Source organism: Bdellovibrio sp. SBM16 (assembly GCF_056175625.1).
Map to the genome: position 1 here is coordinate 230,687 of NZ_JBJKJG010000006.1, position 57,093 is coordinate 287,779.

Below are 57,093 nucleotides of genomic sequence, written 5' to 3' on the forward strand. Positions count from 1 at the left end.
CAATTGGCGATTCAACACCTGAATCGGGCGCGACTGCAAAATTTTGAAAAAGTACAAAAGTTAGAATTAATAACAAGACAGAAAGCATTTTTGAGAAAAAGGATTTCAGTTTTATTTGCATCCTTCTTGATCGGCAGAAAGAGGAAATCCTGAATACTATTTCTATACGAATTGGGCATTGCCGTCTCACTCCGAGACAACTGTCAGCCCGCTATACAACTGTGACAGCCAAAAATGTCGTTTTCTGCATTCATCCCAGAATGACATGCTTATAAGCCATTGTAGAGGCCTACAGCGTGCCAACTTGGCGTAATTGCTGCTCTGTTATCTGGTATAACGAGGAGGCAATTATGACTCAATCATTCACAAAACAAGAAAAGCTGGTTTTAGCAGGTTTACTGGTTTGCTGTATTGGAGTGGCCTCTTTCATTACAAACTTTCAACTTATCTCGAAATCAACCCAAGTCGTAGAAAACTTGATCGATTATAAAATGGGTAAGGCTACTGAAGAAATCGTAACTTACTCTTTAAACGGTCGTGAAATCGAGCGTACGGTGATTAAACCAGAAGAGGGCTTAGTGGCTAAAGCTGTTCGTAAAGTTTCTGAAGCTTTAGGTCTTAAAAAAGAAATCAAAAAAACTGATGCTAAAAAAGCTGACGCAGCTAAAAAAGCAGCGGCTCAAGCGCAAGCTAAAAAAATGCCTAAAGGTGATTTTGCTAAACCGGTGCAGGCGCAGGTAACGGCAAAAACTGCGCAAGCAGCTAACAATGAGACTCAGGCTGAGACAAAAAATTACAATAATTCTGGCTATGCGGTTTCAACGGTACAGCAGGCTAACCAAGAAGTTACCCAGGCTCCTAATGAACAAACTAAAAAAGTTAAAAAGACATTAGAGCAAATCAGAACTGAATTTATGACTAACCCATCACGTGAAGCGATGATGGCGGTTGTTTCTTCGTATAAAAAAGACGAAGTGAACGCAGCTGATTTTTACCAGTTACAATCTGAGCTGTTAGAATCAGAAAACGACGCTTTAATCGGTCACGCCTTATACGCTTTACGTTTAACTCCGGCGATTGAAAGCTTCAGCATGATGGCGCAATACCAACCGGCTGCTAAACAGGCTTACCAGGTTTATATCGAAGAGGCGTTATTAAGCTACAACCAATCAGCACAGATCTCGGTTCTTGGTTCGGTTATCCGCTCCGGCGATAAAGTAGTTGTGATGAAGGCTTTACGTGTAATCGAAGCCGGTATCAACAGCATCAAAAACGGTACAGTATCACAGCTAGTTGATAGCCGCGGTCGCCGTGAAACGACTTTTTCTGGTTTTAGCTTACAAAACTACTTAAGTTTACTGCCGGTTATCACTCAGGCCATGGCCGCTTCACAGGATAACGAGTTAACAGCTTCATTAGAGCTGTTAAAAAACCTAATCTCAGATATCCAGGATACAAGCACGGCCGTTGCTGCTAACTAGAACCTAGGTTTTAGATTTAGCGATGATATTGGTGGTCGATTTACCGTCGACAAACTGAAGCGATTTAACTTCGCCGCCGTAGCTTTCGACGAAATCCCAACCGACGATCTGTTCTTTCTTCCAGTCTCCACCTTTAACCAAGATGTCTGGCTTAACTGATTTGATCAGGTTAATCGGTGTTTGTTCGCCGAATAAAACTGTGTGATCCACAGATTTTAAGGATGCTAAGATCTCGGCTCTGTCATTTTCATTTTGAATCGGGCGGGTAGGCCCCTTTAGTTCGCGCACAGAAGCATCGGTGTTGATGCCGACAATCAGAATATCACCTAAGCTTTTAGCTTGTTCTAAATAGCGAACATGGCCGATATGCAGTAAATCGAAACAACCATTGGTGAAGACGATTTTTTTACCGGATTTTTTAAAGTCCGCGATGGCTTTTTCAAGATCATTTCCTGATAAAACTTTAGGTAGAGCGGACGTACTCGGCAGAGACATAAGGCTTAAGAATTTTTCTGTCTTTGGATTTGTGTGCCGGTCACAGCAGCTAACACATCAAAGCGTAAGATCATCGAGATTAAAGTCATTAACACAAAACCCGTAGCCACGTTAATGATCGAACGGGCAGCCACTCGTAGAACGTACGTTGACGAAGCCTGCTGTAATTCATTACCGCAACGTTGATCAAACGCCCATTCGCCCGGCGTGCAGCCTAAGAACGCACGGCAGGCCACAAAGTAAATAATCTGAATACTGCCAAGCAAGCTTAACGTTGCCCAGTAGATTAAGTACTGTGGATCTGGATTAGAGATATTGGCCAATAAGTCGATTTTTGTAATCGCCAGCATCGCAATTAAACTTAACAAGAAAAACGCCGCAATTAACATGGTATCCAAGAAGCCGGCTGAAACCGAAGGAACAGCGGCGATCCACTCAGGACGGCGCGAGTTGCGGGCTAAAGCCTCTTCTTGTTGTTTTTTTTGGTTTAAATTTTTTAAAATTTCGTTTACCGCAGTCTGTGCTTTTGAGATCGAATCATCTTCGATCGTTGGCACATTGATCATCGCTTTACGCTGTGTATTGCTAGCCGGGGTTGCTGCAGGTGCCGCGGCTCTTGGAAGTGGAGAATTTAAGTTAAAACCAGCCGGAGTCGCAGCTGTTGTTGAGGTCGAAGTTGTTGGGGTATCAAATGTTAAGTGTGAACTTTTAAATTCAACCTTAGGAGATACCGCCAGAGGTGCAGCTTTTGCCGAAGTTGATTCTTTATGAAAACCTAAGCCCGAAGTAAGTGGCTTAAACTCGAATTCATCAAATGGATCGTTCATGATATCTGTCTTCTTTGACATAAGTTTTCTCCGTGTCAGGTAGACGATTATTTCATCAGCCCGAACTCATACTTTAGGACAGCGACTAAGGTCAGGCAAGCCGTTTCAACTCGTAAAATTTGTGATCCCAGGGTCACTGGATGAAGGCCTAGTTTGTGCATTTGTTCGGCCTCCATTGACGAAAAACCACCTTCTGACCCCACAATGATCCAGATATTTTCGGGGTTTGGAACGCCAGGTGACAGATATTGTTCCCTAAGTGATTTTATTTCATCAGCAATAGGTTTAATTGACTGCCCCTCATATGCAAAAAGACACCAATTTTGAGCATTAGGGTTAATTATTTGCAGCATATTTTGCCAGTTTGTCACCTGGTGAATTTTCATTAATTCACCACGGCCACACTGCTGGGTGGCAGAGACCACAATCTTTTGCCAACGTTCTTGTTTACCGGCCGGTAACTCTTTTTCTTTTCGGATAAAACTGTAGGTAGATACAAACGGTAAAATCGAGCTTACCCCCATCTCGGTGGCGCGTTCGATGGTTGAATCCATCACGTTATAGCGCGGAATCGACAGCGCTAAATGAATATGCGGTTTAGGCAGGGAGGCGATCACGCGCTCTTCGATAATTTCGGCCAAGGCATCTTTTTTGGTCACGGCTTTAACTTCGACGAGGTACGCCTTTGAATCTTCGGTGATCACTTCAAAGTGGTGACCCACTTCCTGGCGGCAAACATCGAAAATATGATGGTGTTGGTCGCCGCGAAAGGTGACCTGGTTGTTAAATATCTGGCTTTTTTCAATCCAATATCTACGCATGGGGATTAGTTTGTTCTTTGTACCCAGTAACCAACCCATTCATCTTTTTGAATACGTTTGATTACCTTCAGTTCTGGAGAGGCTTCAATGAATTTTTCAAAAAATAAATTATCACGCTCTTGTAAAACACCGGTTAAGAACAGGTAGCCGCCGGGTTTTACTACGCGAATTAAGTCTTTGCGCAATTTGATCAGCACGCCATCGATGATATTAGCGATCACCACATCAAACTGCTCGCGCACTTCTTCTAGTAGCTGGTCGGTGACGACGCAGTCTTTGGTTTCATTTAAGATTAAATTTTCGCGGGCTTTACGGCGTGCTTCAGGATCAATCTCAATGCCGGTGATCATGCCATAACCTACGCGCTCGGCTAATACGGCTAAAATAGCTGTTCCGGTACCGACATCAAGTACGGTCCAGTCTTTTACTTTGTCGGTATTTTCCTGCGCCAGTTTGTGCACAAAGTACGAAGCCATTTTAGTGGTAGCGTGCGTGCCGGTACCGAAGGCCATGCCCGGATCGATGCGCACCTGGAACTGAGCCTCAGGCGGTTTTTCTAGCCACGAAGGTACAACCCAAACGTTACCCACTAGTTTAAATGGTACAAAACCTTTTTTCCATTCTTCGAGCCAGTCTTTCTGGTCTTCGGTGATTGTTTGAGTCTGGATCAGCGGATTTAATTCTTTGATGCTATCGAAAAATTGCTGTTGAGGTTTGTTTTCAAAAAACACATCGACATCCAAAAAACGTTTTGGAATCAACGATGGGTCGTAGGTTAAGTCGGGTTGGGTAAAACTCAATGCCTCAGAGACACCTAAGGCTCCATGGCCAAAGGCAATGACAGATAGTTCATCTTCTTGCGTGCGCGGAATATTAGTTAGGCGGATACGGTAGTATTGAGCTGTCTCTGACATGATATTATTTTCCCTGCTTTCAGCAGGAGGTTAATCTGCCACGGTCAGAGGCAAAAGGCACTATTTTTTCTTGTTATCGATGTAGCTTCCGTCCATGTCGATCTGATCACCGATCATGATTCCGGTTTGCTCGAGCATAGGGTGCTCGTCACGAGGGGTGAGCTCTACTAAACGGGCTACAGCTACACCACCATCAACCTGAATAATTTTCAATAAGCCCACGGTCGTTTTAAAAGTGCCGATGACTTTGGCGCCTTGGTTTTTAATGGTGATTTTACGGGTGGCTTTGACAACCAGGTTCTTTTTTAAACCGGATTTTTCAGAAGCGTTAAGGTAAAAGTCTTTATAAACCGGGTCAGTATCTGCCAGCTGAATATTGCGTCTCACTTCGACGACTTCGATATTTTCAGCAGCCAGGGCGTTAGAGAACAGCACGCCGAATACGATATATAAAGCAGCAAATATTTTTAAAAAATGTACCTTACCCATACTGACTGTATCGGTTTGACCGGCTCAAAACTGTGCAGGACTTTAGGTTGATAAACGTCCAGATCATGAATCTTTATCAACCATCGAAATTAGTTTAAGGAGTTTGATTTACGCTAAAATTTTTTGCGGTTACTTCAGAGAATTAAGTTTTTTCTGAAAGCTTTTACGGTTTCCAGATACAATATCTTTTTTCTTCGAAGACGTGCGCATATCTCGGCGGCCATGCGTTTCAGTCGGTAGATCCGGCATAAAGATACGGGCTTTGGCCGCTTCATTAATATAAACGTAGTCGCCGGTTTCAAGTGCGCCCAGGCGTAATTTACCGATGGCCACACGTTGAAGTTTCATCACATCAAAACCGATTTTTTTGAACATTTCACGAACCTGGTGGTTCTTGCCTTCAGTAATCACGATTTTATACCAATCGTATTTTTCTGAAGTCTTTGTTGAATTCGACTTGTTCATTTTTAATTTTTCGATGTGTTTAGCGCGCACCCGGCCATCAGGAATCGTTACACCTTTTAAAAGTTTATCGATTTTTTCTTTTGCCGGTTGGCCGTTTACTTTTACGTGGTAAGTTTTGGTAACTTCTGTTTTTGGATGCATCACCGAGTTGGCAAAATCACCGTCATTTGTCATTAGCAGTAAACCCTCTGAATCCCAGTCAAGACGGCCGATCGGAAATACTCGGCCCGGAACTTCAGCGACATAGTCAGCAACGGTCGGGCGGTCTAAAGGATCTGTCATTGACGTGATCACCGCTTTTGGTTTGTTGAACATGATGTAGAACATCTGGTTTTTGTTACGTAAAGGTTTTCCATCAACGACAACTTTGTCGTTAACTTCATCGACTTTAACACCCAGCTCGTAGACTTTTTTACCGTTAACGGTCACCAGACCGTCAGCGATCAGTTTGTCAGCGCCACGACGTGAAGCTAAGCCACGTTCAGCCAATAGTTTATTTAATCGGATAAGATTTTTTTCGGACATAGTGATACTCTTTTCTGCGCGTCTCCCGACGGGCCAGTTATAAATCGCCGGTTGGCGAAATATTCTATTCAAGAGCTTTAAGCACTTTAGGCTTTAGGTCTTTCCAATCGAGAAATTGGGTAAAGGTTAACTCTGAAAGAATGTCCCCTTTTTTATTGATAAAAATGACCGTTGGCAAGCCTTTGATTTTATACTTTTCAAGAATTTGTTTAACCTCAGGCAGGTCTTCGGTGGCATCGATTTTAACCAGTTTAAACTGCTTCGACAGCTCGACAAATTCAGGGTGCGTGTAAGTTTTTTCCTCTAGCTCGTGGCAGGCCGCACACCATTCGGCAAAGAAATCCAGGATCACAGGCACTCCATCGGCCTTTGCCTGGGCGATCACGGCTTCAGAGTAGGGGATCCACTTAATCAGTTTTTCGCCGACCTGGCCGTCAACCTGGTTGGTAAAAATCGGGCGCACCTGATCACGCTGAAAGAACGCTATCAGGGTTAACGTCATGGAAGCCACAAACACTAAAATAAATAAGCCCTGGCGGTACGGGTGCTTGCGTTGAAAGTGAAACGCTCCCTGCCAGACTGAAATCGCCATTAAAGTTAATCCTAAAACAATAATCCAGTACTCCATCGGGATAATGAATTTTAAATAGTATAACGCCACACCGATCATCAACAGGCCTAAGGTGAATTTTATAAATTCCATCCACGGGCCCGAGCGCGGAAGTTTTTTTAGGATATTGCTTGAAGCACCGATGGCGATGAAAATTAAGCCTAAACCAAGAGCGTAAGTAAACAATAAACTAAAACCAAGAACGGCGTTCTGCGTAGTTGAGACAAAACTTAAAATCGAAACTAACACCGGACCGACACAAGGGCTGGCAACAATACCGGCCACCATGCCCATAAAAAACGCGCCGGTATAACCCTGGCTTTTGCCGGTGCCGAAACGGTTTCTGATAAAGGCCGGCACCTGTAACTCAAAAGCGCCCCACATGCTGATGGCCATTAAAACAAACAAGCCGACCAGTGATGATAAGACCCATTTGTTCTGCAGCGCCTGACCAAAGATAGCGCCGGTTAAAGCGGCAACCACCCCTAACGAAGAGTAGGTGACCGCGATACCTAAAACATAAAACACCGAGCGTAAGATATTTTGTACGCGCGATTTGTTATGTGAATCATGGCCTAAGATCGATAGGGTGATCGGGATCATCGGAAAAATACACGGCGTAAAGCTGGTTAGAATTCCGGCTAAAAAAACCAGAAGAAAAGTCAGATAAAAGTTTTTTGCTAACTGGTTTTCGATGGTGCCCGCAGAAAACAGCGACATCTCTGGTTTTTCATCTGCTTTCATCTGCGCGAAGTTCACATCGATTGCGATGGTCTGGGTTTTTGGTAAAAAACAAACCTGTTCGCTGCAGATCTGATATTTTAGATCGAACTTAAGTGTCTCCATGTTGCTGCTGATTTTTTCCGGCGCTTCGATTTGCACTTCGATTTCGCCGGATTCATGTAAACCTTTGCGGTTTTTTTTCGAAAACTTGTCGTAGAACTCGATCTCGGGATTTACTTTTAACTGGCCGACCTGAAACTTATTCGGGTTTATATTAGAAATCTTAAACTGATCCAGGTAGGCGTGAAAGCCCTTTGGCATACTGATCGAAATACGGGCTGATTTAATCTGGCCTTCCTGCAGCGTTAGCGGTTGAGTCACGACATGAAACTGCGCTTCACCAGTGGTCTGAGCCATGGCTTCGCAGATAAAAAGAAGAACTAAACAAAAATTACTCAGGATCTTGGTCATATTTACGTCTCGGAAGGTTATGCATGTTAATTTACCACCATTCGCTGGCAAAGACATCGTAAAAACCTAGACCTTCTTCTAGATTCAACATAACTGCATTAACTTTGGACAGAAGTACTCCGATGAATCGATTGTAGAAAAAGAGGTCTCAATGGGATTTGTAGGTATAATTATCGTTTTTGCCATGGTATTCGGTGGATTTGCCCTTGCTGGTGGTAGCTTCGGAGTTATCATAAGTTCTGCGCCAATTGAAATGATGATTATCGGTGGCGCCGCTCTGGGAGCCTACATCATTGCTAACCCGATGAAGGTTATTAAAGCGGGTTTTAAATTAGGTATTCATGCGATGACTGCTAAAGGTCCGCAGAAAAAAGATTACTTAGATCTATTACAAATGCTTTTTCAGTTATTCCAGGTGTTTCGTAAAGAAGGTCCGCAAGGGGTCGAAAAACACATCGAGCAGCCGGATCAAAGTGATATCTTTAAAGCATACCCAACTGTTATGAAAAATCACCACGCGGTTCACTTTTTATGTGACACGATGAAAGTGATTTTATCTACAGACTTATCACAGTACGACATCGATGAATTAATGGATAATGACATGAAAGCCATTCACGCCGAAGAGCACTTAGCACAACATGCGGTGCAGATGGTTGCCGATGGCTTCCCTGGATTAGGTATCGTTGCCGCAGTACTTGGTATCGTGAAAACGATGGCCCATTTAACTGAAGGTAATGAAAAGATCGGCCAGTTAGTTGCCGGCGCCCTGGTCGGAACGATGTTAGGGGTATTTGGTGCTTACGGTCTTATCGGTCCGACAGCAACTAAAATGGCTGCCGACATTGAGGCTGAAGGAAGATTTTTAAACTGTATTAAAGCAGCAGTCGTTGCACTTCAACGTGGTTCGCCTCCGTTAGTGTGTGTTGAGTACGCCCGCCGTACGATCATGCCGGAAGAGCGCCCAACATTTGATGAGTTAGATAAAGCGACAAAAGATATTAAAAAAGCTGCGGCTTAAGTCGCCGGATGGCGAGGATGCGCAGCCCGACTGCGCTGGACTAAGGAAACAGAATGGCTAAGAAGCAACAGATCGTTATTAAAAAGATTATCGTTCAAGGCGGCGGTCACCACGGCGGATCGTGGAAGGTTGCCTTGGCCGATTTCATGACAGCGATGATGGCGTTCTTCCTGGTTATGTGGTTAATGAGCCAGTCTGACCAGACTAAAAAAGCCATTTCTGATTATTTCTCGACACCATCGGTGATCGAATACAACTTTCAGAATTTCGGCGCAGAAATCACACTTGAAAAATTATTTTTGGATTTCGTGAATGAACCATTAAAAGCTATGCAAAGTTTTATGGAGCCGGCAACAAAGAGCCCGAATGTTTTAGATATGGGTTCAGAAAAAGTTGTGGCGGCATATATGGCTGATAAAATGACTGATGTTGCGAAGAACGTGGAGATTTCGCAGGACGGTTTTGATTTTGATATTCCGGATACATTTTTATTCGAGCGCGGTACTTCGCAGCCAAAAGTCGGCTTCGTAGATGTGATGGATAAACTAACGACGGTAACTTCAGGTCTTAAAGATGCTGAAATCAAAATTACTTCGGCATTATTTATCCAGCTGGTTCAGGATCAAACGGCCAAAACTGCTGATAAGGTGGCGTTAGAGCGTTTATCTTTAATCACGAACAAAGTGAATGCGTCGTTTGATTCGAACACCAACACAGTTGTCGGTGCGACAAATATTAAAGATAAAAAAGGCGATTACGATCCAGAGCGTTTGATGGGTTTTATCCGCATAAGTATCCGCCAAAAAGAAGTTGAAGGTAAAAAACGCCGTAAACTAGAAGCCATTTTTGAATCAAAGCCACAGAGTAAGTTAGATCTGGTGCCGCAGGAAAAACAAAAAGCTAAACCTGCGCAAGGGTTAGATCCTAATTTAATCAATCCGGTGGATATCGAAGTGATGAAGCTTGATCAGGAATTTAATCCTGGCAGCAGCATTAACGACTAAGCCTAGTAATTCAATTGTAAGCCGATAAAATAGCCTAAGCGCGAACGGTTGCCGAACTGCGAAGTATTGCTCGGCAAAGTCATGCCGGCTTCAAGTTTTCCGTTCGGAAATGCCATAAAATAACCGGTACCGAATACGTCGATATAATTGCTGTAACGCTGCGAATACTCCATAGTGTAACCGGCGCCCAATTCCAGACCGGTCCGTTCAGTGTATTTCTTATTGAATTTTAGCCGCGTGTAATAAGAAGAAGAACCGGTGCCCTCAAAGTTGTTTTGCCACTCCAAAAGTCCAGTAAAGCGCCCGTAATCCAGTTTAAATCCGTAGCGGATGCCATTTAATGCCTGGGTTTTATAATAGTGATCGTCATGCACGTAGAAAATAAATTTCGAGTTCGACTGAAAATCAACATAAACTTCGGCAATATATTTTATCCACAGATTGTCGTCGTCGTTACCGAGTTTAGAAATATTAGAACCCCAGAAGCCGAATTTGAACTGACTGCCCAGGTTAACTAAAAATGCCGCATTCATGGCAAAACCGCCATTGCTGTAAGAAAGACCGCGGTCGAGAAAGTTTGAAGTTAGGCGGGCATAACCGGAGACATCATAATTGGGTTTGGCACCACCGGAGTCTTTGTCGGATTTTTTATCTTTGTCGCCCGGTTGGGCAGAGTACGCAGGAGCCGCCATTACAATCTGAGTGGTCAGCGATAAAACAAAAAACAGTGATGCCCAATGGCGCACAAACGTCATAGATTTAATTGTCAGAACTATTGGAAAAATAAGCAATCAAAGCTACAATATTACATACCAAAGTTGGAGCTTATGAGTCTTTTTAACGATCTTTCCCTGTGGACAGAATATCCGATTGTTGCCTTTGACACTGAAACCAGTGGTCCTTACCCTTTAGAATCTGAAATTGTCGAGTTAGGCGCGGTTAAGTGGTACCAGGGTAAAGTGATCGGCCAGTTCCAGACGCTGTTAAAGCCGTCTAAGCCGATGACTCAGGAGAACATCAATATCCACGGCATCACCAATGAAATGGTGGCTGCTGCGCCGTTAATGAAAGACCAGATCGGTTTATTTCATGAATTTATCAAAGATTCGATTTTAATTGCCCATCATGCCCCGTTTGATCTGGGCTTTATCGCACCGGAGTTTGAAAAAGCGGGCCTTGCGTTTCCGGCCAACATGCATTTTTGTTCAAGTCTGATTTCGCGTGCCCTTTTGCACACGACCAATCACAAATTACAGACCCTGGTGAGTGAGCTCAACCTGGTTGGCGGGGATGCTCACCGTGCTTATGATGACGCCTACGCGTGTCTGCAGGTCTTTATGAAAGCCGCAGAAAAGCTGGAAGTGCCGTCTTTGGAAAAACTAAAAGCGGTGCAGGTAAAAAAACTGGCGTGGCTGGATTACACTTTGTTTTCTAAACCGAGCGAGCAGATTAAATCACTGGTCGAGGCCATTCAAAAACAGAAAACCATTCAGATTGTTTACGAAGGCGGGCAGAGCAAAAACAAACTGCGCCCGATCACGCCGAAGGGTATCGTCAGAAACCCGGACGGCGATTATGTGCACGCCGAATGCGGCCTGGATAACCAGCGCAAACGATTTTACTTAAATAAGATTGTCGATATAGAGCTGGTTTAGTCTTTGTGAATTTCGATCATGCGGGCTTTGATTTTTTCCGCGAGTTCTTCCAGGTGCTTAAAATCATCGCCGGCACGCAGCTGCAAAGCTTTTTTCTCTTCGTCTAAACCTTTACCGTCAATGGCAGCACTTAAAAAACGCTCAAAGGCATATACCGGCCCGGCGATGCGGTGAGAAATAAATTTTGCCACACCAAATAAAGCCACCGAAAAGGCCAGCACCAGAATGCCAAACGAAATCAGAAAGGCTTTGGTGTATTCGGTATGAGATTCATAAACGCCTAACTCCTTAAGTGCGATCTGAAAATAAGTGTAGGAAAACACCATGCACACCAGCGAAACCAGTACGCCGGTAGAAATAAAGATCGCGGCGTACTTAAGCTGAAATTTTTTATTGATCCAGAATTTATTTCTTGAGTCTTCATCTGGCCACAGTTCTTTACCGTCTTTAAACAGTGAATAGATCAGTAAAGAATAACCCACCCATTGAATCATATCTGCCACATTCCAGATCGGGGTGTGGAAGCTTTTGTACTGCAAGCTGATAAAGTCGACGACAAAGCCGTAGTAGGTACGGTCAAGAACGTTTCCTAAAATACCGCCGACTAAAAGCGATAAACCGATACGCAGGCGCATCACCTTCACGGGCACCATAAACTGTAAAAAAGCGTACAGGCATAAAATAAAAAATCCGCTTGTCGATAAAGTTACAATGCGCAGAAATGCAGGTAATTTAGAAAATAAGCCAAGCATCGCACCGTCATTGTTTACAAGAACAAAATGAATTGGTCCGACCCAGTGTTCTTGCATATCCCAAGCCCAATTTTTCGTAGCCTGGTCGGCAATCACTGCTAAAAGTAGTGTTGCAACGACAAAAAGCCAATCTATAGTTTTCATATCCTTATTTTGCCGATACAGTTGATAAAATGAACTACATATTGCGATTATTAATTTTACTCAACCTATGTCTAGCGGGTATCGCGGCCGAAGGCCAAAGCCTGCAATCTCGCGTAAATGAAATTCTGGTGAAAAATAAAATCAATCCCGAGCATGTCAGTCTGGAAGTTGCGCTTAAAGACGAGACTGTTCTGGAAACGAATGCGAAAAAATTATTAATACCAGCATCGATTTCCAAATTGTTAACCACGTATTCGGTATTAAAAAATATCGACCTTACCCAGAAATTTAAAACCGAGCTGTATTATGACGGTAAAAATCTGTACTTAAAAGGTGGCGGTGATCCAAGTTTTGTCTCTGAAAATATGTGGTATCTGGTGAACGAATTCACCCGCCAGAAAATCGGGGTGATCTTGGGCGATATCGTTGTCGATGATTACTACTTTGATGATGTGCGTTTTGACAGTTCGCGCGAAGCTGCACGCGTAGACCGTTCGTACGATGCGCCGGTCGGGGCAATGAGTTTTAACTGGAATTCAGTCAATGTTTTTGTAAAACCTGGTGAGAAAGAAAACGAGAAAGCTCAGGTGGTCGTTGATCCTGATAACGGCTATTTTGCACTGGTAAACCGGACGACGACAAAAGCAAAAAAATTGTCGCGTGAACTCATTATTGATATCGACCAATCAGCTCGCACCATCACGGTAACCGGTGATGTTCTAAAAGGCGGTGCCGAAAAAGCTTATTATAAAAACGTGGCCGAACCGGAAAAATGGGCCGGTGCAAATCTGCGGGCTTTTTTGTTACAGCGAAATATCGACGTCAAAGGTAAAATCAGGCACGGAAAGACGCCGTCAAATGCCGAAAAACTTGTGACTTTCGAAAGTAAAAGTCTCTCGCTGATCCTTGCCGACATGAACAAATTTTCCAACAATTACGTGGCCGAGATGTTAACAAAAAATCTCGCTGCACTTTCAGGCGAAGTGCCGGCCACCCTGGCCACCGGTGTAAAAGTTATCCAGAAAGATCTGAAAGAGTTGGGTTTGGATAAGAAAGATGTAGTTCTATATAACCCGTCGGGGCTTACACGCGATAACCGTTTGTCGGCGCACGGTATGAATGAAGTGTTAAAGGTAATGCAAAATGATTTTCGTTATTTTCCGACCCTGCTTGAATCGCTGCCGATTGCTGCGATCGACGGAACACTTAAAAAACGCATGAAAAACACGCCAGCTGCGGGTTTTGTGCGCGCTAAAACCGGGTATCTGGACGGCGTTGTTACTCTGGCAGGCTACGCTGGACAAAAGAACGGCGATATATACCGCTATGCGTTTCTGTACAATGGTCCACAAGATGAAGCAAAAGTGCGTGAAGCTTTTGATCAAATCCTGATTTCCCTTTTAAAATAAGTAGGTGAGATTTTTATTTCTAGCTACCGCATTACTTATAAGCCTGCAAAGTCACGCCTTAGTGACCGAGTGGAAATCAACGCTACCGAAAAACTCTGTATTTAAAGTTAATGCCGATATGCGTGGCCGCGTCGACTTCTGGAAAAAAATCTACTCCGAGGTTTCAGAAAATGAAGGCCTGTTTCATGATCCTGATTTTCCGGAGTATGTGTTCGGCCAAGTCAGCTGGGAACACATCAAAAACAACAAAAGTTTATCCTCTGCCGAGAAAAAAAAGAAAATCAATAATCTGATCGAGTACGAGCGTATCCGCCTGGCGGCTAAATGGAAAATTAAAAACTTAAAACGTATCCGTTTACAGACAGGTCTGAAAGAGCGCACGCAAAAAGCTTTATTCTTGTCGGGTCAGTATCTTCCGATGATGGAAGAAGTTTTTCGGAAAAAGAATTTACCAATCGAATTATCGCGCCTGCCTTTTGTCGAAAGCTCATTTAACGTGAATGCGCAATCGAAAGTCGGCGCCAGCGGCCTTTGGCAGATCATGCCGTTTGTGGCCCGCCCTGAAGGATATATTAAAAACTTCTACGATAAGAGAAATCATCCGTACTACGCCACAACATTAGCGGCGGATATGCTGGCCGACAACTACCGTGCCTTAAAGAAATGGCCGTTAGCCGTTTCGGCTTACAATCACGGTTTGGGCGGAATTAAAAAAATGGTTCGCAAAAGTAATTCAAATTATCTGCCGGATCTGATCGAGTCTGCTGATAGAACCAGAAGCTGGGGATTTGCTTCAGAGAACTTCTACGCTTGTTTTTTGGCGATGTTAGAAGTTGAGCGTGAGGCGAAATCATTATTCGGTGACGAGCTGTTAAAAGCCAAACCTCTGCCGATGAACCGCGTGATTACCGCAAAAGCGGTACCGAAAAAAGTGGCGTTAAAACATTTCGGTGGCAGCCTAGATAAATTAAGAAAGTTCAATCCGCACCTGAATATGGCACTCTTAAAGAAAACTAAAGTGATTCCTTCAGGGGTTCCTTTGGTTTTACCAAGCAAGGCAAAGACCAAGTACTTTAAGACTGCCGGTCTGTAATTCTATTAATTTAAATTTCCGCAATTTGATTTTAAGTAGCGGCCTTTTTCTGGGATTCGAAACATTTTTGCCATAGTTTCGCAGGTCGCTTTTTTTATGCTCGGTTCAAACTGCGAGTAACAGTTAAATAAAGCTGCATCATGGTTTTCAATGTCGGTGAACTGGCGGGCTTTAGCTACGCAGGTTTTTAAATTCGGAAACTCCGAAATATGGTAAAAGCAGTAAGAGCGGATATTTTCTTTAAGATAGTTTGATTTGACGGTATTCACCTGGTTAAAGCAGGTGCTTAAGGTAATATGCTTTTGGGTTTTACCTAAACAGGCCTGAATCTCATTAGGTTGGTCATCTAAGCACTTTTCAAGTCTGCTGGTCGCAGAAGTAAAGCCGGTAGTTAACAGCATAAAGGCAGTTAAAAACAGGGCGGTCATTAGGCTTTTGACTTTGGCGTTCTTTTTTACGTTCAACATGCTTTAGTCTTTTAGCATAAAGTGTTCCATGCTGGAACAGTCGCGGGATTGCGTAAAGTGCTTATAAGTGATTATAGACGTTTAGGGGCTTTGACAGCAGCCGAGAATTGTCAGCCGCATTGTTATATTTCTACATCAGATCGAATATATGAGTTTTCAGTTCAGTTTTGCTTAAAAGTTAAGTAATACAAGCCTCATGAAAACACAGAGCAGATCTTTAATCGGGCTATTTACCATTATCTTTTTAATGTTCACATCAGCGGAAGCGAAGGTGGATAAAACGGTTCAGAACCTGTTGGCAAAAACTTCGTCTGAGGCGTTTCAGACCTTTGAAAAAGACGGGCTAAAAAATTCGCAAGTTGCGATGGATTATCTGTTTTTAAAAATCGAAAAAAAGCAAAATTTTCAGCTGCTGACAGAAGCAGAATTAGCCGGTTTTCATTTTGATGTCTTAACGCAAAAAGTTTTGGATTTTGTTAACCGGCTGAACTCTGCATTTAACCTGCCGATTAATTATAAATTAAGAAAACAAATGCAGTTTGAATTCTATGCTCTGAGCCAGGCAATTAAAAAAGCCAACGAAGTGAGTCTGACCGTTGATGCTGATCACTTTGATAAACTGCATGACATGTTGATGGGTCAGGGCATCAGTTTATTTTATGCTTCGGCCAATGATAAAAAACGTACCGATTTGTTTTTAACCAGTTATTATCTGCATGAGCTTGAGTACCCGATGGATATGACGGCCCGCCATTTGGAGTCATTAAAAAAATCATCTAAGTGGGGTGGCAACACTAAATTGTACGCGGCTAAAATCGCACGCGCCGCACTTCACGGCGGCGTGATGTTAAATAAGTTAACTTCAAAGCAGATCGATATATTGTACAACGCCAGTTTACTGACAAGTATTGATGATGGCGCCAAACAAACGCTGCAAAAAATCTATTTAAAACAGCTGCAGATGATCGGTGATCAGGAAAAAATCAAAGAAGTTAAACGCGAGTTGGCTTCAACGATCTTATGGACAGAGACGAAAAATCTATTATCAAATCCATTAAATATTTTAAAGTATATTCAGTTCTGCGTAGGTTATGTGTTTATCGCATGGCCGCTGGAGTTTATCCTGATCTGGGTATCGCTTGCGATTTTTGCCTTTCAGGCATCGACGGTGCTGACCGTAGAAGAGCGCCGTAAAAAATCTGCGGGTAAAAAATTATGGCTGGTTTTTCAGAAAGCGTATCTGGGAAGTAACGTGCCGTTTTTTACGAAGTTTGCGGCGTCATTGATTTTATTCGGCATCGGTCTCTACTTTAATTCGGCAAAGAATTTCGTAGAGACCATGATGGCGAATATGTAGTGCGAAGCTACCATCCGTGGCTAGCTTCTGACGGCGTCCTGCCGTCAGATCTTAAAATTATGGCGTCGGGTTTGGGTTGATCGGCCCGATGCTCACATTGATGGTGCGGTACGGGTTGTCGGCATATTCAAGCAGGTATAAACACGGTTCGATATTTTTATTAAATACCGGCTGGATCACAGCAGCACCTGGATAAAATCCGCCACCACCAAAACCGCCTGAAGCTTGTGATGGGTCTAGCTCAAACGTAAAAGAGAAAATTTTGTGTTCGCCGTAAGACCAATCTGTTGTATCACCGCTGGTGATATAAAGATCAGAGCTCTGTTGCGGCGTATACTTGTTCCACTCGGCCATTTTGCGCGCCATTGTTTCGTGCACGAGCAAATCTTTGCCGTTTTCAATGCTGTCGTACTTGTGGCCCCACGGATAAAGAATCAGTTGCGAGTAAGTGTGAAACGATAAAAGAATGGTAATATTGGTGTGCGCTTCAACATAGTTTTTAATCGCCAGAGTTTCTGGTTCAGAGAACGGTTTGGTTCCCATGTAGGTGTCAGAGTTTGGATTGGTTGAAGATCCGCCGGTGCCCCATTTGTAACCGTAGTTTCGGTTTAAATCTGTACCGAATGTGCCGTTAGCATTGCGTGAACGGCTTTTGCGCCACATCTTGTAGCTGCCATCCTGGATGTCGTAAGCTTTGCCATCAGGGTTTACCGCCGGAATAATGTGAATATCGCGTGAGTCCATCAGATTTACTACACGTTGATTGCCGGCTTTGTACTGGTTCACCAGGTACTGGGTAAGCATCAAAGCCATTTCGACTGATAAGTGTTCGCGGGCGTGGTGTCCACCCATGTAGATGACCGCCGGTTTTTCTGAAGCATGTGCCTGGTCAGATCCCAAGCGCATCGCCCACAGATCGCGGCCTTCCGTTGATTTACCCGCAGATGTCATTTTCACCAGCGTTGGATTTTCACTCGCAAGGGTCGTTAATGCGGCAGTTAACTCTTCGTAATTATGAAAGGCCGAATCTTTAGCCGGAAAATCTTTACCGTTAAATTCAGCTTCATCAGCTAAGTTTGAGTAGGCTAATAACCAGCCAAGTTTCTGGATTTTTTTTAATTCGTCATCGTTACCGAAAGCGACAACATAATCGTCTGATGAATTTTCGATTCCGACGATGTTGGCGATCACCGAACGCTCGAATTTATCTTTCGCGCGAATTTTCATCCAGTAACGTTGGTTTGAGGTTGATTGCGCAAATTGCGCAACAGAAACAGCGATCAGGATCACTGCAGCCAATAGAGCTGACTTCTTAAAGTTGAATTTGACCGACATATTGCCCCTTCCGTGGGTGTAATAGTTAGTGTTTGTTTACATGAATTAACTATTACGGTAGCACGAAAGAAGGGCGTGTCTAGACTTTAGTTAGACTGATTTGAAAAAAGCATGTTCGTGAGTTTTTCCTGTAACTCCTCACGCTTAAGAAACTGTACACCGACACCTAGACCTTTGGCCCAAACGACCTCACAGTCGACAACGTGAATGCGGTTTAAACTTCTTAAATTAACTGTTACGCGGGCAATATCGCCTTTTTTGACCGAAAAGTTCGGGCTTAATACCTCAAAAAAAGCACCACTTGCGGATAGGTTTCCCATCTTAGTTAAGATGCGACCTGATTTACCGTAGATCTCGATATGAGCTAACTCCTGTGTAACATAGCGGCGTGCAACCTGTTGTGTATTTTGACTATTCATATACTGCTCCAATTACTATTTTAGATCGGAAATTGTGCTGGCAATATTGAATTTTTTTTTATGTTTTAATTGTCAATTATTTCGACGTTTTCGACCAAACTTCGTAGGCGAGTCCGGGGTGGACCTCAGACATTTGGCGATTTTGCAATGTAAAGCCCGCAGCAAAATCTGCGGGGTAGAAGGTATCACCCTCATACTGGCCCGGAATGCGGGTGACATACAGCCGATCACACTGCCGGCGGGTTTGTTTGTAGATCTCGGCCCCGCCGACCACCATAACTTCTTCGGGGTATTCGCCGATTTTAGTTTTGGCAAAAGCAATCGCTTCTTCAATCGTTGTTACAAAATGAACGTTTGCAAATTCGCTGGTCTGCGGTTTTCGCGAAATCACAATGTGAAAACGCTTGGGTAAAGGCTTACCTAAAGAATCATAAGTTTTACGACCCATGATCATGATTTTTCCTGATGTCTGGGTTTTGAAATATTTTAAATCTTCAGGAAAATGCCACAGCAGTTTATTATCTTTGCCGATGGCAAAGTTTTCTCCGATGGCCACGATTTGCGATAGAATCATTTTAAAATCCTTCGGATTTATATTAAACCGCTACCTCACCCTTAATGGCAGGGTGTGGGTCGTATCCTACGATTTCGATATCTTCGTATTTAAAATCAAAAATATTTTTCACATTAGGATTTAATTTTAATTTTGGCAGCGGGCGGCACTCGCGTGACAGCTGCAGTTTCACTTGTTCTAAGTGATTTGAGTAAATATGCGCATCACCCAGGGTATGAATAAATTCACCCACCTCTAGATCGCAGACCTGCGCCACCATGTGAACCAATAGGGCGTAGCTGGCGATGTTAAACGGAACGCCTAAAAAGATATCCGCACTACGTTGGTAAAGCTGGCAAGAAAGTTTGCCAGCAGCCACGTAAAACTGAAAGAACGCATGGCATGGCGGTAACGCCATTTTGTTGATATCAGACGGGTTAAAGGCCACCACTAATAAGCGGCGTGAGTCCGGATTTTTTTTAATTTCGTTGATCACGTTGCTGATCTGATCGATGGTGGTGCCGTCGGCAGCTTCCCATGAGCGCCACTGTTTGCCATACACCGGCCCCAGATTGCCGTTTTCATCAGCCCATTCATCCCAGATCGAAACTTTATTCTCTTTTAAGTAAGCGATGTTGGTTTCGCCTTTTAAAAACCATAACAATTCATGAAAGATCGAACGGGTGTGTAATTTTTTGGTTGTTAAAAGAGGAAATCCTTTTTGCAGATCAAAACGCATTTGATATCCGAACACACTGATTGTTCCGGTGCCGGTACGGTCTGATTTTACGGTGCCTTCGCTAAGAACGTGTTTTAAAAGATCGTGGTATTGTTTCATAGGGATAACCTCTCTCTAAGTAGAAATTATCCGTGATAAGAAGCGTTGCTGTCGAGAAAACTGCAACGCGCTAATTGAAAAATTATTTTTCTTTCTTTTTAAGCTTTTTCGCTCGTAAAGCCGCTTTGCTGACCGCTGCTGTCTGTTCGGTCGTTGGCTTTGCAATACTGCCTTTAATATCTTCAACTTTTTCTTTAACTTCTTGATTAGGCTGCGGCGGTACCGGGGCCGCGCTTTGCGCCACGGCCGGGCCAGTGGCGTAGGCCGACAATGAGACCGCTAAAACAAGAGTTGATAGAATAAGTTTCATCGTAAAGACTCCTATTGAAAGTTTTGGACTTGCGCGATGTAAGGTAAGTTACGGTAGTAACCCTGGTAGTCTAAGCCGTAACCAACCACGAATTCGTTAGTGATTTGAAAACCAACGTGATCAATTTTGCACGGAACTTTTAAAGCTTCCGGTTTTTCCAGTAACGCTACTGTCGTTACCGAAGCCGGTTTGCGCGATTCGATCGAAGCTTTTAAGTAATTCATGGTCAGGCCCGTATCAACGATGTCCTCAACTAAAATCACGTGCATCCCTTCAACCGGGCTTGCTAAATCTAAAGTGACTTTCACTTCGCCAGAAGAAGAGGTGCCGCCATGGTAACTAGAGACACCGAAAAATTCGCAGGTGATGTCCGTGTTGATCTGGCGGATAAGATCAGAGTAAAAAAGAAATGAACCTTTTAAAACACAAACCGCAACAACTTTTTGGCCCTTAAATTTCGCCGTCAACTGTTCGCCAATTTGTTTTACTTTCTCCTGGATTTTTTCCTCAGAGATATAAGATTTAAGATTCAGATTCTTTGGGTTCATATGATGTCCTTATCAGCCTTTACACGAAAGAATTATTTAACAATTCGCCAAGGCCACCGGCCCCAGGAATGATGTATTGTTTGTCATTCAACCCTTTTTCTTGGTCCCAGTAAAGGCCTAAAGGAGAATTTAAGACGTGCGCCGGAGATAAGCCTCGGTCTACGCGCAGAGCAAAAACCTTGAGTGGTGCTTTAATCGCCTGGATCTTTTTAAGATACTCAGGGGTTACGATTAAGTGCAGGGCGATATAACTTTTGACCGGTCCCTGAACTTGGCTTTGGTAATAATCTATGGCCGATAGAATCGTCCCGCCGGTGGCACCCATCGGATCGGGAAACAAAACATAACTGTTTTCGATGCTGCCGCCGATTTTAAAGCTACCTAAGTTTGTTCCGGTCACTTGTTCGTTGGCGTCGGTTTTACGTGCGGCGAAAATATGATCCTGTCTTACATTTTCAGCATTTAGAAACCAGTGCAGATATTCATAGCAGATATGGCTGGGAAAGGTTCCGGCCCGGGCTAAGTTTACCGTCACCGCTTTGGTGCTGCGGTCCAAAGTTTCAGCAGTCAGGTTTTCGCCCATCCGGGTTTTAACTTCCGTCTTACCTTTGGGAAATAACGTATTAGCCGTATGTACAATTAATCCGTTGTAGATCAGTTGCACAAGTCGGTTAATCTGCGGCTGGGTGGTTTTACTCTGGCAAAGTTCGGTCAGTAACGTTTGCAAAAAAGGATCATTGATTAAATGAAAATTCGGACCATAGTGATGTTCAGGCATGCCTTCATTTTTACTGCAGTTCGACTATGATGGCAAAAGTTGTTTTTTGATTACGGTAGTCAGCCGATTTAAAAACAGTAAATGGCGCAGTATTTGTTAGGCTGGCTTCGGTGTCAAAATAAGCGAGAAGGTCACTGCCATAAATAATATATTTTTCGCCGGCGATCAGTGTTAAATCTACGGGAATCTGCTGCGGGTCGCTTGGATGGTTTTTAATAAATACTGCGTCGAAAAATTTTGAAGCCGCAGCATCTATATTTAAAACGCTAACTGTAAATCTAATCCAATGGATGTTGTTTCCCGCAGTCACAGACTGATTTTTAACAGTAGTAAAATCCATGCTGTCAGTTTTTAAAATTTTAAAGTGCGTGCTATCGAACTTAAAATCCGGAAAAGCTCTGAATGTGACAATGTTGCCGTTTGTTCCCAGCACATAGCCGTTACGACGTTCGCTGGTGATATTGTTCAGGTAGTTAATGTCGATTTCACCCATTTGCACGCGCAATTTGACCGGGGCAGATGTTGTCTGCATTGAGTTTGCCGTGCTTGGGTCGGTTGTTGGAACCGGGGCTGCTGGCGTAGCTCCGTCAGTCGTGGTTGCGACTGTCATCTCAGTCGGACTGGCGCTGCGGGCCGCCCACGTATTAGCTTCTGGCGGAGGGGCTTCGAATTCAGCTTGGTCTTCGGCGATGCCGGCTTCAGTCACAGCTTTTGGATTGGGGCTTACAGAAGCGAACCGATTGATTTTTTGAATCCATTGTTGCGGCTGATCGGTGCGGACCACAAAGTAGGTCACGCCGATACCTAACAGAACCACCATTAAAAACTGAAACATTCCGCTTTTAACGATTTTCGTTAAAACCGGCTCCTCTTTGGGTTTGTACGCCAACATATCCACACCGCAGTTGGCGCAGTATTGATCTTGGGGTTGTCTAAAATGGCAGCGTGGACATTCTACAAGCACGCCTTAGTTTAGTGTATTCTGCCTTGACCGACAAATAAGCGAATTTTACACTCATACTTTAGTCTGGGTTTGTCTCGTAGTTATTAGTTCAAGGGGTTAGTTTTGAATCACCATGTGCCGGTTTTAGCTGAAGAAGTGATTGAGGCGTTCAGTTCAATGACGGGAAAAAATAATCTCTCGTATTTCGACGGAACTTTTGGCCGCGGTGGCCACTACACCTTGTTAAAAAATAAATACAATATCACCAGAGCGGTTGCGACCGATCAAGACTTGCAGGCGATTGCCTACGCCAAAGAAAATTACCCTGAAGTTGAAATTCATCATATTAATTTTCATAATTTTTCTGAAAGCAACAGCGAAAAATTCGACATGATCTTGGCCGATCTGGGGGTAAGTTCGCCGCAACTTGATCAGGCTGACCGTGGTTTTAGTTTTAATAAAGATGGTCCGCTGGATATGCGGATGAATCAGAATCAGAACATGACGGCGGCAAGAATTGTTAATGAGTTTAGCGAAGATGATCTGTTCAAACTTTTTCGCGAGTACGGCGAAATCCCAAATCCGGCACGCGTGATCAGGGCCATTGTCCAGGACCGAAAAACAAAACCTTTCGAGACAACCCTGCAACTAGCCGGATTGATTGAAAGAGTTGATGGCTGGCATAAGAAGGGCTTTCATCCGGCCACGCAGTATTTTATGGCCTTAAGGCTAGTGGTGAATCAGGAGTTGTACGTCGTTGAAGAAGGCATCAAAAATCTGATGCAGCAGTTAAACGATGGCGGGCGAATCGCGGTGATCTCGTTTCACTCCCTTGAAGATCGCATAATTAAAAACTTATTTAAGGACTCAGATCTAGGTTTTTCTGTAACCAAGAAAGTGATTGTTCCCTCTGAAGAAGAGTGCAAAACTAATCCTAGGGCGCGGAGCGCTAAAATGCGGATCTTTCAAAAAGGCCCGCAACCGCAAAAGCCGGATAAGTTTGCGTTACGCAGAATGCAGCGCGAACAAAATGACAACTAGATTTTGCAAATAGGAATTTTGCACCGAGGTCAGGATGAGCTCAGAGCATGTAAGGCAACTAAAGCCGTTTTTAAGTGTGTTTTTTGTTATTTCAACATTGTTTACCGTGGTGTTTTTAAAAATGGAAGAGCGTCGCATGTCTTACGTCGTTCTGAAAAACACCCGCGAATTCAAAAAAAATCAGGAAATGAAAAAGCAAAAAGAAATTCAGCTGGCGAAATTAACCCGCCCTGAACTGGTTGAATCAGTCGCGACCAAAAGGCTTACCTTAAAGCGCGCAACCCAGGCGCAGATTATCCATCTAAATCCATCAGTATCCTTAAGCTATTTGAATAAAGAGGGGCGCCCTTGAAATCCAAAATAATCACATTGTTTATTTTTGTCTGCACACTTTGGTCAGCATTGGTTTTTCGCGCAGCCTATCTGCAGTTTGTTCCTCATGAAAAATTAAATTCCCTTCAGGCAAAACAATTCCAAACAGTCGTGTCACTTCCGGCCCGCCGGGGTAATATTGTTGATCGTCATGGTAAAGAACTGGCGATGTCGTCTCCGACGTATTCGATCTATGCTGATCCGAAAATTATCGAAGATCGCAAGGGCACGGCAAAATTTTTGGCAAAAATTTTAAAAGAAAATTACAACTCGGTCTACGCCAAGATTAAAGATAAAAACAAACGCTTTGTCTGGATCGAGAGATTGGTCTCAGTTTCACAGGTTGAAGAAATCAAAACCCAAAAAATCAGAGGCTTGGGTTTTGTCGAAGAGTGGAAACGCGTTTATCCGAACGATCAGCTGCTTTCGACCACTTTAGGTTTTACCGGTAAAGAGGGGCAGGGTTTAGAAGGCTTAGAACTTTTTTACGACAAAGAATTAAAAGGCGAAAGTAAAAAAGTATCGCTGCGCAAAGATGCACGCGGGCGCCCGCTGATTCAGGACGGTATGCTTTTTACCGAAACACCCCAGGGTAAAGAAATTAAATTAACGATCGATTCAGACCTGCAGTACTTTGTAGAAACAGAATTAAAGCAGGCTTTACTTAAACACGAGGCCGAAGCCGCTTACGCTGTAGTTTTAGATGCAAAAACTTCGGCCATCCGCGCGATTGCATCTCTGCCGTCGTTTAATTCCAATGACCCTTCTAAGGTAGCTCCGGGGCTGCGCCGCAACCGCTCGGTGACTGACACGTATGAGCCGGGTTCGACTTTAAAAACTTTTGTCATCGCGCAGGCGCTCGATGAAAAATTATACCAGCCAAATTCGAAGATCTGGTGTGAAAACGGTTATTTCAAAATCGGTAAACGTGTTATCCGTGAGGCCGAAGCCAATCACTCACAGGGTATGATATCGGTGAGCGAAGTTTTAGCTTATTCATCAAATATCGGAACCAGTAAAATCGCCTTGAAGTTAGGTGATGCCAAATTGCGAGAAGGCCTCATGAAATTTGGTTTCGGGCAAAAAGCCGGAACTGATCTTCCGGGCGAAGCTAAAGGAATTATTCTTGGGCTTCCTTGGCGAGATCACTTACTGGCAAACGTTTCTTTTGGTCAGGGTATGACCGCTTCACCATTGCAGATGGCCAACGCCTATGCCGCCATCGCCAACGGGGGGGTATTAAACGCTCCGTACATAGTTGAATCTATCACCGATTTAGAAACCAACCAGACCGTAACTGCCGCAACCAAACAAATTCGCCGTGTAATTTCGGAAGAGACCGCACAGCAAATGCGCCTGATGTTAGCCGGTGTGACTTCAGGTAAGGGTTCGGGGGTTTCCGCAAGAGTTGATGGTTATATTGTCGGTGGCAAAACCGGCACCGCCCAAAAAGTTCGTACCGAAGGGCGTGGCTATATTCCCGGTGGTTATATTGGCAGTTTTACCGGATTTATCCCCGCTACCGATCCGCAGTATGTGATCTATGTAGCTTTAGACTATCCGAAAAAAGGCTACTACGGATCGCAGGTTGCGGGCCCGCTGTTTTCGCGCATCGCTTCTTATGCTGTTCGCCGCGAAGGTGTGGCACCTGATGTGCTGGCCGAGAAAAATGTCTCCAATGTGCCGCTAGCACAAAGCGAAAAAACTGAAAAAGAAGTAGAAGAATTTGCTTATGCGGATTTAAATAAAGCTACAGCGTTGTTAACTACGGTTCCTGACTTTAAAGACTTATCTATGCGTGAAGTTTTACAACAGACAGCTAATCAGAATATCAAAATCAAAATGATTGGCCGTGGAAAAGTCGAACAAACGTCTCCGGCAGCCGGTGAAGCTTTGGGTGAAGACCGCACAATGACGATCATGCTTAAGGAGTAGCACATGAAATTTTTTACTGTAATTCTGATGGTTTTTTCCTGTTCGTTTGCGATGGCCGAAGTACCTCCCGCATTAATTAAAGTCGGAAGTTTCGCTGAAAAGAATATCGATCCTAATATCATGAATATCAATTTACAAATCTGGGCTAAAGCTGCGACGGCGGCACAGGCACAGGAGTTGGCGAACAAACATGTTAAACGTGTTAAAGAGTTAACAGATAAATTCAAAGTTAAAAAAGAAGATGTGCAAACCGAATACTATAGCGTGACGCCTGAATACGCTTACGAGCACAAAACCGGTATCAGCCGTATTCAGGGTTACAGCGCCATGCATTCGCTGACCGTGACATTTAAAAACCTTGATCAAGCCGGTCAGTTCATCGATCAAGCCGCAAGTGGTAATAAAAATGATAAAGAAAAATCAGGTGTGACTATCGGCAATATCGGTTGGGATTCAGATAAAAAAGGCGAGGCTGAAGAGGCGTGTATAAACCAGGCGGTGAAACAAGCGCGCGGCCGAGCTGATGATTTAGCCAAAGCGGCCGGTGTAAGAATCAAGGGTGTTTACAGCATCACCAACCAACAGGTTTTTGCCAACTACGAATCAGCACCGATGGCGGGAGCTGCCCGTGCCCAAAGCAAAATGATGATGTCTGCAGATATGGAATCTGGCGGCACAGAGCTGAGCCCCGGTAAAATCAAGATTCGCGCTGACGTAAATATCGAATATCTAATTCAAAACTAGCTCAACTTGTTAAAAAGCAAACAAAAATAGGCGCTAGGCGAAAACAAAGCGCCCCATTCCGTGGTACATTCTAACCATAACGTGTATTTGTCTTTGCCAAATCAGTAATTTGGCTTAAAAACAAGTGCATGTTGGATGGTAATTTAAATTTCAAAGATCGCTACGAATTGCTTCAGACTATCTCTGAGACGGACCGACTACTTGTGTGTCGTGCCCAAGATAAAAAAAACCATCAAGCGGTTATACTGAAGCTTTTAAAAAGAGCCAGACAGCGTCGTCGCGATATCGAACGTTTTAAAAATGCCTATAACGTCGGAACCAAGATTAACCATTCAGCGGTTCAAACTTTAGCGCTCGAGTCATCTCAAGAAGGTCTTATTTTGGTTTTTGCTGATGATCACAGTGAAACCTTAGAAACACAAATTTCTGAAGCTATCGGCTTGCCTGAATTTTTAAAACTCACTGTAAAAGTAACGGAGGCAGTGGCGCATTTACATTCTCAGGGAATTATTCATTGTGATTTAAAACCCCAGAATATTTTAATTCATCCGCAGACCGGTGACATTAAACTGATGGATTTCGAACTGGCAGCCTATTTGCCGCGCGAGCAGCAGGTCATGCCTAATCCATCGTTGATGGAAGCTTCTTTGCCTTATATGTCTCCCGAACAGACCGGAAAAACAAATCATGCCATAGATGTTCGCAGTGATTTGTATTCTTTAGGAATTATTTTTTACCAGTTGTGGCTGGGAAGACTGCCGTTTCAGGCTGAAGATCCGCTGGGGTGGATCTACAATCACTTAACGACAGCTCCGCCTTCACTTTTTAATATCCGCCCGCAAACACCGGTTATGGTCTCTGAAATTATTGATAAACTCTTAAGGAAAGATCCTGATGAGCGTTACCAAAGTGCCTTGGGTTTGCAGCGCGATTTGCAACGCTGTTTAGACACGATCGCTTTAAATGGAACAATACCGACATTCACCCTGGGGCAGGCAGATATCTCTAATCGTTTTCAGATTCCGCACCGGCTGTACGGTCGTGAAAAAGAAGTCGCCCAACTTTTGACTGCGTTTGATCGTTTCACTGAAAACGGAAATCCAGAGTTGGTTTTAATTTCCGGGTATTCTGGGGTGGGTAAGACTTCGCTGATTCGTGAGCTACATAAACCCTTAGTTAAACGGCGCGGATTTTTTCTAAGCGGTAAATTCGACCAGTTAAAAAAAGGGATTCCTTATGCCACCTTATCGCAGGCTTTTCGCAGCTTTGTCTTAGAGCTATTGGCCGAACCAGAAGAACAGATCAGTTACTGGAAGAACAAAATTCAGAAAGCTTTAGGGATTAACGCCCAGCTGTTGATTGGCTTAATACCAGAGGTAGAATTAATTATTGGCCCGCAGGCGCCTGTACCAGAAGCGCCTCTTTCTGAAGAAGAAAACAGATTTCGCACTGTGATCCGGCAGTTTTTAATGGCCTTAACCAGCGAACAGCATCCGATTGTATTGGTTTTAGATGACTTGCAGTGGGCTGACCAAGCCAGTCTTAAATTTATTCACGATGTTGTAACCAACAGCGAAGTAAAGTTTCTATTTTTAATCGGTGCCTATCGTGATAACGAAGTCACCGCTTCGCATCCGCTGGCTTTGGCGATTGCTTCTTTGAAACAAGAAAATGCAGCAGTTTCGGAATTGGTCTTAAATTCGCTATCTTACGAACATCTGGCTAAACTGATTGCTGATACACTTCATAAGCCTCTAAAACAAATAGAGATCTTAGCCCGCGAGATTTACAATAAAACCGCTGGTAATCCTTTCTTCTTTACGCAGCTGCTGATTTCACTGCATCAGGATAAATCAATTTATTTTGATCAAGGCCTGCAAGAGTGGAAATGGAGTCTGGAAAATATTCGCCAGCAAAATTACGCCGACAATGTTGTGGATCTTCTAGTTGAAAGATTGCGTAAGTTGCCATTGGCTTTGCAAGATACGCTGGCCCTGGCGGCATGTGTAGGCAATACCTTCAGCAGTGAAATGCTCATTCTGATTTCCGGCCTTCCTGAAGAAACGGTCAGTGAAAATTTATGGGGAGCCATTCGTGAAGGACTTATTTTACAAACACCGTCAGAGTACCGATTTTTACATGACCGGGTTCAGCAAGCGGCCGTAAATTTATTAACGCCCGAACAAAGGCAGCAGACTCATTTGCGTATTGGCCGCCAGTGGTTATTACACGCGAGTAATGCTGAGCTGTCAGAGCATATTTTTGATATCGTCAATCAGATGAATCAGGGAATCGGGTTAATCGAGGATCAGCAAGAGCGCGATAAATTAGCTGAATTAAATCTTAAAGCCGCGCAGCGGGCCAGACAATCGGCTGCGTATGAACCTTCAGTCGGTTATTTAGTGGCCGGAATGTCACTTTTAGGCGAGGACGCTTGGCAACGAAATTTCGATTTAATGTTTTCTCTGCATCTAGAACGGGCGCAAAGCGATTATTTAAGTCGAAATTTTGAAAGTGCTGAAATTTATTTTAATAACTTATTAAACCGCGGGCGAAACCGAACAGAAATGGCTGCGATTTATGCCATCGGTATTCAGCTTTACAGTAATCAAGCCAATATGGCTAAAGCTCTTGAGTTAACCCGGTCATATCTGGCTTTATTTAATATTCAGTTACCAGAAAAACCGACCATCGAGCAGGTAGCTACAGAAGTTAATAAAATTTTAAACGAATTGCAGGGGCGCTCTATTGAGTCGTTGTTGCAATTGCCTGTCATGAAGGATGCAGAAAACAAAGCTTTGCTTTCAATTGTTTTGGTCAGTCTGCCGGCAAGTTACATCTTAAATGAAAAATTATGGGCCTTATCAGTCTGCTTGAGTGTTTCTCTTTGTCTGGCTCACGGAAATTCCGAAAATTCAAGTTTGGCGTATTCGACGTTTTCAATGGTGTTGGGAGCTTTTTTTCAGAAGTACCAAGAAGGTGCGCGCTTTGGCCAGGTGGCTATTGCATTGGCGCAGCGATATCCAACGGAGGCCATTAATTCCGCCGTCTACACAACTGTGGGAAGTATGGTGACTCATTGGGTGAAACCGTTTAACGAAGGAACCCCTTTAATACGCCGCGGCTACCAAGTCGGAGCCGAAACCGGCAACCAAACATGGGCTTGTTACGCCTGCAATTTATTGATTTCGTCGCTGTTATCCGAGGGGTTGCCGTTAAGTGAAATTCAAAAAGAAGCTGAAAGCAGTCTGGATTTTGCGGTACGTGCTAAATTTCCAACACAGGTTAACGGCATTATGACAAACCAGCTATATATGCAGTGGTTACGCGGCGGAAATCAGATTGATGAGGCTCATCACGAAGCCAATTTACTTTCTGTTCAGTGGCCGATTGAGCTGTGTTGGTTTTATATTCGCAAACTTCAGGCACATTTTATTTTCGGTGAATATGAAAAAGCATTAGACGCGGCCAAAAAAGCAGAGCCGCTTTTGTGGACGTCTTCAAATTTCATGCAGGTTGCCGATTATGCAGTTTTTCATGCACTCGTTTTGTTGCAGCTGGGCCTTATGGAAGGCGTACAGAAACATATCGACGAACTTGAGATTTGGCAAAAAAACTGTCCTGAAAATTTCACCGATAAGTTAAATTTAGTTTTAGCCGAAAAAGCCCGCATCAGCGGAAAAACCCTGGAGGCTGAACATTTTTATGAAAAGGCCATTCAAGCAGGTAAGAAAAGCGGATTCAACCATATCGAAGCGATTGGCTATGAGTTGGCTGCAAAATTTTATGCCCAAAGGGGGTTTGCGGTTACCGCTGAGGCCTACTTGCAAGAGGCCCGTGCCAGTTACATGCATTGGGAAGCTAATGCAAAAGTATCAGACCTAGAAAGTAAGTATCGCTTTGTCCGACAAAAAAGTAATGTGTTTCGTGAGTCAGATACTTTTACGGCACATATTCCAGAATTAGATTTCTTCTCTGTTATTAAAGCATCGCAAACAGTGTCAGGAAAGATTTTACCAGGGGATCTTTCGGAGACCTTGATGACTGTTGTTATGGAGCACGCAGCAGCTCAAAAGGGCTGTTTGATTTTAGTTGACCACGAACAATTACGAATTGTGGCAACCAGTCGTTCTGATAATAACGGCATTCATGTTCAGCTCTGTTCTAAGTCTCTGCTCGAGGGCGGTGAGTTAGTTCCGGTAGCGATTGTGCAATATGTGGTCAGAACAGGGACTAAAGTTATTTTAACCGATGCCACGAAAAATGCTGAGCCATTTGGTAACACTGATTACATACGAAAATATCAGCCAAAATCAGTTTTATGTTTGCCGATTTTGCGGCAAATGAAGCCGGTGGGTTTTTTATATTTAGAAAACACTTCTATTTCAGGGGTTTTTACCCCGGATCGTTTATCAGTGCTTGAACTGTTAGCTTCGCAAGCGGCGATCTCGATTGAAAACGGCCAGCTGTTGATCAATGAGTTAGAAGCTCGAAAATCAGCTGAACAAGAAAAGCAAAGACAAGCCTTTTTGGCTAAAGCCGGACAAGCCTTGTCTGAATCGTTGGAGTATGAACAGGTTCTGGAAAAACTGGGCCAATTGGTTAATTCGCAGTTAGGGGATTGGTGCGAGTTTTGTATGCTGGATGGTGATGAAATTCACCGTCAGGGCAGTATGCATGCAGATCCAGAAAAAAGAGAGTTAGTCGATCAGCTGGCAAGTCAGTATCCGTTTTCATGGGAGTCTCAGCATCCTGCAGTTGAGGTCTTGCGGACCAGAAAGCCGATGTTGATCTCATCGCTGACACCAGATCTTTTGCGCAAGTACACGGTAGATGAACAGCATGCAAATATTGTTCGCGAACTCGGAGCGAAAACAGCCATCATAGTTCCGCTTCAATCTCCGCGCCGCCTGTTAGGCTCGATGACGATCGGATCAGAAAAAAAGAGCCTTCGCTACACTGAAGAAGATTTATCTTTGGTGCTCGAGCTTGCAAAGTTAGCTTCGTTTGCCATTGATAACTCATTGCTTTACCGTGAAACGCAAACTTCTGTGCAATTGCGCGATGATTTTATTTCAATCGCCTCGCATGAGCTGCGCACACCACTGACGCCAATGAAGCTGCAAATCGAAATGGTGAAACGGCAAATGCAAGACGCGGCCAAAGATCCAAGTAAAATGGAAAAGCTGGTCCAGATCGTCGGCGGTGCTGACCGGCAGATTGAACGCTTAGAAAGTTTAGTGAATGAAATGCTCGATGTTTCAAGAATGCGTGCGGGCAAAATTGTCTTAGAAATTGAAGGCTGTGATTTTTCGCAACTGGTTAGAAATGTGATTCAGCACTTTCAACCCGAGTTTGCTAAATATAAAACCTCAGTGCAGGTGAATATTCCGGAGTCAGTGCCGGGGTACTGGGATGGTAAACGCTTAGAGCAGGTGATTGTAAACCTCATTTCAAATGCCATTAAATATGGACGCGGAAACCCTATTGAAGTTTCGCTGACCACCAAAGATGATAAAGTTATCTTTTCAGTTAAGGATCATGGTATCGGAATAAGTAAAGCAGAGCAGAAAAAATTGTTTGCCCGTTTCGTCAGACTGGTTTCGGTCAAACATTACGGTGGATTGGGCTTAGGTTTATATATTGTTCGCCAGATTGTGGATGCTCATCATGGCCAGATTCAAATTGAAAGTGAAATCAATCAGGGAGCAACCTTTACAGTGACGCTCCCCTTAGACACAAGATTTTAATTGTAGGTTAAGAACTGGCGCTGGAATAAAAGCGCATACAGAATTTCCAGTACCAGTTCATAAACGTCAACAGCAGTACCGGCATGGCTACGGCCCAGGCAATAAAACCAATTTGAATGGGCTCAAGTAAAAAACGGGTCGGAATTGACGCCACCATGGCAAAGGGCAGAACAAACAAAAGCACATAGCGTAAAAAGCCTTTGTAGATCGCATCCGGACGTAAACCTAAACGAAAGATACTGTACCAAACATACTGTAAAAAATCGGCCCGCGAAAAAATGATCGCTGTCGAATTCAGCGCTAAACGGCCGACAAAGATCACGCTCAGTCCTGACGGGATTAGCAGAAATAACCAAAATAAGCGATACCAGCTGAAATCCGGAATCGCCTGCAGGGCCCAGATAAGTCCTGCTCCGGTAAAGATTAAGCACGGAATATGTGAGACTGACACTTTTTGTGAACTGATCATAAACATCGAATTCACCGGTTTGGTTAACAACAGATCCAGATTTCCTTTTCTGACTTCGTCATTGAACTTAGAAAAGTTCGGGTCCCATAAGATCATGTATATCGAATCCACAAACAGCGCCAAGAAAACAAACACGCGCATTTGCTCCAACGTCCAATCACCGATGATATTGGTGTGGCGGTAAATAACTTCGTATAACAGGAGTTGGGTGCCGTACCAGATACATTCTGAAAGCACCAGTAAGATAAAGTTAAAACGATATTCTAAATCAGCGACAAAGCTGGCCTTAAAAAATGCACCGTACAGGCTTAAGTACTTTAATAGATTTTTCACTAGGCACCGGTCCCCGTGTAAGATTGTAGGCCTTTACGCCAAAACCAAGCCCCGATTCCTATCGCAAGCAGCGTCGATATAGTGACAGAAATAAAACTCTGTAAAACTAAATCTGATCCCGCGCGGCCAGTGATATAGGCCACCGGAGTATAAACACCGGCCGGAAACGGCGACAGCAACAGGATTTTAGCAATCGCCGGTGGCATTAAATCAATCGGCACCAGTTCGCCGGCCAATAACCACAGGGTCAGATTTTTAACCAGTGTTAACGAACGCACACGGGTCATAAAAAAAGCAAAGGTCGAAATCACAAAGCTCAGGGTGTGGACTAAAAACAGATAATAAAATACCAAGGCAATGGCCAGTGGTAAGCGCGAGTAATTGACCGGCAAATCAAAAAATAACGAAACTGCCAGCGGCGCAACCATAGAGATAAAAGTGGTGGCTATTTTATAGCCCATGAGCTGCGACAGATAATACTCGTAAAAGCTGATCGGCCGGGTCAGGATCACGTTGATCGAGCCGCTGGCCACTTCTTCGACCATCATGGATTCATACATCCAGCTGACGGCAATACGGCCCAAAAACGGGGCCCACACGCCGTACGCCAGGTAATTCTCGCGGCCGAAGCCGCCGATCTGTGCGGCATTGGCGGTTTCAAAAATTGCAAACCACATTAATAGTTCGATACCCACCGTAATTAACGGTTGCACGAACGCATCAATAAAGAAATTGAAGCGGTATTCTAAATTTGTGACAACGGCAAGCTCGCTAAACGCGAGATTCCTTCGCCAAAAAGCTGTGAATGACTTCTTCAAAATCAACCTCTTCGATTTTTAAATTAACGACTTCGCCGGATTTAACCACTTCGTTCAGTTTCTGCGAAAGTTCTGAATCCTGATAGATCAGTTCACGCTCCTGCGGGTCGTTTTTGTAGCGGTAAATTAGTTTTTTGCTGGTCTCGGTAGTCTGTAAAAAACGATCAACCGTACCATCGTAGACCATCTCACCCTTAGAAATTAAAAGTAAACGGTCTGCCAGTTGGGCGATATCATCCATGTAGTGCGATGTTAAGATCACAACCGGTTTAAATTCTAACACATAGGTTTGCAAAAAATCACGAATCGCTGTCTGGGCAACGATATCTAACCCGATGGTCGGTTCATCTAAGAATAACACGCGGGGAGAGTGCAACAGTGAGCCGATGATTTCCATTTTCATACGCTCACCCAGGCTTAGGCGGCGCAGCTGCGTATCAAGTACATGGTGGCAGTTTAACATCTCAGCCAGATCTTCAACGCGTTTTTTCGCGGCGATGACATCTAAATCATAGATCTTGGCCAGCAGTGAGTAACTGTCACGGGCAGAAATATCCCACCACAATTGGTTTTTTTGTCCCAACAGTAAACTCATCTGGCGTAAAAAATCGGTTTCGCGTTTCCAGGGCTCAAAGCCTAAGACGCTAACTTCACCTTGAGTCGGGTAAATTAAACCTGATAAAATTTTAAGTAAGGTGGTTTTACCGGCACCATTTGCGCCAACTAAACCTACGATCTGTCCACCTTCAATTTCAAGGGATACATTTTTTAAAGCGGCTTTTGCGGTGTACTCGCGGCTCCAAAGGCCTTTGATCGAATTAAGAACACCTTCTTTTTTCTGGTAGGTTTTGTATTCACGGCCTAAATTCTGCGTTTTAATCGCGTAACTCATAGTAACCCGTTAATGTATTGTGTGATTCCGGTTAATGCCTTCGGCGGAATTTCATGGCCACCAGGAAACGTTACCCACTGAACGTCTAATTCTTTTTGTTTACATAGGTTTAATAATTTTTGGCTGCCTTTAATCGGCAGTACCTGGTCGTTTTCACCGTGGCATAAGAAAACCTTGGCCCCTTTTCTGGCTTCAAGTTTTTTTGTCCATTCGCTTTGACGGATTAAGCTTCCTGACATGCTGATCAAGCCCAGCGGTTTTTCCGGTGCCTGCAGGTAAATCTCGGTAGCGAGCATTGCTCCCTGAGAAAAGCCGCCTAACATAACTTTGCTCCACGGAACTTTAAGATCTTCAATCATTTTGATAATTGCAGGAACAAGAGCTTCCATTGAATCTGGTGTGTAATCGCTCCAGTCATTCGGAAGCGAGCTTAAAGTTAAAGGCCACCACGCACGCCCGGTCCAGCCCGGACCGATCGGAACTTCAAATACGCCGTTCGGAAAACGCCAGTTCACTTCTTGATTCAACGAAATATAATCGCGTAATCCTTCGAGATCATGTGCATCGGCACCGAAGCCGTGAAACAGAATAACCCACGGACGGTCCGCAGCATCGCAGGATGTGTTATTTGCGTCTGCAAGATGGTCAAAATACTGTATACGTTTGAAGTTCATAAGAAAGTATCCTATGCTTTTTGCAATGAAACTGCAGCAGTTATTATCATTTTCTGATCTTGGAACGCAAAGCCAATCGCCGGCGCTGGAAAGCGAAGTGAGCGGTATTTTTTTTGATGCCCGTCAGGTTCAACAATCCTCTGTTTTTGTCGCGATCAAAGGCACACAGGCCGATGGCCACAAATATATTGGCGATGCCATCAAAGCTGGAGCAATAGCTCTGGTGGTCGAAGATAAATCCGCAGTGCCTGAAGATTATCAGGGGCAAGTTACCGTAGTGCCTGATTCGCGTCAGATGCTGGATTTGCTGGCAGCCAGATTTTACGACTACCCCTCGCAAAAGCTTTTCTGCTTCGGCGTAACCGGCACCAATGGTAAAACTTCGATTACCTACTTGCTTGAACACATTTTAAATAGCCGCAATAAATCAACAGGCGTCATCGGTACGGTTAATCACCGGGTCGGTCACAAAACCTGGGAGAATCAGGGCACTACGCCCGATCCGGTTACACTGCAAAGCCGTCTGCATGATTTTGTCAGCGAAGGAGCCATTGCGGCGGCCCTGGAAGTGACGTCGCATGCCCTTGATCAGCGCCGTGCCGACAGTGTGCATTTTAATACGGTGATTTTTACTAATCTTACGCATGATCACCTGGATTATCACAAAGACATGAAGACCTATTTCGAATCCAAACAACGTCTGTTTACCGATTTGATGTGGTCGTCATTAAAGCGCCCGCTGTTTGCCATTATCAACACGGATGATGAGTACGGCAGAAAATTAAAATTAGCCGAGCCGGTATTAGGTTGGACCTACGGGCAAAACGAATCTGATTTTCAGTTTAAAATATTAAAAATGAATTTTGCCGAGACCGAATTTGAACTAAAAACGCCGCTCGAAAATATTACGGTCAAAGTTCCGCTGACCGGTGTGCACACCATCTATAACGTGGTCGCAAGTCTGGCTGCGTGTTTAACCTGTGGCGTGACGTTAGAGCAGGGGATTAAAGCTTTAGCCGACTTCAGTGGTATTCCGGGGCGATTACAAAAAGTGGTACATTCATCTGATAAAACTGTTTTTGTCGATTATGCGCATACACCCGACGCTTTGGAAAATTCTTTAAAGTCATTATTAAAAGTTAAAAACGACGCCAAACTGACAAGCCAGATTATCACGGTGTTTGGCTGCGGCGGTGATCGTGATAAAACCAAACGCCCGAAGATGGCAGAAATCGCTGCCCGTTTAAGTGATTATGTGTTTTTAACATCCGATAATCCGCGCACTGAAGATCCTTTTATGATCTTAGACGATGCTGAAAAAGGTTTTCCGCAAAATTTTAAAAATTACACCAAAGAAGTCGACCGTGAAAGAGCCATTCAGCAGGCGATCAATGTGGCCAAACCTGGCGATGTGATTTTAATAGCCGGCAAAGGCCACGAAGATTACCAGATCATCGGCACAGCAAAAACTCATTTCAGCGACTACGAAGTGGCTGAGAAATATTTAGGTTAAGACATGAAACCACAATGGACACTCGAACAGATCGCAAAATGGTCAAACGGAAAAATCATTTCTACCCACCAAACCACATTCCACGAAGTAGGCACCGATACGCGCAAAGATTTAACCGGTCAGGTGTTTGTAGCGTTAAAAGGTGATAATTTTGATGCCCATGATTATTTGGATAAGGCTGTAGAAAAAGGTGCCGGGCTGTTGCTGGTGCATCGTTTAGATGCCAAATTTCACGATTTAAAAAACAAAGTTAGTATTATTGAGGTAGCTGATACCTTAAAAGGCTTACAGGATTTTTCACACGGTTACCGTAATACTCTGACCACAAAAATTATCAGCATCACCGGCTCTAACGGTAAAACCACGACCAAAGAATTTACTGCAGCGATTTTGTCGCAATTTAAAAAAACCCATTTTAACCAGGGCAGTTTTAATAACCACTGGGGTGTGCCGTTAACGCTGCTGCAGATTCCGCCGAATGCGGATTTTGCCGTGGTCGAAATGGGTATGAATCACGCCGGTGAAATCACTGAGCTTGTAAAAATCGCCGATCCGGATGTGGTGGTGTGTACCATGGTCGGCCGTGCGCATATCGAGTACTTCGGTACGCAAAAGAAAATCGCTGAAGCCAAAGCCGAGATCTATATGGACTCACGTGAAGACACGATCCGTGTTTTTAACCAGGATCAGGATCTGACTTACGATATGATGTATCCGATCGCCAAGAAATACCCGGCAAGCCGTATGTTAAGCTTTTCTGAACGTAATAAAGATGCGGATGTGTTTTTTAAAATTGAAGAACTCTCAGCCGCCGGTTTGAAAATTTCTGGCAACATCGCTGGCCACTGGGGTTCAGCTGATGTGCCGGTGTTCGGAAAACATAATTTAACCAATTTGTTAGCGGCAGCCAATTTGGCTTACGCAGTCGGTATGCCGGCAGAAAAAATCTGGGCCGCCTTACCAGCGTGTAAATCAACCTGGGGCAGAAACCAGTTTGTTGAAACTACGATCGGCGTGCAGATTTTATTTGATGGTTACAACGCCAACCCTGACAGCATGAAGGCGCTGTTAGAAAATATTCCGCTGTTAAAAACCAACGGTAGAAAAATCGGCGTCTTCGGGCAGATGAAAGAATTAGGTGCGCAGGCCCAGGAGATGCACCGTGAATTAGCAGTGGCGGCTTCGATGAGTGGCTATGATTTTATTTATTTCATCGGCGAGAACTGCAAAGATTTCGAAGACGGCTTAAAACACACCGATTACAAACATTATATAGTCGATACCGATTTGAGTGAAAGCATGGGGCAGCACTTTCTTACCCATATCGCCGCCGGTGACCTGATCACCGTTAAAGGTTCGCGCGGGGCCAAAACTGAACGTTTTGTCGAGCTGTGTGAGCCGCTGAACTGGGAGAAGAAGTAGTTACCAAGACCTTGGTCGCATTTATTAAACATTAGTTTAGAAACACAACAGACTTAGCCGATCACTAGTGCAAACACTATAAGGATCGGCCCATGTCGCAATCAAGAAGAGATTTTTTAAAACAAACAGGCGTTCTGTCTGCAGGTTTACTTACAATCCCATCGATTGGTTCAGCACAATTTGATTTAAATATTCTCGCTACCGGTAAGTTCGGGGCTTATCCGATTCACCAGGGTCTAACCCTGCAGGATTTAACTTATCTGACGGTGTTACATCCGGTCAGTGCCGCGCTTTCTTATGAAGCGGTGGATAGTAAAAATCAGAAACTTCCGGTGCAGCTGTTGCAGGTTAACCGCATGAAAGGTTCAGAACTGCAGTTAGATAAAATTAAAATCAGCGGCCTTAAGCTCGGTGAACAGTATCGTTTTCGCGTGTTAGATGCGAAAAAACAAATTGTCGATGAACGATTATTTAAAGCGCTGGATACCAATAAGAAAAATCCAAAAATTGCGGTTGCCAGCTGCATGTCTGATTTTTTTAGAAGAGCCAGTACGATCATGTGGGCTAAGCTGCATTCGCACAACCCCGATGTGGTGTTTTTGGTCGGTGATACTTGTTATGCCGACCAGGGCAGTGACGGCACGCGATTGGGTTTTTGGACCCGCTACGTAGAAACCCGTTCACGCATCGGTATGTTTCGTCACCAATCACTCACACCGATCTTAGCGGTATGGGATGATCACGATTTTGGTAAGAACAATGCAGATAGTTCATTTGCCGAAAAAGATTTTATGCTTAACCTTTTTTCGACGTGGTGGTTGCACCCGGAAGAAAATGGCTATCGCCGAGGAGCGGGAATTTCGCAGGTCTTTACAGCCTTTGGACAAAAATTTTATTTGATGGATGGGCGCTATTTCCGTTCGGCAAGGGTTTATCACGGTGCCGAGCAGGAAGCAGAGTTATTTGCATCGTTAAACGAACATGACCAGCCGTCATGGTTAATGAATGGCAGTCAGTTTTTTGGCGGCTATTTAAAAAAAGAAGGCTACGAATACACCCACAATGCGCAATTTAAGCAATTTTGTGCAGAGCTTGCACGTGTGAAAGCGCCGGTGTGTTTTGTCTCTGGTGATGTGCACTTTTCAGAGTTGATGCAGATCGAACGTGAGGTCTTGGGCTATCAGACTTACGAGATCACTTCGAGCTCAATGCACAGCTTTACCTTTTTACAGATGCACAACCGTAAGAAGAACCCACGTCGTGTAAAAAAATGCGGCACGAGTAAACATAACTTTACGATTATCACGATTGATAACACTTCGGATAAGTTTAAGTTCCACGTTTCCTGTCAGGGCGACGAAAAAGAAGTTTATTTTCAGAAATCAGCCGAAATTATCCGTTAGTACACTTTGCTTAAATCGCAAGAATACTTTCCCGGCGCGTAGTTAAACATACGCGTCTTACATAATTCTTTAAAGTGCGGGTCGTTGTTAGATGCCGAAGCGTAGGGAAAGATCGCAATGCCTCCGCGCGGAGTAAATTCGCCGATCACTTCAATATATTTCGGCTTCATTAATTTAACCAGGTCGTTGCAGATTGTTTGAATGCAGTCTTCATGAAAATCGCCGTGGTTACGAAAGCTGAAAAGATAAAGTTTTAACGACTTGCTCTCGACCATCTTTTTGTCGGCAATGTAGTTAATAAAAACTTTGGCAAAATCCGGTTGGCCGGTTTTAGGACAAAGTGAAGTAAACTCCGTGCAGACAAATGTAGTCCAGGCCACGTGCTCCGGATTTTTATTATCAAAAGCTTCTAAATGTTTCGGTGAATATTCGAAATTGTACTCAGTGTGGTTTTCGCCAAGTTTAAAATTTTTAAGTTCTGCTGCAGATCTGCCGGATTTGTTTTTCTTCATATATGCCCTTGCGTGCTTTTAAGCACGAAAGCTTCATACCTGAAGTGGAGTAAAAATGCTAATGCTTTCGTCAATGGCAGAAAAACTGCGCCACTCTGATAGGTTTTAAAAACACAAGTATTTTCAAATACTTATAAACTTTTTCTTGCTATTCATTCACTGAGTGTGCTAGTTATCTAAAAATGTTTTATCAATGGTTATACTCACTTGCAGAGCAACACTCGATTTTCAACGTTTTCCGTTACATCACAGTAAGAACTTTTATCTCGTTTTTTACGGGTTTTTTCTTATGTTTGATCTGGGGTCCTTACTTTATCGAAAGTTTAAAGAAGAAACATTTCGGTCAGTCGATCCGCGATGATGGCCCGCAAACCCACAAGAAAAAAGCCGGTACGCCGACGATGGGTGGATGGTTGATTCTCTTAAGTACGTTGATCTCGTTAGTGCTGTGGATCGATGTGTTAAATCCATTGGTGGTCGCCACTGTCATTATTACCTGGGGCTTTGGCCTAATTGGCTACGCTGATGATTACTTAAAGGTCTCAAAGAAAAATACCAAAGGTTTGTCAGGTAAACTGCGCTTAGCCGGTGAATTTTTAATCTCCGGTATCGCGTTGTTTATTTTAATTAAGTACTACAACTTTAATACCGCGTTAACATTACCGTTTGCTAAGAATATCTCGTGGGATTTAGGTTACTTCTACATCGTGTTCGGTGCTTTGGTGATCACCGGAACCGCAAATGCAGTTAATTTAACCGACGGGTTAGACGGTTTGGCGATCGTGCCGGTCATTATTTCGGCTTCGACGTTAGCGGTCTTTGCCTACGTTTCAGGTCATGCTTCAATTGCCAACTACTTACAGATTCCACACATTTCAGGTGCCGGTGAGCTCACACCGCTGGCCGCCGCAATGATTGCGGGAAGTCTGGGGTTTTTATGGTTTAACACTTACCCGGCGCAGGTATTTATGGGCGATGTGGGAAGTTTAAGCTTAGGTGGTTTTTTAGGAACCATGGCTGTTATCACGAAGAATGAATTATTAATGATCGTATTAGGCGGTGTGTTCGTTGTGGAGGCGCTATCAGTGATCACGCAGGTTGCGTCGTTTAAGCTGACTGGTAAGCGCGTTTTCAAAATGGCGCCGTTACACCATCACTTCGAACTGGGTGGTTTAACTGAAACCAAGATCATCGTTCGTTTTTGGATTATTTCAATTTTATTAGCGATGCTAAGTTTAGCAACGTTAAAGTTAAGATAGGATTAAGTTATGTGGACAGAGTTATCAGAACTAAAAGATAAAAAGATTCTTGTCGTAGGCCTTGGTAAGACGGGTGTGTCTTTAGCTAAATTTTTAACAAAATATGAAGCTAACGTGACCATTACCGATCATAAATCAAAGCCTGAGTTATCGGCGCAATTAGACCAGCTTGAAGGATACACCAACATCAAGTTTGAATTGGGTTCACATTCGCCAAAAACCTTCCTGTCGCAGGATCTGGTTATTCTGTCTCCGGGTGTGGCGTCGCACTTAAAGATTTTTGAATACGCCCGCCAACAGGGTGTGAAAATCACTGGTGAATTTGAATTTGCTGCGGGTTTTATCAAAGAGCCGGTCGCCGCGGTAACCGGTACCAATGGTAAGACAACAATTGCACGTTTAGCTGAATCAATGCTTAAAGATTCTGGTGTAGATGTCTGGGTGGGCGGGTCAAACGAAAACCCAATCACCAATTACTTGCTTGAAGAGAAAAAAGCCAAGCTGGTGATCGCCGAAGTTTCAGGTTTTATGCTTGAACACTGCGTGAACTTTAATCCGGCGAACGTGGTGTTTTCAAACTTAGCTGAAAATCACTTGGACCGTTACCGATCGATGGAAGAGTACGTCAACGCCAAACGTAAAGTGTTTAAAAACACTAACCAGGCGACCACCTCAATCTTAAATGCCGACGATAATGCGGTAGTTGAATTAGCCCGTGATCCGGCGGTACAGCGCGGTCGTATTTTCTACTTCTCAAGAAAGCCGGCCTTAGAGCCGCAAATCATGAATATTGGCGGCGCGGTGAACATCGGCGACGAGATCAAGGTGCGCACGGGTCCAGATATCGAGACTTTCAATGTGAAAAACATCAAGATGAAAGGTAAACACTCGATTGAAAACGTGATGGCTGCCTTACTTTTAGCGCGCGAATACGGCGCAACCCATGAAGGTATCCAGAAAACCATCGATGGTTTTGGCGGCTTAAAGCACCGTTTAGAGTACGTGCGTAAAGTGGGCGGGGTCCTGTTTTATAACGACTCTAAGGCCACTAACGTGCATGCGGTTTTACGCTCTCTGGACTGTTTTGATGAAAACGTGATTTTGATTGCTGGTGGTAAAGATACTAACCTTAACTACGAGCCTTTACGTAATATGATTAAACGTAAGGTGAAGTCGTTAATTCTGGTGGGTGAGGCTAAAGAGCGCATCAACCGCGATTTAGGTGATTTTACCGAAACTTACCTGATCGGGACGTTTGAAGAGGCGGTTTTGATCGCCTATCAAAAATCTCGTATCGGCGATATCGTGCTTCTGTCTCCGGCCTGCTCAAGCTTTGATATGTTTGACAGTTACGAAGAGAGAGGCGAATATTTTAAAGAGATCGTCAAAAAATTCAGATAGGTTGTTAGCTTTAACTCCGTCTGGATTCTAAATCTTGCGGCGGAGTTAGGCTTACATGAACAACATCAAGCTTCAGACAAAATTCTTATCTTCTAGTTTATTTCTTTCAATTTTTGCGCTGTTAGGCGTGGGTTTGGTGCAGGTCTATAGCTCAAGCTATATCTTTGCGATCGAATCCTACGGCGATGGCCTTTATTTTTTTAAACGTCAGGCGCTGTTCACAGTTTTAGGTATTTTGGCGTTAGTGTTCGCGGTGCAAGTTCCGTTTGAAAAAATCCGCAAGTACGGCTGGGCCGTTTGGGTTGTGGCAGCGCTATTGGTTTTTGCCACTTTTATCCCGGGGCTGGGAGTGCGTGTAGGTGGCGCCTTACGCTGGTTGCAGCTACCGTTTGGCTTTCGTTTTGAACCGTCAGAGTTATTGAAAATCGGTTTTAGTTTTTTAGTCGCAAGCATCGTGTGCAAACACCAGAACTCGCTTCGCCAGGTTAAATGGGGTTGGATCGGCTTAATGCTGGTGCTTCCGGTGTTAGCGTTATTAAAGCAGCCTGACTTCGGAAGTTTTGCGATTATTCTGGCGGTCGGGGTAGCGTTACTTTTTACCTTCGGTCTTGCGCTTAAATATTTTATCGGTTTTGGTTTGGCCGCAATCCCGATGTTTTACTTTTTAGTCTGGAATGTCGGTTACCGTAAAGCGCGTGTCTTAGCGTTTTTGGATCCGTGGTCAGATCCGGCAAAAAAAGGTTTTCAGGTTATTCAATCGATGCTTTCAATTCACTCCGGCGGTTTAACCGGCGAGGGCCTGGGCCAGAGCCAGGGAAAATTATTTTTCTTACCAGAGGCGCACACTGATTTTACCATGGCGATCTTAGGTGAAGAAATGGGCTTCATCGGTATCTGTGCCGTGCTGTTGTTATTTGGCTTTGTGGTGTTCCGCGGTTTCCGTATTGCCATCAAAACCGAAGATTTATTTAAAAAAACTTTAGCGTTAGGCTTAACGATCACTTTTGCCTTATCGGTTTTTATCAACATGGGTGTGGTGATGGGTTTACTTCCGACTAAAGGGTTAACGATGCCATTTTTAAGTTACGGCGGTAGTTCATTAGTGATTATCTGTTTAATGTTCGGCATTTTACTTAATATCGAGACTTCTGAAAATTACCGTTAAGGATAGTATGTCAGCGCAAAGAAATAAAATTATCATCGCAGGCGGCGGAACCGGTGGGCATATTTACCCAGCGATTTCGATTGCCGAAGCCATCTTAAAAAAAGATGCGCAGGCAGATATTTTATTCGTCGGAACTGCTCAAGGCATGGAATCTAAAATTATTCCTAAAGCCGGTTACCAGCTAAAACTGATCCAGAGCGGAAAGTTAAACATGAAGGGTCAGATTTTAAATAAAATTAAAACTATGCTTAAGATTCCGTTTGGCGTATTACAGTCGTTCTGGATTATTTTAACCCATCGTCCGCAGTTTGTTTTAGGGGTTGGCGGATACGCATCGGCGCCAATGTTGCTGGCGGCCATGTTGTGCGGGCGTAAAGCCGCACTATGGGAAGCCAACGCCCATCCTGGAATGGCGAATCGTCTATTATCGAAGTTTATCGCAAAAGCGTATTTGGTTTTTGCCGAAGCCCAAAAGGGCATGGCCTCAAAGAATATACAGGTACTGGGCATGCCCTTACGGGCTGAGATCGAACGTATCTGCGAGTCTTCAGAGCGTAAAAGCAGCCCGGTTTTTACCATCGTGTGCACCGGGGGCAGTCAAGGCAGTATGTTTTTAAATGACCAGCTAAGTGATCTGATTCTGGCAAATCCTGAGTGGCACAGTAAAATTAAAGTTTATCATCAGACCGGCGTCTTAGATTTTCAGCGTATTAAAAATAAATACGGCAGTCTCGCCTGTGTTGAAGTGATGGATTATATTTATGATATGCCTAGGTACTACCAGCAAGCCGATGTGCATTTTTGCCGCGGCGGCGCCGGTACGGTTTCAGAGACTGCGGCTTTTGGTGTTGTGCCCGTGGTTGTGCCTCTGCCTGCGGCGGATAATCACCAGCAGCATAATGCCGAAGCACTGGTGCGGGCAAATGCAGGATTTATGCTGCTGCAAAAAACTTTTGATCCTGCTCAGTTTAAAAAAATTATTTCTGATCTGATGAATAATCCAGAATTAAAAAATAAAATGTCACAAAATCTGAAACAAATGGCTCCGTTAAAAGCTTCGCATAAAATTGCTTCAGATATTTTAGAAAGTATTAAGTCATGAAAATAGAACAAGCCAAGTTTCACTTTATCGGTATCGGCGGAATCGGCATGTGCGGATTAGCCGAGCTGCTGCATAACTCGGGCGCTGTGGTATCAGGCTCTGATGCCGGCGAGAATGCCAACACTGAACGTTTGAAAAGTTTGGGTGTGAAAGTGTACAAAGGCCATCAGGCTGAAAACTTAGCCGATGTTGATGTGGTGGTTTATTCAAGTGCTATCCCGTTCACCAATCCTGAAATCCGCGAAGCCAGGGCGCGATCAATCCCGTTAATTCCGCGTGCTGAAGCGTTGGCTGAAATCATGCGGATCCGCCGCGGTATTGCGGTAGCCGGAACCCACGGTAAAACCACAACCACCAGTATGTGTTCGTCAATTTTCTTAGAGGCAGGCCAAAGCCCAACGATTGTGGTCGGTGGCCGTTTTGAGCGCATCAAATCAACAGCGATCCTGGGTAAAGGCGAGTGGCTGATTGCCGAAGCCGATGAATCCGACGGAAGTTTTAATAAACTCTCTCCCGAAATTTCGATTATTACCAATATCGATTCAGACCACATGGATCACTACAAAACTTTCGAAAACCTCAAAAAAGCGTTTTTAGAATTTGCTTACCGCGTACCGTTTTACGGAACTGTGATTGTGTACGGTGATGATCCGATAACACGCCAGATCTTTGAAGGGTTTAATAAAAAGATTTTATTCTACGGCTTTAACGAAAATAACGATTACGTCTTAAAAGGCGAAAAAGGCAATTATTCACTTTCTCGCGCCGGTAAGGTCTTAGGTAATTTTAAAATCCAGTTGCCGGGTTTACATAATGCCCTTAACGCCACCGCAGCCATTGTTGCCGGTATGGCGACCGGAATTGATTTTGAATCCTGTGCCAAAGGTATCGCCCAGTTTGAAGGTGTCGATCGCCGCTTTCATTTTAAAGGCGAAGCTCACGGGATAAAAGTATACGACGACTACGGTCATCATCCGACCGAAGTGCGTGCCACCCTGCAGGCGTTCAAAGAAAAGTTCGATAAAAATAGACTTGTTGTTTATTTTCAGCCGCACCGCTATTCGCGCACCCAACATTGCTGGCAGGATTTTAAAACCTGCTTTATGCAAACCGATGTATTGTTTTTAGGTGATGTGTACGCGGCCGGTGAGGCGCCGATTCCGGGAATCACTTCAGAAAAACTTATTGAAGAGATGAACCAGCCAAACACGTTTCATGCGCCTAAGGCTGAACAGCTACAGTTAATTCTTAAAAACTTACGTGATGGCGATGTGTTTTTAACTCTGGGTGCCGGCGATGGCTGGAAATTAGGTTTAGATGTCCTTGAAAATCTCGCAAAACGTTAATCTAGCGGAGTACACCTCGTGGCTTGTCGGCGGCAATGCAGATAACTTCTGTTTGCCGGAGACACTTGATGATCTTAAAGAAGCGGTTTCATTTGCAACCAGCCACAGTATGCCAATCACCATCTTGGGTGGTGGTACCAATGTGTTGGTCTCAGATAGCGGTATCGCAGGTTTAACCATCTGTCTGCGCCGGTTTTCAAAAATTTCGACTTTTGAAAAAGACGGCAAGCTTTATATCGAAGCTTTTTCAGGTACAGCCAAGTCAGAGTTATTAAAAACGTTTTTAAAACAAAAATTAGCGCCGGCGCTGTTTTTAGCAGGCCTGCCTGGGGATGTCGGTGGCGGCGTGGTGATGAATGCCGGTGTGGCCGAAGCTTTTGTACCACGTGAGTTTATGGATTTTGTCGACTGGGTCGAAGTTTTAACCTTAGATCTGCAGACTATCCGCTTTAATAAAAACCAGCTAACCGTTGAATACCGTCACACCGACGGCTGGCAGCCGCACATCATCGTGAACGTCGGTATGAGCTGGCCTCTTGAGACCGATCCGACAATTCTTGAAAAAGTGCGCGAAGCCAACAAATCCCGGCTAAGCAAACAGCCGCTGGATATGCCAAGCTGCGGTTCGGTGTTCAAAAACCCTGAGGGGCATAAAGCTGCACAATTAATCGATAGCACCGGACTTAAAGGTTTTCGCGTCGGTGATGCACAGGTATCGCTCAAGCATGCCAACTTCATCGTGAATTTGGAAAAAGCCACGGCTGAAAATATCTGGGCTGTAATCACCCATGTGCAAAAGACCGTGGAAAAAGAAAAGGGCGTAAAGCTCACCACGGAAGTCGTTCGCCTGGGGCGATGGTAAAACCAAGTGACGCGGGTTTTAATCGCGTCATTTGGTTATAGTGCCTAAACTCTACCGGTAATTTGTCTCACCTCGGGACAGAATAAACATAATTTTTTTATAATTTTACCCCAACTTCCTCAACGTTGGTCTAGTTCACTCCGATAAATATCTTACAAACAAAATGCGAACTCTAAAGGAGCTTGTTCTATGAAGTCGAACTATACGTTCAAACATCTCGATTATTCTGAATCATTAGTAAAATACACAAACGAGAAGTTGGACGAAATCGGTAAATTCCTGTTAAAGGAAGGGCGTTGCACAGTTTATTACTGGAAAGATCACCATGAATTCCACTGTGAGGTTTCAATTAACTCGAAACAGAAGTTTTTCAAAGCACACGGTACAGCTACGGATATTTACGTGGCCGTAGATCTGATGATCGACCGTATGGAAAGACAATTTCTGAAAGTAAAAGAGATCTATCAGGATCATAAGAAATTTGACCTGTCTAAAGAAGGTCGCATGCGTGATGTAAACGATCAAATGGAGTACCAGCCGCGCGGTCGTAAAGCCGCATAATGCGGTTCTAATTTAAGAAAACCAAAACCCACAGCCCCGGTCGGTTATAAACGATCGGGGCTTTTTTTTGTTTCGCTTTGAGATATTTGGTGCCCTTATTCACACAACATAATTATTGGGATGATACAGTGGTCTGAAATTTTGTTTGCACGACCTAAGACCGAGTATTCTGTAATCAGGTTGCAGACTGATCTGCACCAGAGAAGAATGAAGTTATATACACAAGGAGTGTAAAATGAAAAATTTAATTTTAGCTTTATCAGTAGTGTTGGTTTCAACTGTTGCTAATGCCGGCGGTTTCGTTGAACCGTATATTGGCTACGCGACAAATAAAACAGAAGGCACATTTGCCGCTGGTGTTCCATTGGTTGGCGGTGCATCTTTTGATACAGAGTCAAAGGGCCCTGTCTATGGCTTACGTGCAGGTTACAAGTTTATCCTGCCGTGGGTTGCTTTAGAGGCGTCGCAGTTTAAAGGAAAAGATGACAATGATCCATCAAATGATGTGACCGGTACTGATATCGGTGCAACTGTTGGCTTAAGTTTACCAATTGTGCGCCCTTATGCCGGATATGTTTTTTCATCTAAATCAAAGGTTGGCGATACTGAATATGAAGGTACAGCTATGAAATTAGGTGTTGGCTTTGGTTTTTTACCATTAGTGCATCTGAATATCGAAATGGTTGATACTAAGTTTAAAGAAGTTGATGGTCAGGATATAGATCTGTTTTTCTCAGATTTTAAATCTAGAACAACAGTATTTACTGTAAGCTATGTATTCTAAAAAAAAATTGTTTTAAAATAAAAAAAGCCAGGTTTAACCACCTGGCTTTTTTTATTTCTGCAGGTTAAAGCAAAAATCTATTTAAACGAACAAGTTAACGTGCGCTCATCGCCGGCAATATACTCAGTAAACGTCGCGCGCGCCTCATTGCGTGCTATTTTTTCGATTTTTACGATTTGATAGCTGTCATCGAAATCCTGCTTAATCGAAATGCCGTTAGCGGTTTCGCTGATACGAAACTTAATGTCATTTACATACTCAGCAAAGATAAGCTCCTGCGCATATTCATCGGATTCAGATTGCATCGCCACTTTTTCTTTTTCTGTTTCGGTGCTGATTGTTAATGCGCACTTCTTGCCATCAAGGGTTAGGCCGTTTTGAATGCCCTCCGGTAAACCACCTTCACGTAGAATCTGCATTAATTCAGCTTTATCAACAAACTTGTCTGAAGCTGCGTCTGAGGCCAACGCCACCGAGCTAACCAGAGTTAAACCTACGGTAATCGTTTTAAGCGCTAAAGTTAGTGTTTTCATTTAAGGAACTCCTTAAGATTGAGTTTATTAGGTCAGGGTTTAAATTGCTGCTAAGATACTACGCAGTAAGGCTTTTGGGGGGATTATTTGAATGGCTTGAAGAAAAGTTAATAATGTCTAAAGCTTAGACATTGATTCCTCTCTAAAAATGCAGTAATTTTCACTGGTTAAAAACACGAGTAAAAACAAGGATAAACATGAAAAATTATATTTTTACCAGCGAGTCAGTTTCTGAAGGTCACCCGGATAAAATGGCGGATCAAATCAGTGATTCAATTCTTGATGCGATCTTGGCTCAAGACCCTAAAGGCCGTGTTGCCTGCGAGACCATGTTAACAACAGGTTTAGTTGTTGTTGGCGGTGAGATCACAACGTCTGCAAAAATTAATTTTTCAGAAATCGCGCGCGATGCCGTTCGCCGTATCGGTTATGATCATTCAGATAAAGGTTTCGATTACAAAACTTGCGCCGTGATGGTAGCCGTTGGTCAACAATCTCCAGACATCGCTCAAGGTGTGAAAGAAACTGGTGCGGATGAGCAAGGTGCCGGCGACCAGGGTTTAATGTTCGGTTATGCAACGAACGAAACGCCATCGTTCATGCCGTTATCACTTTCGTTATCACATGCTTTAGTAAAAGATTTAGCAGCGCTTCGTAAAGCAGGTCGCGTTAACTGGTTACGCCCAGATGCTAAATCACAAGTGTCGGTTCAATACGAAAACGGTATTGCAAAGCGCATTGATACTATCGTGTTATCAACTCAGCACGCTGACAGCGTTAGCAACGCTGAAATCAAATCTTTTATCATGGAAGAGCTGGTTAAAACTTCAATCCCTTCAAAATGGATTGATAACAACACTAAGTTCCACATCAACCCAACTGGCCGTTTCGTAACGGGTGGACCAATGGGTGATGCAGGTCTGACCGGCCGTAAAATCATCGTAGATACCTACGGTGGTCACGGAGCCCACGGTGGTGGTGCATTCTCTGGTAAAGATCCTTCTAAAGTTGACCGTTCAGCGGCATATGCTGCTCGTCACGTAGCTAAAAATATCGTGGCTGCCGGTCTAGCAGAAAAATGTTTAGTTCAAATCTCTTACGCGATTGGTGTGGCTGAGCCGGTTTCTATTGCGGTTAATGACTACGGCACTTCTAAAATCGGTGCAGAAAAATTAGCTGAGATCGTGAAGAAGAACTGGGATTTACGCCCGGCACGTATCGTAAAAGAATTTGATCTGTTACGCCCAATCTATGTTCCGACAGCTTCTTACGGTCACTTCGGCCGCGAAGAAAACTTAGATAAAGGTTTCTTCCCATGGGAGAAATTAAATAAAGTAGAACAGTTAAAAGAAGCAGCTAAGTAATCGAGCCGGAGGCTTTCGTGGCTACAGATCCAAAGTTTATCAGAAATTTCTCGATCATCGCGCATATCGACCACGGTAAGTCTACCCTGGCCGATGCGTTGTTATCTTATACGGGTTCTTTATCTGAGCGCGAATCAAAAGCACAGTTTCTTGATAACATGGAACTTGAGCGCGAGCGTGGTATCACGATCAAAGCTCAGACTGTTTGTCTAAAATACCGTTCGCAAAAAGACGGCGAGATGTATCAGATTAACTTAATCGATACACCGGGCCATGTGGATTTCTCTTACGAAGTTTCGCGCTCGCTTGCAGCTTGTGAAGGTGCGATCCTAGTTGTTGATGCCGCTCAAGGTGTTGAGGCGCAAACGTTAGCGAACGTCTACTTAGCTTTAGAAAATAACTTAGAAATTATTCCGGTATTAAATAAAGTTGATCTTCCGACCGCTGATCCAGAAGGTGTACGCAAACAAATCGAAGACTCGGTGGGTTTAGACTGTACCGGGATCGTGCATGCATCAGCTAAAGAAAAAATCGGCATTCAAGAAATCTTAGAAGCCATTGTTGAAAAAGTTCCGCCACCAAAGGCTGATCGCACAATTACGCCGCGTGCGCTTATTTTTGACTCTTGGTTTGATGCCTATCAAGGTGTTGTGGTTTTAGTGCGTGTGGTCGACGGCACAATTAAAAAAGGTGACCGCATTAAGTTCATGGCGACAGACCGTGATTACGAAGTTCTTCGCATGGGTAAGTACACGCCATTCCCAGATCCGGTTGAAGAATTGGCTGCGGGTGAAGTGGGTTTCATTATCTGCGGTATCAAAGATATTCGTGATGTCAAAGTAGGTGATACGGTAACCGCTGCGAAAAACGGTGCGGCTGAACCATTACCAGGTTTTTCACAAATTAAACCGATGGTTTTCGCTGGTATCTTCCCGGTGGTGGCTTCTGAGTACCAAAACTTAAAAGATGCTTTAGATAAATTAATTCTCAATGACTCATCGTTGACTTACGAAGTGGAAAAATCACTAGCTTTAGGTTTCGGTTACCGCTGCGGTTTCTTAGGTCTTCTTCATATGGAGATCGTACAAGAGCGTTTAGAGCGCGAATTTAATTTAAACCTTATTACAACGGCGCCGACGGTTGTTTATCGTATTACGAAAAACGACGGTACTGTTTTAATGTTAGAAAATCCATCAGGCATGCCTGATGAAACACAAATTGCGAAAATGGAAGAGCCGTACGTCAAAGTCACTCTGCACACGCCCACCGATTATATCGGAAGTTTAATTAAACTTTGCGAAGATAAACGTGGTACGCAATTAAAAATGGATTACATCACCGATAAAAAAGTGATCATCGAGTACAAGCTTCCGATGAATGAAATGGTGATGGATTTCTATGACCGTTTAAAATCAATCACTAAGGGTTACGCTTCATTAGAGTATGAATTTATGGATTTTGAAGAAGCTGACTTAGTTAAGATGGATATCTTAATTAACGGTGAACCGGTCGATGCCTTATCGTTAATTCTTCACAAGTCTAAGGCTGTCAATAAAGGCCGTATTCTGTGCGAAAAGATGAAAGAGCTTATCCCGCGACAACAATACCAAGTGGCGATCCAGGCTGCTATCGGGGCCAAAATCATTGCGCGTGAAACTTTAGGCGCGTTAAAGAAAGACGTTACCGCGAAATGTTACGGTGGTGACATCTCTCGTAAGCGTAAGCTTCTAGAACGCCAAAAAGAAGGTAAAAAACGCATGAAGCAGATCGGAACAGTCGATGTGCCGCAGGAAGCGTTCTTGGCGATTCTTAAGGTTGAAGACTAATTTTCAAGCGAACTGACCATCCTTGGCAGAACTTCTGACGGCGTCGTGCCGTCAGACCAAGGGAATCTATTGCCTTTTCCCTAATTGAGGACAATCATAATTAGGAAAAGAGCATTTTATGGGATTATTCGGAAAAAAGACTGAAAAAAAAGAAGAAGCACCAAAGTATAACGGTTGGGATTTTACCAACAAGTTATTTTGGACCGAAGGTTGGGGCTCAATGGCTCTGGCGATTCTGGCTGCTTTAACCATTCGCTGGTTATTATTAGAAGCTTACGTGATCCCATCAGGTTCAATGCTTCCGACCTTGTTAGTGAATGATCATATTTTCGTAAACAAGATCACCTACGGTATCCGGGTTCCGTTCAGCGAACAGTGGTTAACTAAGTTTCGCGAGCCAGAGCGTGGTGAGATCGTGGTTTTTAAATATCCGGTTGAACCAGGCACATTTTTTATTAAGCGTATTGTGGGTCTTTCGGGCGATCGTATTAAGTTTGATAACGGCGCTTTGTATATCAACGGCGAATTGCAGGAAAAAGTCGTGCCTAAATCCACGTGGAACTTTGACTGGCTTCGTGAAGAAGATTTCTTAAATTCTGAAGGCATGTTCAAAGATTCAAAATCGAACTACATCCACTTTTTCGAAGAGCTAAACGACGGCAAAGGTGGCAAAGTAGAACACTCAATTCTGATGAAGAAATCGCAAGTAATGGGTTTTTCTGGCGATGGTGAGTGGGTGGTGCCTGAAGACAGTTTATTTGTGATGGGTGATAACCGTTACAACTCACATGACTCACGCTTCTGGGGCTATATGCCAAAGAAAAACATCCTCGGCCGTGCGAGCTTTGTGTGGTTAAGCTGTGATGAAATGGTTCCGTTTATACCGGTCATTTGTAACCCGCTGACGATCCGTTGGCGCAGATTTTTCCATAATGTCTCTCATTAGACCTAAAAAGGGAAAACAGGGCCGCTGGCCCAATGCGCTCCTGTTGTTCTTTCTTCCGCTGATTTTGTTTTTTTCCTTCCGCTGGCTGGTGCTGGAAACTTTCGTGATTCCATCCGAGAGTATGGTGCCAAATCTGTTTGTTCACGATCATATAATTGTGCAAAAATACGTCTACGGTATTAAACCGGTAATGGGTGACGGCTGGCTGATCAAATGGGCTGAGCCTAAGCGCGGCGATGTGGTGGTATTTCGTTATCCGGAAAACCGCGATGTGTTTTTTATCAAACGTTTAGTCGGGCTTCCGGGCGATAGCATCGAAATCAACGGCATGAATGTAAAAGTTAACGGCGAATTATTAGAATTAAACCCGGTGGCGCAACCGCCTACCGAGATCTCGTTTCGCGTGGCTTACCAGCCGCCGGCCGAATATTATTCCGAAAAATTAGGGGATAAATCTTACTTTGTGCGCTTTGAAGGTGATGCAGTTACCGGGGCAGACTTGGGTGCCAAGACCTTTACGGTTGCGCCCGGCAGTTATTTTGTGATGGGTGATAACCGTTACAACTCCCAGGATTCTCGTGTTTGGGGAAATTTACCCAGGGATCTTCTGGTCGGACGGGCCCGTTTTGTCTGGTTTAGCTGCGATAAAATGTTAGAAGCGGCTCCGTATATTTGTGACCCGTTAAGCTTGCGTCTGGAGCGTTTTTTCAAGACAATAAATTAGATGAATAAAAAAATGTCGACCTTTTCATGGATTATCGGAGCTATTGTATTAGCCATCTTTTTAAGGGTGGTTTTTATCGGCGTTTTTAAAGTTCCGACGATCACAATGGCCCCGACACTGCTTGCCGGTGATTTTATTATTTCCAACAAATTGGCCTACGGGATCAAAGAAAAACAACCTGAGCGCGGCGATGTCATCGTCTTTACCCGCACAGAAAAACTGGGACAGTACTTTATTAAGCGGGTGGTGGCCGTGCCGGGCGATAGACTGGCTATCGTCGGCGGCGAATTGGCGATCAACGGAGAAAAATGCACCTACACATCGGTGCAAAAAATCGAAAATTTCGAGATTTTCAGCGAAACTTGTTTAAATTCATCCCGCCAGATTCTACGGGCACTGACGGGCGAGCTAAAAACCCAGGATCTGGCTGAAGTGACACTTAAATCCGGTGAATTTTTCGTTTTAGGCGACAATCGCGACGCGAGCGAAGACTCTAGAGACTGGGGGCCAATCGGCTCTGATCAAGTTTCTGGCAAGGCCCAGCTGATCTGGCTTTCGGTGGCTTCAACGCAAGATTCCATTTCACAAGAAAAAGGGCTTAGATTCAGTCGTTTTTTGACAAAGATAAAATAAAATTGTTATCGTAAATTTCAATGTCTACGAGCCCGCAAAACAACATTTACCGCTCTGTCATTGACCTTAAGTCAGCAACAAAATCCGAAATTTATTCTCTTTTTGAATCAGCCATGAAGTTAAAACGCGACTTCACAGGGCAAAGAGATATTGCGCAACGTGGAATTGCAGCCCTGTTATTTTTCGAGCCAAGCACGCGCACAAGGTTTAGTTTTGAAGCTGCCTGCGCCAGATCCGGCGTACACCCACTCGTCCTAAGTGGCGCAGCAGGGACAAGTCTAGAAAAAGATGAAACCTTAGAAGATACAATTTTAAACATAGAGGCTATGAAGCCTCTTTTTTTTGTGATCAGGGCGCCGGATGCCTTAAATATGTGGGAGATGGCCGAAAAAATCCACACGCCGATTATTAATGCCGGTTGGGGTATGCAAGGTCATCCGACCCAGGCTCTTTTAGATATGTTGACCGTGTTCGAGAAATTCAAAACTCTCGAAGGCAAAAAAGTTTTATTCGTCGGCGATATCAAGCATTCCCGTGTAGTCAGTTCACACTTGGAGCTGTCGCGTATTCTGGGCTATCAGATCGGTTATGCCTGTCCAGCAAGCTTTTTACCGAATTCGGTCGACCGTGAGGTCAACTATTTCAGCCAATTAAAAGAAGGTTTGCAGTGGGCCGATGCGGTTGTCGCCCTTCGTGTTCAGAAAGAACGTCACGGTCATGTTAATGGGGGAGCGAAGTTTTCGGTTGAAGATTACCGCGCGCACTTTAGTATTAACAATGCAACGTTGGAGCATCTGAATACTGACAGCATAATTATGCATCCAGGGCCGATCAATTATGGGATTGAATTGGAAAAAGAAGTGCTGCAAGATCCACGTTCGCAGATATTACAATTAGTAGAAAACGGAGCCTTCGTGCGCGAAGCGCTTATTCGTCAAGTGTTACAGAGGATTTCATAATGCTAAAAAAATATTTAGTTTTAGAAGATGGTCAGGTGTTTGCCGGCGAAGCGCTACCAGCACAAACAGAATTCCCTGAAACTGCAGGCGAAGTGGTGTTTAACACTTCTCACTCAGGTTACGAAGAAATCGCGACGGATCCGTCGTACATGAATCAGATCATCGTAATGACTGCGCCGATGCAGGGTAACTATGGCATTGATGATCAGGTCTGGGAATCAAAACAAATCTGGATCAAAGGTTTTATTTGTTTACAAATGCAATTCAGCAAAGCGAATTCAGCCTGGGCGCAACGCCTGATGGAAAACAAAGTTCCAATCATGACAGAAGTGGATACCCGCAAACTGGTTTTGGAATTACGCAACCAAGGAACTCCATGGGGAGCCGTGGTTCAGGCCGCCAATGAAACTTCAGCCCGCGATAAAGCCAAAGCACTAATTGCTAAAGCCAAGCAAGTTGATGGCGACTGGGTTTGGGAGGCTTCCAGAAAAGAAACCCAAGAGATCGTCGGCGACAACGCCCATGGTCCTCGTGTGGCAGTTTTGGATTTCGGAGCTAAAGAAAATATCCTGCGTGAACTAAAAAAACGCTGCAGCCACCTAAAAGTATTTCCATCGCGTGCTGAGGCAAAAGCCATTGAGGCTTATAAACCAGATGGTCTTATGTTGACCAACGGCCCCGGTGACCCTGCAGAAGTTAAACAGGCTCCGGATACGATCCGTCACTTTTTAGGAAAGTTGCCAGTGTTCGGCATCTGCATGGGGCACCAGGTGTTATCAATCGCCTTAGGTGCAAAAACTTACAAACTAAAATTTGGTCACCGTGGTGCCAATCATCCGATCCAGGACCGCATTTTAGATATGATCTACATGTCGAGCCAAAATCACGGATACGCCGTAGACTCAACGACACTTCCCGAAAGTGCACAGGTTACCCATAGAAATCTAAACGACCAAACCGTGGCAGGATTCTTCTCAGAAAAGCTGAACTGCTTAGGTATTCAATATCACCCAGAAAGTCATCCAGGGCCGCATGATGCAGTTAAGCTGTTTGATTTCTTCGTTTATAAAATGATCCAGAAAAAGGAAAAGCCGAATCATGCTCACCATTGATCAATTTGAAAATTCATACTTAAAATTAGTAGGCCATTTTGCATCGGCCAAATTTCAGGACGAGCTGAACATGGCCCGTAAAGAGTTCTTTGAAAATGCCGGAACACTTGATGAAAACAAACCTAACTACACTTTAAGAATGAATCAGTTTTATGACTGGTACTTTTTAACCCGTCCGTTAAAAGGCCATA

The 57,093-nt window shown here is 44.0% G+C and carries 56 protein-coding genes (2 of these 56 only partly in view); 31 read left to right on the forward strand and 25 right to left on the reverse strand.

Going from position 1 to position 57,093, the window contains the following annotated elements; genetic code table 11:
* Window position 1, reverse strand: partial view of a right-handed parallel beta-helix repeat-containing protein gene (locus AC04MM_RS07845; protein ID WP_475379790.1) — a 1-nt sliver only. 1,256 nt of this gene lie to the left of the window's left edge; only 1 of the gene's 1,257 nt is visible here; the start codon is cut by the window's left edge — 1 of its three bases falls inside, at window position 1; its stop codon lies off the left edge, out of view.
* A 349-nt stretch (window positions 2-350) separates the two neighbouring features.
* Between AC04MM_RS07845 and AC04MM_RS07850 the strand changes: the two genes are divergently transcribed.
* Complete coding sequence (locus AC04MM_RS07850; RefSeq protein ID WP_475379791.1) at window positions 351-1,481, forward strand: hypothetical protein; 1,131 nt, start codon at window positions 351-353, stop codon at window positions 1,479-1,481.
* Between the two features lie 3 nt (window positions 1,482-1,484).
* On the opposite strand, the gene rfaE2 is transcribed toward AC04MM_RS07850, so the two are convergent.
* The 7 genes from rfaE2 to AC04MM_RS07885 form a co-directional block, all read right to left on the reverse strand.
* Window positions 1,485-1,976, reverse strand: coding sequence for a D-glycero-beta-D-manno-heptose 1-phosphate adenylyltransferase (gene rfaE2, locus AC04MM_RS07855; RefSeq protein ID WP_475379792.1), 492 nt, complete (start codon window positions 1,974-1,976; stop codon window positions 1,485-1,487).
* Window positions 1,977-1,981: 5 nt separating this feature from the next.
* Window positions 1,982-2,824 carry a hypothetical protein gene (locus tag AC04MM_RS07860; RefSeq protein WP_475379793.1) on the reverse strand — a complete coding sequence of 281 codons (843 nt, stop codon included), beginning with the start codon at window positions 2,822-2,824 and terminating at the stop codon, window positions 1,982-1,984.
* Window positions 2,825-2,850: 26 nt separating this feature from the next.
* Window positions 2,851-3,624, reverse strand: coding sequence for an RsmE family RNA methyltransferase (locus AC04MM_RS07865; protein WP_475379794.1), 774 nt, complete (start codon window positions 3,622-3,624; stop codon window positions 2,851-2,853).
* A 5-nt stretch (window positions 3,625-3,629) separates the two neighbouring features.
* Window positions 3,630-4,538, reverse strand: coding sequence for a 50S ribosomal protein L11 methyltransferase (locus tag AC04MM_RS07870; protein ID WP_475379795.1), 909 nt, complete (start codon window positions 4,536-4,538; stop codon window positions 3,630-3,632).
* A 60-nt stretch (window positions 4,539-4,598) separates the two neighbouring features.
* A complete protein-coding gene (locus tag AC04MM_RS07875) occupies window positions 4,599-5,027 on the reverse strand; it encodes a hypothetical protein (RefSeq protein WP_475379796.1) in 429 nt (142 codons plus the stop codon).
* 129 nt (window positions 5,028-5,156) lie between these two features.
* Window positions 5,157-6,017, reverse strand: coding sequence for a pseudouridine synthase (locus AC04MM_RS07880; protein WP_475379797.1), 861 nt, complete (start codon window positions 6,015-6,017; stop codon window positions 5,157-5,159).
* Between the two features lie 64 nt (window positions 6,018-6,081).
* On the reverse strand, window positions 6,082-7,821 hold the full coding sequence (locus AC04MM_RS07885) for a protein-disulfide reductase DsbD family protein (RefSeq protein WP_475379798.1): 1,740 nt from the start codon (window positions 7,819-7,821) through the stop codon (window positions 6,082-6,084).
* Between the two features lie 151 nt (window positions 7,822-7,972).
* Here AC04MM_RS07885 and motA point away from each other — a divergent pair, with 151 nt between their 5' ends.
* Window positions 7,973-8,842 carry a flagellar motor stator protein MotA gene (gene motA / locus AC04MM_RS07890; RefSeq protein WP_475379799.1) on the forward strand — a complete coding sequence of 290 codons (870 nt, stop codon included), beginning with the start codon at window positions 7,973-7,975 and terminating at the stop codon, window positions 8,840-8,842.
* A 53-nt stretch (window positions 8,843-8,895) separates the two neighbouring features.
* The gene (locus AC04MM_RS07895; RefSeq protein ID WP_475379800.1) at window positions 8,896-9,846 is read left to right on the forward strand and encodes an OmpA/MotB family protein; all 951 of its coding nucleotides are present in this window, start codon (window positions 8,896-8,898) and stop codon (window positions 9,844-9,846) included.
* A 2-nt stretch (window positions 9,847-9,848) separates the two neighbouring features.
* On the opposite strand, the gene AC04MM_RS07900 is transcribed toward AC04MM_RS07895, so the two are convergent.
* Complete coding sequence (locus AC04MM_RS07900) at window positions 9,849-10,601, reverse strand: TorF family putative porin (RefSeq protein WP_475379801.1); 753 nt, start codon at window positions 10,599-10,601, stop codon at window positions 9,849-9,851.
* Window positions 10,602-10,673: 72 nt separating this feature from the next.
* Between AC04MM_RS07900 and AC04MM_RS07905 the strand changes: the two genes are divergently transcribed.
* The gene (locus AC04MM_RS07905; RefSeq protein ID WP_475379802.1) at window positions 10,674-11,501 is read left to right on the forward strand and encodes a 3'-5' exonuclease; all 828 of its coding nucleotides are present in this window, start codon (window positions 10,674-10,676) and stop codon (window positions 11,499-11,501) included.
* Here the strand turns inward: AC04MM_RS07905 and AC04MM_RS07910 are convergent.
* On the reverse strand, window positions 11,498-12,397 hold the full coding sequence (locus AC04MM_RS07910) for a signal peptidase II (protein WP_475379803.1): 900 nt from the start codon (window positions 12,395-12,397) through the stop codon (window positions 11,498-11,500). The genes AC04MM_RS07905 and AC04MM_RS07910 overlap by 4 nt on opposite strands.
* 29 nt (window positions 12,398-12,426) lie before the next feature.
* Here AC04MM_RS07910 and dacB point away from each other — a divergent pair, with 29 nt between their 5' ends.
* Both dacB and AC04MM_RS07920 read left to right on the forward strand, forming a co-directional pair.
* Window positions 12,427-13,806, forward strand: a complete 1,380-nt coding sequence (dacB, locus tag AC04MM_RS07915) for a D-alanyl-D-alanine carboxypeptidase/D-alanyl-D-alanine endopeptidase (RefSeq protein WP_475379804.1) — start codon at window positions 12,427-12,429, stop codon at window positions 13,804-13,806.
* A gap of 4 nt (window positions 13,807-13,810) precedes the next feature.
* Window positions 13,811-14,899, forward strand: a complete 1,089-nt coding sequence (locus AC04MM_RS07920) for a transglycosylase SLT domain-containing protein (protein WP_475379805.1) — start codon at window positions 13,811-13,813, stop codon at window positions 14,897-14,899.
* A 5-nt stretch (window positions 14,900-14,904) separates the two neighbouring features.
* Here AC04MM_RS07920 and AC04MM_RS07925 read toward each other — a convergent pair whose 3' ends face one another.
* Entirely contained in the window at window positions 14,905-15,366 is a 462-nt protein-coding gene (locus AC04MM_RS07925) for a hypothetical protein (protein ID WP_475379806.1), read from the reverse strand.
* Window positions 15,367-15,562: 196 nt separating this feature from the next.
* Here AC04MM_RS07925 and AC04MM_RS07930 point away from each other — a divergent pair, with 196 nt between their 5' ends.
* Window positions 15,563-16,723, forward strand: a complete 1,161-nt coding sequence (locus tag AC04MM_RS07930; RefSeq protein ID WP_475379807.1) for a hypothetical protein — start codon at window positions 15,563-15,565, stop codon at window positions 16,721-16,723.
* Window positions 16,724-16,780: 57 nt separating this feature from the next.
* On the opposite strand, the gene AC04MM_RS07935 is transcribed toward AC04MM_RS07930, so the two are convergent.
* The 8 genes from AC04MM_RS07935 to AC04MM_RS07970 form a co-directional block, all read right to left on the reverse strand.
* The gene (locus AC04MM_RS07935; protein ID WP_475379808.1) at window positions 16,781-18,058 is read right to left on the reverse strand and encodes a M14 family metallopeptidase; all 1,278 of its coding nucleotides are present in this window, start codon (window positions 18,056-18,058) and stop codon (window positions 16,781-16,783) included.
* A gap of 86 nt (window positions 18,059-18,144) precedes the next feature.
* Entirely contained in the window at window positions 18,145-18,477 is a 333-nt protein-coding gene (locus AC04MM_RS07940; protein ID WP_475379809.1) for a PilZ domain-containing protein, read from the reverse strand.
* A gap of 76 nt (window positions 18,478-18,553) precedes the next feature.
* Window positions 18,554-19,051: a dihydrofolate reductase gene (locus AC04MM_RS07945; protein WP_475379810.1), complete on the reverse strand. Its 498-nt coding sequence runs from the start codon at window positions 19,049-19,051 to the stop codon at window positions 18,554-18,556.
* 22 nt (window positions 19,052-19,073) lie between these two features.
* On the reverse strand, window positions 19,074-19,868 hold the full coding sequence (locus AC04MM_RS07950) for a thymidylate synthase (RefSeq protein WP_475379811.1): 795 nt from the start codon (window positions 19,866-19,868) through the stop codon (window positions 19,074-19,076).
* An 82-nt stretch (window positions 19,869-19,950) separates the two neighbouring features.
* On the reverse strand, window positions 19,951-20,178 hold the full coding sequence (locus AC04MM_RS07955; protein ID WP_475379812.1) for a hypothetical protein: 228 nt from the start codon (window positions 20,176-20,178) through the stop codon (window positions 19,951-19,953).
* Between the two features lie 11 nt (window positions 20,179-20,189).
* Complete coding sequence (gene hpt / locus AC04MM_RS07960) at window positions 20,190-20,726, reverse strand: hypoxanthine phosphoribosyltransferase (protein ID WP_475379813.1); 537 nt, start codon at window positions 20,724-20,726, stop codon at window positions 20,190-20,192.
* Between the two features lie 19 nt (window positions 20,727-20,745).
* A complete protein-coding gene (locus AC04MM_RS07965; protein ID WP_475379814.1) occupies window positions 20,746-21,504 on the reverse strand; it encodes a uracil phosphoribosyltransferase in 759 nt (252 codons plus the stop codon).
* Between the two features lie 10 nt (window positions 21,505-21,514).
* Window positions 21,515-22,402, reverse strand: a complete 888-nt coding sequence (locus AC04MM_RS07970; protein WP_475379815.1) for a hypothetical protein — start codon at window positions 22,400-22,402, stop codon at window positions 21,515-21,517.
* A 168-nt stretch (window positions 22,403-22,570) separates the two neighbouring features.
* On the opposite strand from AC04MM_RS07970, the gene rsmH reads away from it, so the two are divergent.
* From rsmH to AC04MM_RS07995, 5 genes are all read left to right on the forward strand, one after another.
* Window positions 22,571-23,488: a 16S rRNA (cytosine(1402)-N(4))-methyltransferase RsmH gene (gene rsmH, locus AC04MM_RS07975; protein ID WP_475379816.1), complete on the forward strand. Its 918-nt coding sequence runs from the start codon at window positions 22,571-22,573 to the stop codon at window positions 23,486-23,488.
* Window positions 23,489-23,522: 34 nt separating this feature from the next.
* Complete coding sequence (locus tag AC04MM_RS07980) at window positions 23,523-23,840, forward strand: histidine kinase (protein ID WP_475379817.1); 318 nt, start codon at window positions 23,523-23,525, stop codon at window positions 23,838-23,840.
* Window positions 23,837-25,795 carry a penicillin-binding transpeptidase domain-containing protein gene (locus tag AC04MM_RS07985; protein ID WP_475379818.1) on the forward strand — a complete coding sequence of 653 codons (1,959 nt, stop codon included), beginning with the start codon at window positions 23,837-23,839 and terminating at the stop codon, window positions 25,793-25,795. The genes AC04MM_RS07980 and AC04MM_RS07985 overlap by 4 nt, the downstream gene beginning before the upstream one ends.
* Before the next feature lie 3 nt (window positions 25,796-25,798).
* Window positions 25,799-26,539 (forward strand): SIMPL domain-containing protein, encoded by a 741-nt coding sequence (locus AC04MM_RS07990; RefSeq protein ID WP_475379819.1) that lies wholly within the window; start codon window positions 25,799-25,801, stop codon window positions 26,537-26,539.
* A 128-nt stretch (window positions 26,540-26,667) separates the two neighbouring features.
* A complete protein-coding gene (locus tag AC04MM_RS07995) occupies window positions 26,668-32,289 on the forward strand; it encodes a sensor histidine kinase (protein WP_475379820.1) in 5,622 nt (1,873 codons plus the stop codon).
* A gap of 7 nt (window positions 32,290-32,296) precedes the next feature.
* On the opposite strand, the gene AC04MM_RS08000 is transcribed toward AC04MM_RS07995, so the two are convergent.
* From AC04MM_RS08000 to AC04MM_RS08015, 4 genes are read right to left on the reverse strand one after another with little or no spacing between them, the layout of a single operon-like run.
* Window positions 32,297-33,091: an ABC transporter permease gene (locus tag AC04MM_RS08000; RefSeq protein WP_475379821.1), complete on the reverse strand. Its 795-nt coding sequence runs from the start codon at window positions 33,089-33,091 to the stop codon at window positions 32,297-32,299.
* Window positions 33,091-33,804, reverse strand: coding sequence for an ABC transporter permease (locus AC04MM_RS08005; RefSeq protein WP_475379822.1), 714 nt, complete (start codon window positions 33,802-33,804; stop codon window positions 33,091-33,093). The genes AC04MM_RS08000 and AC04MM_RS08005 overlap by 1 nt, the downstream gene beginning before the upstream one ends.
* A 58-nt stretch (window positions 33,805-33,862) precedes the next feature.
* Window positions 33,863-34,801, reverse strand: a complete 939-nt coding sequence (locus AC04MM_RS08010) for an ABC transporter ATP-binding protein (protein WP_475379823.1) — start codon at window positions 34,799-34,801, stop codon at window positions 33,863-33,865.
* A complete protein-coding gene (locus tag AC04MM_RS08015; protein ID WP_475379824.1) occupies window positions 34,798-35,475 on the reverse strand; it encodes an alpha/beta hydrolase in 678 nt (225 codons plus the stop codon). The genes AC04MM_RS08010 and AC04MM_RS08015 overlap by 4 nt, the downstream gene beginning before the upstream one ends.
* A 25-nt stretch (window positions 35,476-35,500) precedes the next feature.
* Here AC04MM_RS08015 and AC04MM_RS08020 point away from each other — a divergent pair, with 25 nt between their 5' ends.
* From AC04MM_RS08020 to AC04MM_RS08030, 3 genes are all read left to right on the forward strand, one after another.
* Window positions 35,501-36,988, forward strand: a complete 1,488-nt coding sequence (locus tag AC04MM_RS08020) for a UDP-N-acetylmuramoyl-L-alanyl-D-glutamate--2,6-diaminopimelate ligase (protein ID WP_475379825.1) — start codon at window positions 35,501-35,503, stop codon at window positions 36,986-36,988.
* A gap of 3 nt (window positions 36,989-36,991) precedes the next feature.
* Window positions 36,992-38,410, forward strand: a complete 1,419-nt coding sequence (locus AC04MM_RS08025) for a UDP-N-acetylmuramoyl-tripeptide--D-alanyl-D-alanine ligase (protein WP_475379826.1) — start codon at window positions 36,992-36,994, stop codon at window positions 38,408-38,410.
* A gap of 92 nt (window positions 38,411-38,502) precedes the next feature.
* On the forward strand, window positions 38,503-39,813 hold the full coding sequence (locus AC04MM_RS08030) for a metallophosphoesterase family protein (protein WP_475379827.1): 1,311 nt from the start codon (window positions 38,503-38,505) through the stop codon (window positions 39,811-39,813).
* Here AC04MM_RS08030 and queF read toward each other — a convergent pair.
* Window positions 39,810-40,325, reverse strand: a complete 516-nt coding sequence (gene queF, locus AC04MM_RS08035) for a preQ(1) synthase (RefSeq protein ID WP_475379828.1) — start codon at window positions 40,323-40,325, stop codon at window positions 39,810-39,812. The genes AC04MM_RS08030 and queF overlap by 4 nt on opposite strands.
* Before the next feature lie 182 nt (window positions 40,326-40,507).
* On the opposite strand from queF, the gene mraY reads away from it, so the two are divergent.
* From mraY to AC04MM_RS08075, 8 genes are all read left to right on the forward strand, one after another.
* On the forward strand, window positions 40,508-41,584 hold the full coding sequence (gene mraY, locus AC04MM_RS08040) for a phospho-N-acetylmuramoyl-pentapeptide-transferase (RefSeq protein WP_475379829.1): 1,077 nt from the start codon (window positions 40,508-40,510) through the stop codon (window positions 41,582-41,584).
* 9 nt (window positions 41,585-41,593) lie between these two features.
* On the forward strand, window positions 41,594-42,985 hold the full coding sequence (murD, locus tag AC04MM_RS08045) for a UDP-N-acetylmuramoyl-L-alanine--D-glutamate ligase (RefSeq protein WP_475379830.1): 1,392 nt from the start codon (window positions 41,594-41,596) through the stop codon (window positions 42,983-42,985).
* A 55-nt stretch (window positions 42,986-43,040) separates the two neighbouring features.
* Window positions 43,041-44,150: a putative lipid II flippase FtsW gene (gene ftsW, locus AC04MM_RS08050; protein ID WP_475379831.1), complete on the forward strand. Its 1,110-nt coding sequence runs from the start codon at window positions 43,041-43,043 to the stop codon at window positions 44,148-44,150.
* A gap of 7 nt (window positions 44,151-44,157) precedes the next feature.
* The gene (gene murG / locus AC04MM_RS08055) at window positions 44,158-45,252 is read left to right on the forward strand and encodes an undecaprenyldiphospho-muramoylpentapeptide beta-N-acetylglucosaminyltransferase (protein WP_475379832.1); all 1,095 of its coding nucleotides are present in this window, start codon (window positions 44,158-44,160) and stop codon (window positions 45,250-45,252) included.
* Entirely contained in the window at window positions 45,249-46,598 is a 1,350-nt protein-coding gene (murC, locus tag AC04MM_RS08060; protein ID WP_475379833.1) for a UDP-N-acetylmuramate--L-alanine ligase, read from the forward strand. The genes murG and murC overlap by 4 nt, the downstream gene beginning before the upstream one ends.
* Window positions 46,570-47,460 (forward strand): UDP-N-acetylmuramate dehydrogenase, encoded by an 891-nt coding sequence (gene murB, locus AC04MM_RS08065; protein WP_475379834.1) that lies wholly within the window; start codon window positions 46,570-46,572, stop codon window positions 47,458-47,460. The genes murC and murB overlap by 29 nt, the downstream gene beginning before the upstream one ends.
* Before the next feature lie 189 nt (window positions 47,461-47,649).
* On the forward strand, window positions 47,650-48,021 hold the full coding sequence (hpf, locus tag AC04MM_RS08070; protein ID WP_475379835.1) for a ribosome hibernation-promoting factor, HPF/YfiA family: 372 nt from the start codon (window positions 47,650-47,652) through the stop codon (window positions 48,019-48,021).
* A gap of 235 nt (window positions 48,022-48,256) precedes the next feature.
* Window positions 48,257-48,805, forward strand: a complete 549-nt coding sequence (locus AC04MM_RS08075; RefSeq protein ID WP_475379836.1) for a hypothetical protein — start codon at window positions 48,257-48,259, stop codon at window positions 48,803-48,805.
* Window positions 48,806-48,882: 77 nt separating this feature from the next.
* Here the strand turns inward: AC04MM_RS08075 and AC04MM_RS08080 are convergent, their stop codons facing one another.
* Window positions 48,883-49,338, reverse strand: a complete 456-nt coding sequence (locus AC04MM_RS08080; RefSeq protein ID WP_475379837.1) for a hypothetical protein — start codon at window positions 49,336-49,338, stop codon at window positions 48,883-48,885.
* Window positions 49,339-49,535: 197 nt separating this feature from the next.
* Between AC04MM_RS08080 and metK the strand changes: the two genes are divergently transcribed.
* The 8 genes from metK to AC04MM_RS08120 form a co-directional block, all read left to right on the forward strand.
* The gene (gene metK, locus AC04MM_RS08085; protein WP_475379838.1) at window positions 49,536-50,702 is read left to right on the forward strand and encodes a methionine adenosyltransferase; all 1,167 of its coding nucleotides are present in this window, start codon (window positions 49,536-49,538) and stop codon (window positions 50,700-50,702) included.
* Window positions 50,703-50,719: 17 nt separating this feature from the next.
* Window positions 50,720-52,528 (forward strand): translation elongation factor 4, encoded by a 1,809-nt coding sequence (lepA, locus tag AC04MM_RS08090; protein ID WP_475379839.1) that lies wholly within the window; start codon window positions 50,720-50,722, stop codon window positions 52,526-52,528.
* A gap of 118 nt (window positions 52,529-52,646) precedes the next feature.
* Complete coding sequence (lepB, locus tag AC04MM_RS08095) at window positions 52,647-53,474, forward strand: signal peptidase I (protein WP_475379840.1); 828 nt, start codon at window positions 52,647-52,649, stop codon at window positions 53,472-53,474.
* Window positions 53,461-54,198, forward strand: a complete 738-nt coding sequence (lepB, locus tag AC04MM_RS08100) for a signal peptidase I (protein ID WP_475379841.1) — start codon at window positions 53,461-53,463, stop codon at window positions 54,196-54,198. The genes lepB (AC04MM_RS08095) and lepB (AC04MM_RS08100) overlap by 14 nt, the downstream gene beginning before the upstream one ends.
* A complete protein-coding gene (gene lepB, locus AC04MM_RS08105; protein ID WP_475379842.1) occupies window positions 54,199-54,831 on the forward strand; it encodes a signal peptidase I in 633 nt (210 codons plus the stop codon).
* Window positions 54,832-54,851: 20 nt separating this feature from the next.
* A complete protein-coding gene (locus tag AC04MM_RS08110) occupies window positions 54,852-55,790 on the forward strand; it encodes an aspartate carbamoyltransferase catalytic subunit (RefSeq protein ID WP_475379843.1) in 939 nt (312 codons plus the stop codon).
* Window positions 55,790-56,902 carry a glutamine-hydrolyzing carbamoyl-phosphate synthase small subunit gene (gene carA / locus AC04MM_RS08115; protein WP_475379844.1) on the forward strand — a complete coding sequence of 371 codons (1,113 nt, stop codon included), beginning with the start codon at window positions 55,790-55,792 and terminating at the stop codon, window positions 56,900-56,902. Before AC04MM_RS08110 ends, carA begins: the two co-directional genes overlap by 1 nt.
* A protein-coding gene (locus AC04MM_RS08120) for a DUF7986 domain-containing protein (protein WP_475379845.1) crosses the window boundary here: on the forward strand, window positions 56,889-57,093 show its start. It continues 452 nt past the right edge of the window; only the first 205 of its 657 coding nucleotides appear in the window; it begins with the start codon at window positions 56,889-56,891; the stop codon falls past the right edge of the window. The genes carA and AC04MM_RS08120 overlap by 14 nt, the downstream gene beginning before the upstream one ends.

What these genes read in the sequence shown, in the direction of transcription:
- AC04MM_RS07850 (WP_475379791.1), top strand. Translation starts at nt 351, where the DNA reads ATGACTCAATCATTCACAAAACAAGAAAAGCTGGTTTTAGCAGGTTTA.
- rfaE2 (WP_475379792.1), bottom strand. Translation starts at nt 1,976, where the DNA reads ATGTCTCTGCCGAGTACGTCCGCTCTACCTAAAGTTTTATCAGGAAAT.
- AC04MM_RS07860 (WP_475379793.1), bottom strand. Translation starts at nt 2,824, where the DNA reads ATGTCAAAGAAGACAGATATCATGAACGATCCATTTGATGAATTCGAG.
- AC04MM_RS07865 (WP_475379794.1), bottom strand. Translation starts at nt 3,624, where the DNA reads ATGCGTAGATATTGGATTGAAAAAAGCCAGATATTTAACAACCAGGTC.
- AC04MM_RS07870 (WP_475379795.1), bottom strand. Translation starts at nt 4,538, where the DNA reads ATGTCAGAGACAGCTCAATACTACCGTATCCGCCTAACTAATATTCCG.
- AC04MM_RS07875 (WP_475379796.1), bottom strand. Translation starts at nt 5,027, where the DNA reads ATGGGTAAGGTACATTTTTTAAAAATATTTGCTGCTTTATATATCGTA.
- AC04MM_RS07880 (WP_475379797.1), bottom strand. Translation starts at nt 6,017, where the DNA reads ATGTCCGAAAAAAATCTTATCCGATTAAATAAACTATTGGCTGAACGT.
- AC04MM_RS07885 (WP_475379798.1), bottom strand. Translation starts at nt 7,821, where the DNA reads ATGACCAAGATCCTGAGTAATTTTTGTTTAGTTCTTCTTTTTATCTGC.
- motA (WP_475379799.1), top strand. Translation starts at nt 7,973, where the DNA reads ATGGGATTTGTAGGTATAATTATCGTTTTTGCCATGGTATTCGGTGGA.
- AC04MM_RS07895 (WP_475379800.1), top strand. Translation starts at nt 8,896, where the DNA reads ATGGCTAAGAAGCAACAGATCGTTATTAAAAAGATTATCGTTCAAGGC.
- AC04MM_RS07900 (WP_475379801.1), bottom strand. Translation starts at nt 10,601, where the DNA reads ATGACGTTTGTGCGCCATTGGGCATCACTGTTTTTTGTTTTATCGCTG.
- AC04MM_RS07905 (WP_475379802.1), top strand. Translation starts at nt 10,674, where the DNA reads ATGAGTCTTTTTAACGATCTTTCCCTGTGGACAGAATATCCGATTGTT.
- AC04MM_RS07910 (WP_475379803.1), bottom strand. Translation starts at nt 12,397, where the DNA reads ATGAAAACTATAGATTGGCTTTTTGTCGTTGCAACACTACTTTTAGCA.
- dacB (WP_475379804.1), top strand. Translation starts at nt 12,427, where the DNA reads ATGAACTACATATTGCGATTATTAATTTTACTCAACCTATGTCTAGCG.
- AC04MM_RS07925 (WP_475379806.1), bottom strand. Translation starts at nt 15,366, where the DNA reads ATGTTGAACGTAAAAAAGAACGCCAAAGTCAAAAGCCTAATGACCGCC.
- AC04MM_RS07930 (WP_475379807.1), top strand. Translation starts at nt 15,563, where the DNA reads ATGAAAACACAGAGCAGATCTTTAATCGGGCTATTTACCATTATCTTT.
- AC04MM_RS07935 (WP_475379808.1), bottom strand. Translation starts at nt 18,058, where the DNA reads ATGTCGGTCAAATTCAACTTTAAGAAGTCAGCTCTATTGGCTGCAGTG.
- AC04MM_RS07940 (WP_475379809.1), bottom strand. Translation starts at nt 18,477, where the DNA reads ATGAATAGTCAAAATACACAACAGGTTGCACGCCGCTATGTTACACAG.
- AC04MM_RS07945 (WP_475379810.1), bottom strand. Translation starts at nt 19,051, where the DNA reads ATGATTCTATCGCAAATCGTGGCCATCGGAGAAAACTTTGCCATCGGC.
- AC04MM_RS07950 (WP_475379811.1), bottom strand. Translation starts at nt 19,868, where the DNA reads ATGAAACAATACCACGATCTTTTAAAACACGTTCTTAGCGAAGGCACC.
- AC04MM_RS07955 (WP_475379812.1), bottom strand. Translation starts at nt 20,178, where the DNA reads ATGAAACTTATTCTATCAACTCTTGTTTTAGCGGTCTCATTGTCGGCC.
- hpt (WP_475379813.1), bottom strand. Translation starts at nt 20,726, where the DNA reads ATGAACCCAAAGAATCTGAATCTTAAATCTTATATCTCTGAGGAAAAA.
- AC04MM_RS07965 (WP_475379814.1), bottom strand. Translation starts at nt 21,504, where the DNA reads ATGCCTGAACATCACTATGGTCCGAATTTTCATTTAATCAATGATCCT.
- AC04MM_RS07980 (WP_475379817.1), top strand. Translation starts at nt 23,523, where the DNA reads ATGAGCTCAGAGCATGTAAGGCAACTAAAGCCGTTTTTAAGTGTGTTT.
- AC04MM_RS07990 (WP_475379819.1), top strand. Translation starts at nt 25,799, where the DNA reads ATGAAATTTTTTACTGTAATTCTGATGGTTTTTTCCTGTTCGTTTGCG.
- AC04MM_RS07995 (WP_475379820.1), top strand. Translation starts at nt 26,668, where the DNA reads ATGTTGGATGGTAATTTAAATTTCAAAGATCGCTACGAATTGCTTCAG.
- AC04MM_RS08010 (WP_475379823.1), bottom strand. Translation starts at nt 34,801, where the DNA reads ATGAGTTACGCGATTAAAACGCAGAATTTAGGCCGTGAATACAAAACC.
- AC04MM_RS08015 (WP_475379824.1), bottom strand. Translation starts at nt 35,475, where the DNA reads ATGAACTTCAAACGTATACAGTATTTTGACCATCTTGCAGACGCAAAT.
- AC04MM_RS08020 (WP_475379825.1), top strand. Translation starts at nt 35,501, where the DNA reads ATGAAACTGCAGCAGTTATTATCATTTTCTGATCTTGGAACGCAAAGC.
- AC04MM_RS08025 (WP_475379826.1), top strand. Translation starts at nt 36,992, where the DNA reads ATGAAACCACAATGGACACTCGAACAGATCGCAAAATGGTCAAACGGA.
- AC04MM_RS08030 (WP_475379827.1), top strand. Translation starts at nt 38,503, where the DNA reads ATGTCGCAATCAAGAAGAGATTTTTTAAAACAAACAGGCGTTCTGTCT.
- queF (WP_475379828.1), bottom strand. Translation starts at nt 40,325, where the DNA reads ATGAAGAAAAACAAATCCGGCAGATCTGCAGCAGAACTTAAAAATTTT.
- mraY (WP_475379829.1), top strand. Translation starts at nt 40,508, where the DNA reads ATGTTTTATCAATGGTTATACTCACTTGCAGAGCAACACTCGATTTTC.
- murD (WP_475379830.1), top strand. Translation starts at nt 41,594, where the DNA reads ATGTGGACAGAGTTATCAGAACTAAAAGATAAAAAGATTCTTGTCGTA.
- ftsW (WP_475379831.1), top strand. Translation starts at nt 43,041, where the DNA reads ATGAACAACATCAAGCTTCAGACAAAATTCTTATCTTCTAGTTTATTT.
- murG (WP_475379832.1), top strand. Translation starts at nt 44,158, where the DNA reads ATGTCAGCGCAAAGAAATAAAATTATCATCGCAGGCGGCGGAACCGGT.
- murC (WP_475379833.1), top strand. Translation starts at nt 45,249, where the DNA reads ATGAAAATAGAACAAGCCAAGTTTCACTTTATCGGTATCGGCGGAATC.
- murB (WP_475379834.1), top strand. Translation starts at nt 46,570, where the DNA reads ATGTCCTTGAAAATCTCGCAAAACGTTAATCTAGCGGAGTACACCTCG.
- hpf (WP_475379835.1), top strand. Translation starts at nt 47,650, where the DNA reads ATGAAGTCGAACTATACGTTCAAACATCTCGATTATTCTGAATCATTA.
- AC04MM_RS08075 (WP_475379836.1), top strand. Translation starts at nt 48,257, where the DNA reads ATGAAAAATTTAATTTTAGCTTTATCAGTAGTGTTGGTTTCAACTGTT.
- AC04MM_RS08080 (WP_475379837.1), bottom strand. Translation starts at nt 49,338, where the DNA reads ATGAAAACACTAACTTTAGCGCTTAAAACGATTACCGTAGGTTTAACT.
- metK (WP_475379838.1), top strand. Translation starts at nt 49,536, where the DNA reads ATGAAAAATTATATTTTTACCAGCGAGTCAGTTTCTGAAGGTCACCCG.
- lepB (WP_475379840.1), top strand. Translation starts at nt 52,647, where the DNA reads ATGGGATTATTCGGAAAAAAGACTGAAAAAAAAGAAGAAGCACCAAAG.
- lepB (WP_475379841.1), top strand. Translation starts at nt 53,461, where the DNA reads ATGTCTCTCATTAGACCTAAAAAGGGAAAACAGGGCCGCTGGCCCAAT.
- lepB (WP_475379842.1), top strand. Translation starts at nt 54,199, where the DNA reads ATGAATAAAAAAATGTCGACCTTTTCATGGATTATCGGAGCTATTGTA.
- AC04MM_RS08110 (WP_475379843.1), top strand. Translation starts at nt 54,852, where the DNA reads ATGTCTACGAGCCCGCAAAACAACATTTACCGCTCTGTCATTGACCTT.
- carA (WP_475379844.1), top strand. Translation starts at nt 55,790, where the DNA reads ATGCTAAAAAAATATTTAGTTTTAGAAGATGGTCAGGTGTTTGCCGGC.